The following is a 55,815-nucleotide window of genomic DNA, read 5'->3' on the forward strand; positions in this document are numbered from 1 at the left end:
AGGGGCTTGCCGGCGCCGATGGCGACGACTTCACCCTTGGTGGACTTTTCTTTGGCGGAGTCCGGGATCACGATGCCGCCGGCGGAAACTTCGTCGGCTTCGATCGGCTTGACTACAACGCGGTCGTGAAGCGGCTTGATGCTCATAGAGAAAGACCCTCTTAAGTGATTGATTGGTCTGGAAATTATCGGCGATGTTAGCACTCGCATGTGACGACTGCCAGCACAGCGCGCGGAAAAAACCCGACAGAGCGGGTGCGGGCCAGAGATTGTGCTGTGTGGGCAGCTTTCAAGGGCTGGGCGGCAAAAATTTTTCGCCGGGCAGTTCCGTGCGAGGGCCACAGCGTGGCCGACACACCCCACAGGCAGGTCGCCGGCTGGCGACGGACAGCGGATTTGGAACCGGGCTGTGCAATGGCCTGCCATACCTGGCACCGGTCACCAGACATTGGGACGCCAGCAGTGGGCACCGAGCAGCTGCTGGAGCAACCGCACTAGGAGCGGCCGACAAAACGTCGCAAGCAGTCGTCAGGTGGGTGTGAACGGCGCGCTCGGAACTGGAATGTACGAGTGGTACATACCGGTCCCGAGCACCGGCCGCGCCCGGCTGGCGGCTGCGCAGTCGTTTTGTCAGGCGCTCTAAAAATGGAACCGGGTTCCACCGGCTGTCATGCGCACGTCCTACAGTCGGCAACGCATTCCCCGATCACAAGGAGCTGTCGATGAGGTTGCCGTCCCGTGCCCGTGTTTTCTCCGTGAGCTGGTCCCCGAGCTGCACGCTTCCCCTGGCCTGTGCGCTCGCGCTGGCCATCCCCACTGCCCACGCGGCGGTGTTCATCAACGAACTGCATTACGACGACGCGGGCGCCTCCGGCGACAGCGGCGAAGGGGTGGAAGTGGTGGCCACCGCCGGCGAATCGCTGAGCGGTTACCGCATCTATCTGTACAACGGCAGCGCGCCGGGCGCGGCAACGGTCTACGCCAACACGGCGGTGCCGGCCGGCAGCCTGGTCAGCTGCGGCAGCCAGGTGCGCGTGGCCACGGTCAGCTACGCCAGCAACGGCGTACAGAACGGGCCCAACGACGGCGTGGCGCTGGTCGATTCCAACGGACAGCTGGTGCAGTTCCTCAGTTACGAAGGCGCCATCACCGCCAGCGGCGGCCCCGCTGCCGGCGTGACCAGCCAGAACCTGCCGGTCAGCGAGAGCAACAGCAGCGCGGTCGGCAGCTCGCTGCAACTGACCGGCACCGGCAGCAGTGCGGCCAATTTCAGCTGGGCCGGCTCGTCGGCGCAGACCTTCGGCGCGTGCAACCGCGGCCAGAGCTTCAACGGCAGCGGCGGCGGCGGCGAGACCGGCGCCGCACCGACGATCACCAGCACCACCCCGACCCAGGGCGCGACCGGCTTCCCCGCCGCAGGCGACCTGAGCGTGGGCTTCAGCGAGACAGTGACGCTGAGCAGCGGCGCCTTCGCGCTGAGTTGCGCAAGCTCCGGCACGGTGGCGCTGAGCCACCCGACCAGCGGCACCCGCTTCAGCCTGTCGACCAACACCGCCCTGGTCGGTGGCGAGCGTTGCACCCTGGCGATCACCGCCAGCGCCATCCGCGATGCCAGCGGGCTGAGCCCGGCCGCCAACCAGTCCATCGCCTTCACCGTGGCCACCGCCAGCGGCGGCGGCACCGGCTACTACGCACGGGTCAACACCGCCGATGCCAGCCAGCTGCGCTGTTCGCTGCATACGGTGATCAAGGGCCACACGGTCTATCCGTACAGCGGCTCGGGCACCAGCACCTGGACCATCCTGGAAATGGCCGACGAGGACCCCAACAACAGCGGCCGGATCCTGGACGCCTACCGCAACCGCAGCTACGCCAAGGGCAGCGACCGTGCCGGCACCGGGAGCGGGCTGACCTACAACCGCGAGCACACCTGGCCCAACTCGCTGGGCTTCGGCAGCGCCAGTGGCGACAAGGGGCTGCCGTATGCGCCCTACACCGACACCCACATGCTGTATCTGACCGACACCGCCTTCAACGCCGACCGCGGCAACAAGCCCTATGCGGCCTGCACCAGCAGCTGCGGCGAGCGGGTCACCGAGGTCAACGACGGCAGTGGCGGCGGCAGCGGGCGCTACCCGGGCAACTCCAACTGGGTGCGCACCCCGGACGGCAACGGCGGCACCTTCGAGGTGTGGGGCAAGCGCAAGGGCGACATGGCGCGCGCGGTGATGTACATGGCGATCCGCTACGAAGGCGGCATTGATGCGGCCACCGGGCAGTCCGAGCCGGACCTGGAACTCACCGACGACCGCAGCAAGATCGTGCAGACCTCGGCCTCGCCGGCCTATATGGGCCTGTTGTCCACGCTGCTGGCCTGGCACCAGGCCGATCCGCCGGACGATGCCGAGCGGGCGCGCAACCAGGTGATCTTCAGCTTCCAGGGCAACCGCAATCCGTTCGTGGATCATCCCGAATGGGCGACCTCGAGCCTGTTCACCTCGGCCAAGCCGGCCAGCTGCCAGCTGGCCAATTGATCCGGCCCCGGCCCGGCGCCCCAGGCGCCGGGCCGGGAGACGGCCTGCAGCGGCAATCCACGTACCCGACCACGCAGCAGGCGCGCGAGTCGTCGGCCTGCGACATTCAACATCAGCGGGCAGGCGCAGGGCCGGTATCGCCGGCCAGCCGCTAGGCTCAGCGAACTTGACGCCCTGTTCCGGAATCTACGGTCGATCCCCTGCAGACAGGGGATTACACTGCGCGGTCACATGAGCGCCTCTTCTCTCCATCTGTTGTTCAGCACCTGCCCGGATGCCGCCAGCGCCGAGCGCATCGCGCGCGTGCTGCTGGACGAGCGCCTGGCCGCCTGCGTCACCCAGTTGCCCTGCGTGCAGTCGCTGTACCGCTGGAACGGGGCGATCGAGCGCAGCCAGGAAGTGCAGCTGTTGATCAAGACCTGGGAAGACCGCCTGCTCGACGCCATCGCGCGGCTGCAGGCGCTGCATCCGTATGAACTGCCGGAGGCGATCGCGGTCCAAGCCAGCGCCGGGCTGCCGGCCTATCTCGATTGGGTCCGGGCCGAAACCCGCAAGGAATCCTGACGTCCATGAAGTCTCTGTCCTGCTGGATCGCCCGCTGCGCATTGCTGGCCGTACCGTTGCTCGCCGCGCCGCTGGCGCTGGTGGCGCCCCTGCCCGCGCAGGCCGCGGTCACCGAGGCCGACCTGCTGCCGGTGGATCAGGCCTTCACCCTGAGCGCCGCCGCCGACAGCCGCGACAGCGTCGCGCTGCGCTGGAAGATCGCGCCGGGCTACTACCTGTATCGCCACCGCATCAGCGTCAAATCCGGTCAAGGCTTTGCCGCCGGCGAGCTGGCGCTGCCGGAAGGCGAGAGCAAGCACGACGAGTTCTTCGGCCAGGTGCAGACCTACCGCAAGCAACTGCAGGCCACGCTGGCCGGCAAGGCCGATGCCGGGTTGCGGACCGCGGTGCTGCAGGTGCAGTACCAGGGCTGCGCCGACGCCGGCGTGTGCTACCCGCCGCAACGCCGCGAACTGCGCGTGCGCCTGCCCGATGCCGCGGCTCCCGCCGCGACGCCCGCTGCCCAGCGCGAGAACTTGGGCGCACTGGTGCCGCGCGCACCGGCAGGTCCGCGGCTGTTCGGCAGCACCGGTCAGGCCGCCGGCGTGGACGCCCTGCCGCTGCCGGCCGAACAGGCATTTACCTTCGAAGCCATCGTCGGCGACGGCAATAGCCTGCTGCTGCGCTTCACCCCCGCGCCCGGCTACTACATCTACCGCGACCGCACCTCGCTGGCGCTGGAAGGCGCCGGCGGCGTACGTCCCGGGCTGCCGCGCTGGCCGCAGGGCAAGGCGCACCGCGATGCCCATTTCGGCGATGTGGTGGTGTATTTCGACCAGGCCGAAGTCACCCTGCCGCTGCTGCGCGAGCACGCCGAACCGGTCAAGGCGACCCTGGTGGCGACCTTCCAGGGCTGCCAGGCCGACGGCATCTGCTACCCGCCGATGACCCGTCGCGTTGCGCTGGAGTTGCCCGCCGGCACGGTGTCGCCGCAGAACCAGGCGCAGGCGGCACCGCTGATGATTTCGCCGCTGCCCGCCGGGCAGCTGCCCGTGGAGCCGGAGCCGGAGCCGGCACCGACGCCCGCAGCGACTGCAGTGCCGGCCGCGGATGCCTCGGCCGACAATCCGCAACGCACCCAGCCGCCGCACACCGACAAGGGCTTGCTGGCAATGCTGGTGCTGGCCCTGCTTGGCGGGCTGGTGTTGAACCTGATGCCCTGCGTGCTGCCGATCCTGTCGTTGAAGGTACTGGGCCTGGCCCACAGCGGCGAAAGCCACAGCCACGCGCGTAGCCATGCGATCTGGTACTCGCTGGGCGTGCTGGTGTCGTTTGCGGCGATCGGCGCGCTGGTGATCGGCCTGCGTGCGGCCGGGCAGGCGGCCGGCTGGGGCTTCCAGCTGCAGCAGCCGTGGTTCGTCGCGGCGCTGGCCTATCTGATGTTTGCGGTGGGCCTGAGCCTGTCGGGCGTGTTCACGCTGGGCGGCAATCTGGGCGGCATCGGCCAGTCGCTGGCAGCGCGCAATGGCCCGCTGGGCGATTTCTTCACCGGCGTGCTGGCCTGCGTGGTGGCCAGCCCCTGCATCGCCCCGTTCATGGGCACCGCACTGGCGTACGCATTCACCGCCCCGGCACTGCTGGCGATGCTGGTGTTCCTGGCGCTGGGCCTGGGCCTGGCGCTGCCGTTCCTGCTGATCGGCTTCATTCCCTCGCTGGCGCGGCGCCTGCCCACGCCCGGCGCGTGGATGGAGACGCTCAAGCAGGTGCTGGCGTTCCCGATGTATCTGACTGCGGTCTGGCTGCTGTGGGTGCTGGGCAAGCAGCGCGGCGTGGACGCGCTGGCGCTGATGCTGGTCGGCGCCACCCTGCTGGCGCTGGGCCTGTTCTGCTTCGAGCGCAGCCGCTGGAAGAGCCATCGCATCGGCATGGGCCTGGCTGCGGTAATGCTGGTGCTGGCGATCGTGCCGGTGGTCGGGGTCACCCGCCTGCGCCTGCCGGCCGCCACTGCCGCCGAAGGCGTGGTGGCGTTTTCGCCGCAGCTGCTGGACCGCCTGCGCGCCGACAACCGCGTGGTGTTCGTCAACATGACCGCCGACTGGTGCGTGACCTGCAAGGCCAACGAGAAGAACGTGTTGAGCGGCGCCGACTTCCGCGATGCGCTGCGCCGCGTCGACGCGGTCTACATGAAAGGCGACTGGACCAACGTCGACCCCAGGATCAGCGCCTTCCTCGACCAGCACCAGGCCGTCGGCGTGCCGCTGTACGTGGTGTACGGCCCCGGCGCACCACCGGCGGTGCTGCCGACCGTGCTGACCAACGCCATCACCGAGGATGCGTTGCTGCGCGCGGCGCGGTGAAGTGAAGCGCTGAGCATCGTTTCGGCCACTGGATCAGGCGGTATCGGCGGCAGCACTCTGGAAGCGATCGCGGTAGTCGCTGGGTGTGACTCCGAACATGCGCAGAAAGGCGCGCCGCACGGTTTGCTCGTCCGATAGCCCGGTGATGCCGGCAATGCGCTTGATGGGCAGGCTGCCGCCCTCCAGCAAGCGGCGCGCCGCTTCCAGCCGCAGTATCGCCACGGCCTTGGCCGGGGTTACGCCACAGGTGCGTCGATAGGCGCGGGCGAAGGTGCGCGGCGACAGATTCATGCGCTCGGCGAGTTTTTCTACACGCAGATCGTCGTGCAGGTTGGCCGCCATCCACGCGTGCAGCTCGGCGAAATCGCCGCCGGCCGAGGATTGCGCAGACAGCGGCGCACTGAACTGCGACTGGCCGCCGGCGCGCTTGACGAACACCACCAGCTGACGGGCCACATCGATCGCAAGCCGGTGGCCGTGGTCGTCCTCGATCAGCGCAAGCGTCAGGTCGATGCCGGCGGTGACGCCGGCCGACGACCAGACGTTGCCATCGCGCACGAAGATCCTGTCGGCGTCCACGCGGACGCCGGGATACAGGCTGGAAAGCCGGCCTGCCCAATCCCAATGGGTCGCTGCACGCCGGCCATCGAGCTGACCGGCGGCGGCAAGCAGAAAGGCGCCGGTACAGATCGAACACAGCCTGCGCACGCTGGCGCCGCGTGCGGCCACCCAGGCGACCAACCCGTCGGACACCTCGTAGACGGCGCCACGGCAGCCGCCTGGAGCCATCAACGTATCAATTGCCATGCCGTCCAGTGACGCAAGCGCCACGGACATCAGCTGGAGACCGGCGCTGGTGGTCACCAATCCGCCGTTCTCCGACGCAACGGTGATGTCGTAGCGCAGGCTGCCGACGGCCGCAGGCCTGCATTTATTGGCCGTGTGCAGCGCCTGGACCGGGCCGGTCAGGTCGAGAACATTCATGTTCTCGTGGGCAAGCAGCACCACATGACGCGGAGGGACGGAATCGGACATGGGAGCCTTGTGCGGTCAGCGCAGGTAATCGGGATACTCGAACGCCAACGCAACGCCGGTGGCCGTCGCTTGACCATAGCGCTTCAGGATGCCATCGAGCGCACCCTCCAATGCCCGCACAGGCATCGGGTCGGCCGGGACCAAAAGCACCGCTGCGTCGCCTGGCGTCCGCTGTCGATCGGGAACAAGCACGAGCCCATGGCGTGTCACAACGGACGCGCCGGTGTCGGAGACCAGAGAGGTGTGGCCGCGGCCGGTGCTGGCATAGGCGTCCACCGTCAGCGCCAGCGTTGCTTCATCCACTCCAGTGCTGCCGAGTACCTCGATCCGGTCACGCCCATGCAGCCATCGATTGGTGTACAGCACCTTGGCCAGCGGCCATGCGGCTGCAATGCCTCGGGGGCGGAACGCATCGCTGTTGTGCCGCGATGACCACTCGCGTGCGCCGACCGTTGAAGCCAACTCCTGCGCTTTTTCGCGACCACTGATGGCCTCCACTAGCGCGATCGATGCGGGAATGGCTGCACTGACGCCGGCGGTCGATATCCAGTTCCCGTCCGCGATGTAGCGCCGATTCGGCGTCCAGCGAATGCCGGGGAACGACTTTGCACGGCGTGAAGCGGTCGACCAATGCGCCGTGGCGCGTCGCCCGTCGAACATGTCCATCTGCGCGGCGATGAGGGCACCGTTGCAGATCGTGACGATCGTGGCCCCCTGCCCGGCCTGCTGCGTCAGCCATGCGATGAGCCGCGGTGCCGCTGCCTGGGCGGGGACAACGATGTAATCGGCGCCTTGTGGGTGGCTGGCATCGAAGCGGGCCACGGTCATGTCCGTGGCGATTCGGAAGCCGGCGCTTCCAAGATCCGTGAATGTCGAAAGCGGCCCCGTATCCAGGGTCACCGCCAGCACGTCCATGGAGCCGGCACGCGAGAGGAGACCGAAGGGCACCAGGAAATCGCTGACTTCCACGCCCGCGTTGCCACCCACCACCACGACCACCGGGCGGGCACGTCCTGCGCGGGCCCGATAGGGCGGTATCACTTCCTGCACGGTTACCGAGCCATCCACCCTCGCCTCCATGGGCGATACCGGCTTGGACAGTGGTTCCGCACAGCCGGCCAGAACGACACACATCGCCCAGGCAGCATGACGGGCCAAACGTTGAACAGTGGAGGGTGCCATGTGCATTCGCAGGTGATGAAGAGCGGCGATTCTTCACGTACGCGGGGTGGCCAGCAACGACGTCAAAGCGTCATTTCCTGCCAGGGCGAGTGGTTTGGCCAGGCCCCGGCACGCGTCCTTGCCGGATCGCAGGGACACCGCCGCGATACGTTCGCCCTCGGGCGCGGTGCCGATGCAGACACAGCGACCAGAGGTGCATGCGCATCGTCGCCGACGATTGCCCGCAGCTTCAACCGAGCCACACTGCCCCACTGACACAAATTCGGCCGGCCTGCAGGCCCAGATTTAAAACAGTCGTTTAAAACAGGCATAACTTCGTCTATCTGGACAGCATCGGCCACATCGCGCAGACTTCCGGCCTTTCCGCTCTCCGGGATGTCATGGCCCACCTGCTGCTGTTGCACGGCCCCAACCTCAACCTGCTCGGCACCCGCGAGCCGGATGTCTACGGGCGCACCACGCTGGCGCAGATCGATGCGGCCCTGGTGGACCGTGCGCAGGCCGCCGGGCATACGCTGGCCTGCCTGCAGTCCAATGCCGAGCACGTGCTGGTGGGGCGCATCCACGCCGCGCGCGAGGACGGCACCGTCTACATCCTGATTAACCCGGCCGCCTTCACCCATACCTCGGTGGCGCTGCGCGATGCGCTGCTGGGTGTGGGCCTGCCGTTCGTGGAAATCCATCTGTCCAACCCGCATGCGCGCGAGCCGTTCCGCCACCACAGCTATCTCAGCGACAAGGCCGATGGCGTGATCTGCGGCTTTGGCGCCGACAGCTACCGGCTGGCGCTGGAAGCGGTGATCGCGCGGCTGGAACGCGACGCATGACATCTCGCTCACCCACGCCGGCGCCTGCGCCGACGGCCTGACCCCATTCCGCCGGCAGCCGCCGGCAACCTCCACCGATTCACCTCATGAGGCCCGTATGGATCTCCGCAAAATCAAGAAACTGATCGACCTGCTCGAAGAATCCAATCTCGCCGAAATCGAGATCAAGGAAGGCGAAGAAAGCGTGCGCCTGGCGCGCGTGCCCAAGGGCACCACCGTGATGAGCGCGCCGGTGCAGCAGTACGCACCCGCCCCGCCCGCGCAGGCCCCGGCCGCGGCCAGCATGCCGATGCAGTCGCCCACCGAGGCCTCCACCGGCGGCGCCAAGCAGGCTGCCGCCCTGCCGGAAGGCCACGTGCTGCGCGCGCCGATGGTCGGCACCTTCTACACCTCGCCCTCGCCGGACAAGCCGGCCTTCGTCAGCGTCGGCCAGCAGGTCAAGGCCGGCGAGACGCTGGCGATCATCGAGGCGATGAAGATGTTCAACCCGATCGAAGCCGACGTCTCCGGCACCATCGTGGCCATCCTCGGCGAAACCGGCCAGCCAGTGGAATTCGATCAGCCGTTGTTCGTGATTGGCTGAGCGGCGGGAATCGGGAGTGGAGAATCGGGAATCGGCAAAGCGGCCTCATGAACGCCTGGAGGCCTGGCGCGATTCCATGCAGCTTGTGGAAACGATCTATCGGTTCACCGAGGTCTTTCCCGAGCAGGAACGCTACGGCCTGACGGCGCAACTGCGCCGTGCGGCCATCAGCGTCCCGTCGAATATCGCTGAAGGTGCGGCGCGACGCTCAACTCCCGATTACGCGCGGTTTCTCTCGATTGCGCGCGGCTCGCTCTCCGAACTGGATACACAGGTCCAGATCGCCGTACGACTGGGCTATAGCAACACCGAAGACGAAGTCATCGTCAGCCAGCAGGTCGACCAGGTCTTTGCCAAGCTCACCGCATTGATGAATGCCTTACGCAAACGTGGAGCCGCACCATGATGCCCGCTTCTACCCATTCCCCATTCTCGACTCCCTATTCCCATGCTCGATAAAGTCGTCATCGCCAACCGAGGTGAAATCGCGCTGCGCATCCTGCGCGCGTGCCACACGCTCGGCATCCGCACGGTCGCGGTGCATTCCACGGTCGACCGCAACCTCAAGCACGTGGCCATGGCCGACGAGTCGGTGTGTATCGGCCCGGCTGCCTCCAGCGACAGTTATCTCAACATCCCGGCGTTGATCGCCGCGGCCGAGGTGACCGATGCGCAGGCCATCCATCCCGGCTACGGCTTTTTGTCGGAAAACGCCGACTTTGCCGAGCGCGTGGAAGAATCCGGCTTCATCTTCATCGGCCCCAAGGCCGACACCATCCGCCTGATGGGCGACAAGGTCGAGGCGATCCGCGCGATGAAGGCCGCCGGCGTGCCGTGCGTGCCCGGTTCGGGCGGCCCGCTGGGCGAGGACATCGTCGCCAACACCAAGGTGGCGCGCGAAATCGGCTACCCGGTGATCATCAAGGCTGCCGGCGGCGGCGGCGGCCGCGGCATGCGTGTGGTGCATTCGGAGGCCGCGTTGAAGGCCGCCATCGAAACCACCAAGTCCGAAGCCAAGGCCGCCTTCAGCAACGATCAGGTCTACATGGAGAAGTTCCTGGAAAATCCGCGTCACGTGGAAATCCAGGTGCTGGCCGACGGCCAGGGCGGTGCGATCCATCTGGGCGAACGCGATTGCTCGATGCAGCGCCGCCACCAGAAGGTGGTGGAAGAAGCGCCGGCCCCGGGCATCACCGAAGAACTGCGCAACGAGATCGGCAAGGTCTGCGTGGATGCCTGCATCCGCATCGGCTATCGCGGCGCGGGCACCTTCGAGTTCCTGTTCGAAGACGGGCGTTTCTACTTCATCGAAATGAACACGCGCATCCAGGTGGAGCACCCGGTCACCGAGCGCATCACCGGCATCGATCTGGTCTGCGAGCAGTTGCGCATTGCCGCCGGCCGCAAGCTGACCATCAAGCAGAGCGACATCGTGCTGCGCGGGCATGCGATCGAGTGCCGCATCAATGCCGAGGACCCGGAAACCTTCATGCCCAACCCGGGCCTGATCACCGCGTTCCATCCGCCCGGCGGCCCGGGCGTGCGTGTGGACACGCACATCTACGCCGGCTACAAGGTGCCGCCGAACTACGACTCGATGATCGGCAAGCTGATCGTGCATGGCCCCGACCGCGAGACCGCGATCGCGCGCATGCGCGTGGCGCTGAGCGAGATGGTGGTGGACGGCATCAAGACCAACATCCCGCTGCAGCAGCGCATCATGCGCGACAAGGGCTTCCAGGCCGGCGGGCAGAACATCCACTATCTGGAAAAGCGCCTGGCCGAGCGCAAGAACAAGTCGATCGCGCTGGTCTGATCGCACTGGCCAGTGCACCGCACAGCAAGCCCGGGAAACCGGGCTTGTTGCGTTGTTTCCCGGTGCATCGCGCCGGCAGTGCCTCACGCAGGTCAGGCACGCGGCCCGACGACACCCCGCACCGGCAACACCATGCGGCCAGCCGACCCATGCGTGGGAGCGCACCCGGGCGCGACGAGGTTCCACCGATAAAGCGCGGTCGCGCCCGGGTGCGCTCCTACCGTATCCGGGGTGCTGCCGGATCCGCTGCGCAGATCTTCAGTCGTCCGCGCGGATGCGCATCGCGCCCGCATCGGGACGCGATGCGCTGCATCGTTCAGCGCCGCGGCGCAGGCTGCTGGCTGCCCGGCACCGGCACGATGCCGCTGGAGGAGGCCGGGTCGACCACGGTCATGGTTTCGGTGGACCCATCCGGCCACACCACCTGGAAGGTGGAGCCGGCCGGCAATGTCGAAAACGGCATCGCGCTGCTGGCGCGGTAGACCGCAGCCACCTGGCTGGCACCGTGCCGTCGCTGCTGTTCGTCGGCGGCGACCGTGGTCGACTTGACCGACAGCGGCTGGTAGCGGTGATCGGCGGTGTCGATCATCACGATGCCCACGGCCGCGGCCGAATACGCCACAAACAAGGCGACCCAGAACCAGAACTTGGCGCCATGCGCCAGGCGACGGTAATTCATGACTGCGCTCCCGGCTCGGAGACCAAGCTATCGACCATCTCATCCACTCTGTCTGCTCCCTGCCGCGGCACCGCGGCATCGAATACGAACGACACGAAACCCTGTGCGCTGTCGCGCGAACAGATGCCCGCGTTGGCGCAATAACTGGTGACCAGGGTGCTGTCCGCGCTGCAATCCAGCCCGAGCCGGCACGCAGCCACCTGCCAGGCCAGCTCGGCGAACTGATCGCCGGCCACATATCCGTCGAGGCTGTCATCGCCACTGGCGCGCGCGCCCATTGCCGGCGCCAGCGCCAGATAGGCCTCCGGATCGCGTGAGGCCAGCACGCGCTGCACCAGCGCGCGCTTGTAGGTCGGTGAACGCTGCAGCGGTTCGCCCAGCGCCAGCAATGCCGCCTCGGCAGCCAGATTGCCTGCACGCGCGGCCGCGTGACGCTGCTGCGCCACCAGCCGCGGACTCAGGCCGTCGCTGGGCGCAAAGCCGGCGCAGCGTTGCGCCACGCGGGTGCGCGCCGCATGCATCGCCGCCACGCCGGGTGTGGGTTGCGCGGCGATCCAGGCGCTGTCGGCGGCGTAGCCGGCCGGGCTGGACGCATATGGCGCGCAGTAATCGTAGACGCGGCTCAGGCGCCACCCCGCCTGTGCATCGCCGGCGCGCACCTGCCGCTGCAATTGCAGCGCATAGCGGTACAGGTCCGGCTGCGCGTCCACCGCATCGCGGTACGGCAGCTGCAGGGCAGCGCTGCGTTCGGCAGGCGAGTGCGCCACCGCTGTAAGCGCGCCTGCGCGGGCACTGCCGGTAGCCGCTGAAAGCGCTGCGGTGGGCGCGGCGCTCGGTTGCGCGCGCACATGCCACCAGGCCGCCGCCGCGAGCGCGACGGGAGCCAGCAACAGCCAGAGATGGCGGGCACGAGCAAGCGGCATGGAAGGCGACGACCCTGCTGCGGAAAGTCCGGCAGCGACGGCGCGGAGTCTAGCACCCGCATCCGCACGCGCTGGCGCGCAAGCGGACGCTGCCGATGCGAACCAGGCAGGTGCAACGTATGAGGACGGTGCGCTGCACGCGTGGTGCGAATGGCGCGCAGCGCCAGGTCGGTTGCCGGCGCGTGCGCGTGATGCGCCGGCAGCGGCCGGCGCCACGGCGCTGCATCCACCGATCTGACGACGGCATCGGCCGTTGTCGCGCGCTCGACACGTCCGCTCGCCGAAACACCGTCGCGCAGGAGTCCGCCTGTACGGATGGTCTACGATGCACGCTTTCGAATTGCCCGACTGCCACGATGCCGTTTCTTGAACTGACCCTGCCCTGCTCCGACGCCACCCAGCCCCGTTACCAGAATGCGCTGGACGATATCGGCGCGCTGGCGGTAACGCTGCTCGATGCCAATGCCGATACCAGCAACGAGCGCGCCATTCTCGAGCCTGGCGTCGGCGAAACACCGCTGTGGAACACGATGGTGCTGAACGCGCTGTTCGACGGCGACAGCGATGCGCTGGTGCTGCTCGCCGCGCTGGAAGCCTTCGATCCCGGGCTGGACTGGAGTCAGGTCGCGTTCCGCACGGTCGATGACAGCGATTGGGAACGTGCCTGGATGGATCAGTTCAAGCCGATGCAGTTTGGCGCGCGCACCTTCATCGTGCCGTGGAATCACGCGCTGCCCGAGGCCGCGCAGGCGCCCGACGCCGCAGTGATCCGTCTGGATCCGGGCCTGGCGTTCGGCTCGGGCACGCACCAGACCACCGCGCTGTGCCTGCGATGGCTGGACAGCCTGGCCGGCAGCGGCGAGCTGCAGGGCCGCAGCGTGCTCGATTTCGGCTGCGGCTCGGGTATTCTCGCCGTCGCCGCGCTGAAGCTCGGTGCCGCCAGCGCGGTGGGTGTGGACAATGACCCGCAGGCGCTGCTGGCCACTGCCGACAATGCCGAGCGCAACGCCTTGCAGGCCCAGCTGGCGGTGTACCTGCCCCAGGACGAACCGGTGCAGACCTATCCGGTGGTGGTCGCCAACATCCTGGCGTCGGCGCTGGATGCGCTGGCCGACATCCTGTCCGCCCGTGTGGCACCGGGCGGGCGGATTGCGCTGTCGGGCATCCTGCACGGTCAGGAAGAAGAGCTGCTGCACCGCTACGCGCCCTGGTTCGAGCAACTGCGCTGCGAACGCGACGAGGACTGGATGCGCATCGACGGCGTGCGCCGTCACTGATGCCGCGCTGTGTCAGCGGGGTGGCCGGCCGGCGCGGATCTGCGCGGTGGTCACCGCATCGGCCACACTGATGGCGCGCAGGCGGGTCACCGCCTGCCAGCCGGCGCGCCGCAGTGCCGCGCTGCGCCACGGCCCGGCCTGCCGGGCCAGCTGCACGCGCAGGCCCAGCTCGGCCAGCAGCAAGGCTGCCCAGGCCGGCAGCGACCACGTCCGCGGGCCCAGGCTGGCCAGGCCGCCGGCCAGCGCCAGCAAACCCACACTGAGCGCCAGTAGCCGCCAGTGCCGCTGGCGCAACGCCCACCACCGCGGCGCCAGCCCGGCTGACCATTGCGTGCCGTCGGCCACCGCGGTCCACGCGTCCTGGCGTTGCCAGACCTGGTAACACGGCGCGCCCCGAAAGCGGGTGATCGCCGGATCCAGCGGCGAATGTGCCGGCCATGCGGCGGGCGGTGGCGCGGCGGGCGGCGTTGCCGGCATGGTGGAACGGGCGGATTTAGGAGCGGCTGGCTCGACCATGGATGTCCTCCTTGAGTTCGCTGTGATCCCGTCATCATTGACGCCCGGACAGTATCGCAAACATATCGGCATATGAAAGGTATACGAACTATCCCTGATTGCTGCTAGGGCTATATCTCCCGGCCCGTTCCCCACTCACGGTGCCGTGTGAGCAAGTTGTATGAGCGAGTCCGTGAGGCTCGCGCGCTGACCAAGCTGACCCAGGAAGCCCTGGCCGGCGAGCTGGGTGTGACCCGCAGCGCAGTGGCGCAGTGGGAGATGGCCGAAGGCACCGCGCCCTCGGTGGAAAACCTGATCGGCCTGGCCAAGCGCAGCGGCATGGCGTTCGAATATCTGGCCACCGGCCGCGGCGAGCGGACCTTCGGCCCGCCGGTGTCGGCGATCGCCGAAGAACCCGCGCAGTACCGCCGTCTGGACGACCAGCAACGGGTGCTGCTGACCCGCTTCGATACGCTGGCGCCGCGCCAGCGCAGCGGCCTGCTCGATCTGCTGCTGGCCGAAGGCAAGACGCGGCGCAGGCGTTGATTCGGGATTCGGGATTCGGGATTCGGGATTCGGGATTCGGGATTCGGGATTCGGGATTCGGGAATCGGGAATCGGGAATCGGGAATCGGGGGCAGGCTGCTTGGGGCGTCATTAGTGAGGCAAGCTCGGCGCCGGCAGCGCGACGGTTGGCCAACCAATGGGAATGCGTGCGCGCAGTCGATAGCAGCGGCATCTGCGCTTGCGGCTGCGTGCCGCACGCATGACGCGCCCGGGTTCGCCCATCGGCGTGCGCGTGGTTGAATAGGGTTCTTCCCGCTGCACGCCTGCCGATGTCCCAGACTCCGCCACCGCGCCGCCCCCTGGCCACGTTCCTGCGTGCGACGCCGGCTGCCCCCTCGCTGATACCGACCCCGGTGGTACCTGCTGCCGAAGCGCCGGCGCACGCGCCACCGGTGCCGGCCAGCGACCTGGTGCCGGCGCCGTCGGCGGAGCCGGTGGCCGCCCCGGCGGCGGCGCTGGTCCGGCCACCGGCTGTGCCACCTGCGACCACGCCGCGCAGCGACGCTGCGCCGGCGGACATCACCCTGCCACGCGGCGATTCCGGCCAGACCGCGGCAGACGCCGGGATGGATCGGCTGGCATGGACCACATCGGCCACTCGCCTGCTGCCCGGCGATCCTGCGGACGGCCAAGCGGCCGGCCCCGGCGATACCCGCGCCGCGCTCGCCGGCACTCCCACCGCACAGCCGACCGATGCAGATCCCAATGGCGCAGCTGACGGCGGCATGACAAGCGCAGACCGGGAGCGTGAGCACGGCGCCGCATCCAATCTCGCGGTCACGCCCGCGTCCGGTACCGATCCGGACAGGGACGCCGCGGCAAGCGGCGGCGGCGCGGGCGCTGCCGGCGCAGCGGCGCATGCCCAGTTCCAGCCGCTTCCCGCCCAGGCCGCGCCTGCGTTCGCACGCCGCCCACTGGCCCGGCCACGGCTGCGCGCCAGTGGGCGTCAGTGGGCATTGCTGGTCGGGCTGGTCGGCCTGCTGGCGTTGCAGATCGTCATCGCCGACCGCGCCCAGCTGGCTGCCGACGCGCGTTGGCGCCCGCTGGTGAGTGCGGCCTGCGCGGTGGCGCGCTGCACGCTGCCGGCCTGGCGCGAGCCGGCCGCGCTGACCTTGCTCAACCGCGATGTGCGCCCGCTTCCCGGGGTGCCGGGCGTGCTGCAGATCCAGGCCAGCTTCCGCAACGAGGCGCGCTGGGCGCAGGCCTGGCCGTGGCTGCAGCTGTCGCTGTCCGACGCCGACGGGCGGGTGATCGGCACCCGCGTGCTGGCGCCGCAGGAGTATCTGGGCCAGCCGCCGGCGCCGCAGGACACGCTCGCGCCAGGCCAGGCGGTGCAGGTGGCATTTGTCGTGCGCGAACCGGCCGCGAGCACGGCAGCCTTCAGTTTCGACTTCCGCTGAGCAGACGCGACCTGCATCGATGGCCACACGGGCGTGGCGAGCGGTGAGGTCACGCGCTAGACTCACTCCCCCTCGCCGGCCACGCGTCCCGGCTTCGTGACACTGGGAACCTCCTTTGAACGCAGCCCCCTCTCGTCCTGACACCAGTCGTGGCGCACCGAAGTCGCCGCTGCGCGAACACGTGGCCCAGTCCGTCCGCCGCTATCTGCGCGACCTGGACGGCAGCGACGCCGACGACGTGTACGAAATCGTGCTGCGCGAGATGGAGATCCCGTTGTTCGTGGAAGTGCTCAACCACTGCGAAGGCAACCAGAGCCGCGCGGCGGCGATGCTGGGCATTCACCGCGCCACGCTGCGCAAGAAGCTGAAAGAGTATGGGTTGACGTAGGACGGGAATCGGGAATCGGGATTGGGGGATCGTTAGAGCGTTGGGGTCTGGCAGTGCGCTAGCTGGCACGCTTGGTGATGACGCGGCCGATGGACGATCTCGTTGCGTGTTGTGGAATGCGCAGCATGTTGATGTCGGGTCGGGCTGCCCAAAGTGTTCGCTCTTGATCCCACGCGTCGGCGCAGGACTTCCGTCGCGCCCAGCGTGCCCTGCTCGCGCGCCCTCTTCATCTGATCGGGCCAACCGCCGGGGATCCGGCGGTTGGCTGCAGTGCTCAATCGGCGATGCCGGTCGCCTGGGCGAGTTGCCTGCTCAGTTCGGCAATTGCGTCACCGCTGCATGATCCGCTGCCGGGGCCGTGCCGCTGCCATGGTCCGGCACGATGGTGGCGAGCGTGTCGAACGGATCGTCGAACTTCTCCACCACGTTCTTGTCGTCATCGATCTGATAGGCGGTGTCGGCCTCGACGCCCTCTTCCCCGGTCTTGGCGATGATGTTGGTGTAGCGCTTGCCGTCCCAGCAGCGGAAGATCAGCACCGAGTCCTCGCCACCGGTCAGGGTGGAGCCCAGGCTGCCGATCAATCTGCTGTTGGCGCCCGCCGTCAGGATGCTGTTCTTTCCCGCGGTCAACTTGCTGCGGTCGCCCGCCATCAGCGTGCAGTCATCGCCGGCGGTGAGCCTGCTGCGGTCCCCGGCGGTGAGGAAGCTGTTGCTGCCGGCCAGCAACTTGCTGCGATCGCCAGCGATCTGGGTGCTGTCAGCGCCAGCGATCAGCTTGCTGCGGTCACCCGCGGTCTGCACGCTGCCCATGCCGGCGATCAACGTGCTGCGCGAACCGGCCGTCTGCGAACTCAGCTTGCCGGCAATCAGCATGCTGCGGTGACCGGCAATCTGGGTACTTTCGTGTCCTGCGATCAGCGAGCTGCCATAGCTGGCGATCTGGTTGCTGCCGTAGCCGGCGGTCAGATAGCTGCGCACGCCGCTGGTCAAGCTGCTGCCATAGCCGGCAATCAGCGAGCTGTCCTGCCCGGCGATTTCGGTGCTGCCGTAGCCTGCGGTCAGCGAGCTGTTGTCCTGCGCGGTCAGGGTGCTGCCATAGCCGGCAGTCAGCGTGCTGTCGCCACCGGCGGTCTGGCTGCTGCCGTAACCGGCGATCAGGGTGCTGGAAAACCCGGCGATTTCGGTACTGCCGTAGCCGGCGGTGAGCGAGCTGTTTTCCAGCGCGGTCAGCGTGCTGCCGTAACCGGCCGTCAGGGTGCTTTCGTAACCGGCCGTCTGCGTGCTGCCATAGCCGGAAATCAGGGTACTTTCGTAGCCGGCGGTGGAATTGCTGCCGTAACCGGCGGTCAGGATGCTGCCATGGCCGGCGGTTTGCGTACTGCCGTAACCGGTGGTGAGCCAGCTGATTTCCTGCGCGGTCTGGGTGCTGCCGTAGCCGGCGGTCAGCGTGCTTTCGTAACCGGCGGTCTGCGTGCTGCCATAGCCGGCAATCAACGAACTTTGAAAGCTGGCGGTGGAGGTACTGCCATAGCCTGTGATCAACCAGCTGCTGCTCTGCGCGGTCTGGGTACTGCCGTAACCGGCAGTCAGGGTGCTGTCGTAGCCGGCGGTCTGGGTACTGCCATATCCTGCGATCAGCGAGCTGTCCGGGCCGGCCATGGAGGAACTGCCGTAGCCGGCGATCAGCGAACTGCTTTCCTGCGCGGTCTGGGTACTGCCATAGCCGGTGGTGAGAATGCTCTTGTAACCGGCCGTCTGCGTACTGCCGTAGCCGGCAATCAGCGTACTGTCATGCCCTGCCGTCGAGGTGCTGCCGTAACCGGTGGTGAGCGTGCTGCGTTCCTGCGCGGTTTGCGTGCTGCCGTAGCCGGCGGTGAGGATGCTCTTGAAGCCGGCGGTCTGGGTGCTGCCGTAGCCGGCGATCAACGAGCTGTCCGAGCCTGCGGTGGAAGAACTGCCATAGCCGGCAGTGAGCATGCTGCCCTCTTGCGCGGTCTGGGTGCTGCCATAGCCGGTGGTCAGGATGCTTTTGAAGCCAGCCGTCTGCGTGCTGCCGTACCCGGCGATCAATGAACTGTCCGAACCGGCGGTGGAGGTGCTGCCGTAGCCGGCAGTGAGGTCACTGCCTTTCCGGGCAGTCTGCGTGCTGCCGTAGCCCGCCGTCAGGGAACTGTCGCCACCGGAGGTTTGCGTACTGCCATAACCGGCAATCAGCGTGCTGTCGGCACCAGCCGTCGAGGTACTTCCATAGCCGGTGGTGAGGTCGCTGCCCTTGCGCGCGGTCTGCGTGCTGCCGTAGCCGGCGGTGAGCGAACTGTCACCGCCAGAGGTTTGCGTGCTGCCGTACCCTGCAATCAAGGTGCTGTCGGCGCCAGCGGTGGAGGTACTGCCGTAGCCGGTGGTCAGGTCGCTACCGCTGCGCGCGGTCTGCGTACTGCCGTAGCCAGCGGTGAGTGAGCTGTCACCGCCAGAGGTTTGCGTGCTGCCGTACCCTGCAATCAAGGTGCTGTCGCCACCGGCCGTGGACGTACTGCCGTAGCCGGTGGTCAGGTCGCTGCCCTTGCGCGCCGTTTGCGTGCTGCCGTAGCCCGCAGTGAGCGAACTGTCACCGCCCGATGTCTGGGTGCTGCCGTAACCGGCGATCAGCGTGCTATCGGCGCCAGCGGTGGAGGTACTACCGTAGCCGGTGGTCAGGTCGCTGCCGCTGCGTGCGGTCTGCGTACTGCCGTAGCCGGCGGTCAGCGAGCTGTCGCCGCCCGAGGTCTGTGTGCTGCCATAGCCGGCGATCAAGGTGCTGTCAGCGCCGGCGGTGGAGGTACTGCCGTAGCCGGTGGTCAGGTCGCTGCCGCTGCGTGCGGTCTGCGTACTGCCGTAGCCGGCGGTCAGTGAGCTGTCACCGCCGGAGGTCTGCGTACTGCCATAGCCGGCGACCAGCGTGCTGTCGGCGCCGGCGGTGGAGGTACTGCCGTAGCCGGTGGTCAGGTCGCTGCCGCTGCGCGCGGTCTGCGTACTGCCGTAGCCGGCGGTGAGTGAACTGTCACCGCCAGAGGTTTGCGTGCTGCCGTACCCTGCAATCAAGGTGCTGTCGCCACCGGCCGTCGAGGTGCTGCCATAGCCGGCGGTCAGGTCGCTGCCCTTGCGTGCAGTCTGCGTACTGCCGTAGCCGGCAGTGAGCGAGCTCTCGCCACCGGAGGTCTGGGTGCTGCCATAACCGGCGATCAGCGTGCTGTCCGCACCGGCGGTTGCGGTGCTGCCGTAGCCGGCGGTCAGATCGCTGCCTTTGCGCGCGGTCTGCGTGCTGCCATAGCCGGCCGTGAGCGAGCTGTCGCCGCCGGAGGTCTGGGTACTGCCATAACCGGCGATCAGCGTGCTGTCCGCACCGGCGGTTGAGGTACTGCCGTAACCCGCGGTGAGGTCGCTGCCGGTGCGGGCGGTTTGCGTGCTGCCGTAGCCCGCCGTCAGCGAGCTGTCGTTGCCCGAGGTCTGCGTGCTGCCATAACCGGCAATCAGGGAGCTGTCGGCACCTGCGGTACCGGTGCTGCCGTAGCCGGCGGTGAGGTCACTGCCGTCCTGCGCAGTCTGCGTGCTGCCATAGCCGGCGGTCAGCGAGCTTTCTCCGCCCGAAGTCTGGGTGCTGCCATAGCCGGCAATCAACGAGCTGTCGGTGCCCGCGGTGCTGGTGCTGCCGTAGCCGGCGGTGAGGTCGCTGCCGTTCTGCGCGGTCTGGGTGCTGCCGTAACCGGCAGTCAACGAGCTGTCGCCGCCGGAGGTTTGTGTGCTGCCATAGCCGGCGATCAGCGAGCTGTCTGCACCCGCGGTTTCCGTGCTGCCGTAACCTGCAGTCAGATCGCTGCCATGGCGCGCGGTCTGGGTGCTGCCATAGCCGGCCGTCAGTGTGCTGCCGCCGCCTGCGGTCTGGGAACTGCCGTAGCCGGCGACGATGGTGCTGTCGGATCCGGCCACGCCGGTGCTGCCATAGCCGGCGATCAACTCGCTGCCGTTACCCGCGGTTTCGGTACTTCCATAGCCTGCGATCAGCTGGCTCTGATCGGCGCCGGTGAGCGTGCTGCCGTAGGTGGCGATTTCGCGTGTGCGCAGGATCGCAGCTGTAGCCTGTGCGGTTTGTGGATCGATGCCGTGGGTCGCGACCGGCATTGGCGCGGTGGAATGTGCAGCGCTTTCGACGAGCGGTGCGGTGAATTGCGCCTGCGCTGCCTTGGGAATGAAATCCGCGGCAATGACCGGCGTTGCCGGCGGCTCCGGCTGGGGCGGCGCGTGCTGCGCAATGCCCGCGGCAATGCACTGCATGGCACCGGCACGGCTGCCGGCGTAGACCACCTCGGCCCTGGGAAACTTGATCATGCCCTCCTCGCCCAGCCAGATGATGTCGGCGGTATCGACCATGCAGACCACCCAGTGCGCATCGGCATGCATGTTCAGATGCGCATTGGTCCCCTGTCCCCACAACAGGCCGGTCAGGCCGTTTTCCTGCTTGATGGTGGGTTGCCAATGCCGGCATTCGACACTGCCCGACTGCGGCCAGATCAGCCCGCAGTGGTCGGACATGTTGTTGGTGCAGGTGCGTAATGCCAGGACTTTTTCGCGATTCATAAGGGTGATCTCATAGGAATGTTCCGAGCAGCTGCGCAAACCGGCATGCATGCCCTGGCCGACGAACGGGTGCGGAGCGTCCCGCCGTGAGGGCGAGACGGATCGGCCCATTGGCAAGGGCAGTACCGGCACTGCGACGGTTGGTCATCGACGAACGCCACAAGGCGCACGCGCGCTGCGGTGTCTTGCTTGAATCGCAGGGTCATGGACGGCCGTGACGGCAAGACGCAGCGGGGAGTGATGGCAAGGCTGGCTCCTGCGCGCCAGCCGTTGCAGCAAGTAGCCACGGGACGCCTCGCCGAAAGCGTCGTTGCTGGTGAACCGGTTGAGTGAATCGATCAGCGAGCACAGATCGTCGGTCAGCCCGTCGCTGGTAACTGTCGCCGTAGCAGAAGACAGGTGCGCATGACCGAAGAACAGGCATGCGTTGCGCGCCCGAAAACAGGTCTTTTTGATCAATCTGCGACCGGCTCCGGATTGTGTTCGTCAGTGCACGACCGGAACCAAAAAGAGTTCTGCGCAGCCATCAACTCCCGTCGCGAAAGATTTCCGGACTGACAATGGAACGCCATCGCCACGCGCAGGCATGCAGCCACGCACCGTAGCAATGCCGTGCGGGGCTTTAAATGAGAACTGCGTTATTACTTGCAAGTGATCCATCGTCGCGTTCAGACGCTGCACCGTTGGCAGTTTCCATCCTGCTGGGAATTGCCCGAAGCGATAACTGCAGTCAGGCAACACGCGCAGCAACGCGCAGGCATCAGCAACTTTTGCGACTGGCGGCCTGCAGATGCAATCGCCGCCGCAGCATCGAACGCATCGAGCGTTGCGACGCATCACATCACGATCAAAGCCCTGGCACCCTCTGCCCGCACCGCGGCATCGTCGCCATCCCGGTGCTCGGCGCCGCTGCAAGTCTTGCGCCGAGGTGGGTCACACGTACATGCCCGGCCACAGCGGATGCCGCGGCGGTCACCAGCAACGCCACCGCTGCCGCGAACGCCCGGTCGGCGCTGATGCCGCCGCGCGACAGCGCGCCCGCCATCGGCCGCAGCAGCGCCTGGCAGCGCCTTTTCAGCGCATGGATCGACGCCATTGCGGGCGCTCGGGTCCATTCAAGCGCCGGCGCGGCCTACAATATGGGCTGCCCCGCTTTGATATCCCCCACCGATGGCCTCTGATCTCCTGCCCGTGCGCCGGGCCCTGCTCTCCGTTTCCGACAAGACCGGCCTGATCGATCTGGCCCGCGCGCTGGCAGCGCGCAACGTCGCGCTGCTGTCCACCGGCGGCACCGCCAAGGCGATCCGCGAGGCGGGCTTGCCGGTCACCGACGTCGCCGAGCTGACCGGTTTCCCGGAGATGATGGACGGCCGCGTCAAGACCCTGCACCCGCTGGTGCACGGCGGCCTGCTCGGCCGCGCCGGCATCGACGAAGCGGTGATGGCCGAACACGGCATTGTGCCGATCGACCTGCTGGTGCTGAACCTGTATCCGTTCGAATCGGTGACCGCCAAGGCCGACTGCACCCTGGCCGATGCGGTGGAAAACATCGATATCGGCGGCCCGGCGATGCTGCGCTCGGCGGCGAAGAACTTCGCCCGCGTGGCGGTGGCCACCGACCCGGCGCAGTACGCCGAGCTGCTGGCCGAACTCGATGCCAACAACGGCCAGCTGTCGGCGGCCAGGCGCTTTGCGCTGTCGGTGGCCGCGTTCAACCGCGTGGCGCAGTACGACGCGGCAATCAGCAACTACCTGTCGGCGGTGGCCGACAGCACCGAAAACGTGCCCACGCGCAGCCCGTTCCCGGCGCAGATCAATTCCAACTTCGTCAAGGTGATGGACCTGCGCTACGGCGAGAACCCGCATCAGGCCGGCGCGTTCTACCGCGACCTGTACCCGGTGCCGGGCACGCTGGCCACCTTCCAGCAATTGCAGGGCAAGGAACTGAGCTACAACAACCTGGCCGATGCCGACGCGGCGTGGGAATGCGTGCGCCAGTTCGATGCGCCGGCCTGCGTGATCGTCAAGCACGCCAACCCCTGCGGTGTGGCGGTGGGCGCAGCCTGCGGCGATGCCTACGAGCTGGCCTATGCGACCGACCCGACCAGCGCCTTCGGCGGCATCCTGGCCTTCAACAAGACCCTCGATGCGGCGACGGCCAAAGCCATCCTGGATCGCCAGTTCGTCGAGGTGCTGATCGCGCCGGACTATGAGCCGGGCGCGCTCGACTACGCCACCAAGAAAGCCAACGTGCGCGTGCTCAAGATCCCGCACGGCAACGGCCTCAACAACTACGACACCAAGCGGATCGGCTCGGGCCTGCTGATGCAGTCGTCCGACAACCGCGGCATGTCGCTGGGCGAACTGAGCGTGGTCACCCAGCGCGCGCCCAGCGAGGCCGAACTGGGCGATCTGCTGTTCGCCTGGCGCGTGGCCAAGTACGTCAAGTCCAATGCGATTGTCTACGCCAAGGACCACCGCACCATCGGTGTGGGCGCCGGCCAGATGAGCCGCGTGGTCAGCGCCAAGATCGCCGCGCTCAAGGCCGAGGAAGCCAAGCTCACGGTGGCCGGCTCGGTGATGGCATCGGATGCGTTCTTCCCGTTCCGCGACGGCATCGATGCCGCCGCTGCGGCCGGCATCAAGGCGGTGATCCAGCCCGGCGGCTCGATGCGCGATGGCGAAGTGATCGCCGCCGCCGACGAACACGGCATCGCGATGGTGTTCACCGGCGTACGGCATTTCAGGCACTGACGTGCCGGGAATGGGGATTGGGGAATAGGGAATCGCAAGAGCGGCTCCCTAGATGCCATTCCACATCGTACGGCCTGCACGAGCAAAGACTTTTCTATTCCCCATTCCCTATTCCCCATTCCCCAATCTCGGCACTCACATGAAAATCCTCGTCATCGGCTCCGGCGGCCGTGAACATGCCCTGGCCTGGAAGATCGCGCAGTCCGCGCAGGTGAGCGAGGTGCTGGTGGCACCCGGCAATGCCGGCACCGCCACCGAAACCAAGTGCCGCAATGTCGCGATCAAGGTCGACGACCTGGATGGCCTGCTCGCGCTGGCGCAGCGCGAAGCCGTGGCGCTGACCGTGGTCGGCCCGGAAGTGCCGCTGGTGCTGGGCGTGGTCGACCGTTTCCATGCGCTGGGCCTGCGCATCTTCGGGCCCACCGCCAAGGCCGCGCAGCTGGAAGGCAGCAAGGCCTTCGCCAAGGATTTTCTGGCGCGTCATGGCATCCCCACCGCGTATTACGCGGTGCATACCGAGGTGGACGCAGCGCTGGCCTACGTGCGCAGCAAGTCTGTTGAAAGCGGGGGCGCGCCGATCGTGGTCAAGGCCGATGGCCTGGCCGCCGGCAAGGGCGTGATCGTGGCGATGACGCTGGGCGAGGCCGAAGACGCGGTGCGCGACATGCTCTCGGGCAATGCGTTCGGCGATGCCGGCGCGCGCGTGGTGATCGAGGAATTCCTCGATGGCGAAGAAGCCAGCTTCATCTCGATGGTCGACGGCACCCACGCCTTGCCGATGGCCACCAGCCAGGACCACAAGCGCGTCGGCGATGGCGACACCGGCCCCAATACCGGCGGCATGGGCGCGTACTCGCCGGCCCCGGTGGTCACGCCCGAGGTGCACGCGCGGGTGATGCGCGAGGTGGTCGAGCCGACCGTGCAAGGCATGATCGCCGACGGTGTGCCGTTCACCGGTTTCCTGTACGCCGGGCTGATGATCGATGCACACGGCGCGCCCAAGGTGATCGAGTTCAACGTGCGCTTCGGCGACCCGGAAACCCAACCGGTGATGCTGCGCCTGCAGTCGGACCTGGTGGACCTGCTGGAAGCGGCCATCGACGGCAAGCTCGACACCGCGCAGGCGCAGTGGGATCCGCGTCCGTCGCTGGGCGTGGTCATCGCAGCCAGGCCGTATCCCGAATCCCCGATCACCGGCGAGGTCATCAGCGGCCTGGACGCGGTGCCTGCCACCGCCAAGGTCTTCCATGCCGGCACCGCATTGAGTGCAAACGGCGAGGTCGTCAGTGCCGGTGGCCGCGTGCTGTGCGTTGCCGCGCTGGGCGACAGCGTGCTGGAGGCGCAGCGCAACGCCTATGCCGGCCTGCAGCCGATCCACTGGGCCAGCGCCTTCCAGCGCAGCGATATCGGCTGGCGCGCGATCGCCCGCGAGCAGGACGCACAGGCCTGAGCGGCTTGCTCCGGCAGCTGGCACCGCGCGGCTACTGACAAAGAACTAGCCGCCCTCCACCCGGATGGCGCGTGCCTGCGGCAATAATGCCCAGGCACCTTGCCTTGCAGAGACTGTGGCCACTTCCTCCTTCGAAACCCGCCTTAGCCGCCTGTGGGCCCATGAAAAGGCCAGCTATGGCCTGCGCGTGTTCATCGCGCTGGCGGTGGCGATGGGGGTGTGCTGGCATTGGCAGCAGCTCACCGCGGTGCCGGCACTGTTCCTGGGCGCGATCGCCAGCGCCATCGCCGAGACCGACGACAACTGGCTGGGCCGCATCAAGTCGGTGCTGCTGTCGCTGCTGTGTTTCGCCGCTGCTGCGGCGTCGGTGGTGCTGCTGTTCCCGTATCCGCTGGCATTCGTGACCGGCATGGCGGTGGCGACCTTTTCGCTGACCCTGCTCGGCGCGCTGGGCGAGCGTTACGCCTCGATCGCGCAGGCCACCGTGGCCTTGTCGATCTACGCCATGATCGGCATGGACCAGCACGGCAGCCACGATCCGTCGGTCGCCTGGCATGGCGCGGCACTGCTGCTGATCGGCGCCACTTGGTACGGCGTGCTGTCGATCCTGTGGACCCTGCTGTTCGCCAATCGCCCGGTGCGCGAGCGGCTGTCGCGGCTGTTCTTCGAGCTGGGCCGTTATCTCAAGCTCAAGGCCGATCTGTTCGAACCGGTGCGGCAGAGCGACCTGCATGCGCGCCGGCTGGCGCTGGCCGAGCAGAACGCCAGGGTGGTTGGCGCGCTCAACGCGGCCAAGACCGCGATCATGAGCCGCTTCGGCCGGTCGGGGCGGCCGGGCGTGCAATCGGGCCTGTATTTCCGCCTGTACTACATGGCCCAGGAATTCCACGAGCGCGCCAGTTCCTCGCACTATCCCTACGAAGCGCTGACCGAGGCGTTCTTCCACAGCGACGTGCTGTACCGCTGCCAGCGCCTGCTCGCGCTGCAAGGCAAGGCCTGCGCCGCGTTGGGCGAGGCGATCCGCCTGCGCCATCCGTTCGATTATGGCGACAACAGCCGCCTGGCCACCGAAGACCTGCGGCAATCGCTTGACTATCTGCACGCGCGTGCCGATCCCGCACTGGCGCGCCTGCTCGGTGCGCTGGAATTGCTGGTGACCAACCTGCAGAGCATCGAACGCAAGCTGTCGGAAGCGGCGCAATCGGACTCCACCAGCGACAACCTCGACACCCGCCTGCGCGACTCGGCGCCGCACACCTTGCGCGAAATGGCCGCGCGTCTGATGCAGCAACTCACGCCCGGCTCGGTGCTGTTCCGCCACGGCCTGCGCATGGCCATCGCACTGGTGGTCGGCTACGCCATCATGCAGTCCATCCATGCCGACAACGGCTACTGGATCCTGCTCACCACCGCCTTCGTGTGCCGGCCCAATTACGGCGCCACCCGCCTGCGGCTGGTGCAGCGCATCGCCGGCACCCTGATCGGCCTGGTCGCCACCTGGGCGCTGATGCAGCTGTTCCCCGGTACCGAAGTGCAGCTGCTGCTGGCGCTGGCCGCCGCGCTGATCTTCTTCATCGCCCGCACCGATCGCTACATGCTGGCCACCGCCGGCATCACCGTGATGGCGCTGTTCTGCTTCAACCTGCTCGGCGATGGCTTCGTGCTGATCTGGCCGCGCCTGATCGACACGCTGATCGGTTGCGCGATCGCCGCGGCGGCCTCGTTCCTGATCCTGCCGGACTGGCAGGGCCGCCGCCTCAACCAGGTGATGGCCACGGTGCTGGCCAGTTGCGCGCGCTATCTGGCCCAGGTGCTGGAGCAATACGCCAGCGGCATGCGCGACGACCTGCCCTACCGCATCGCACGCCGCGACATGCACAACGCCGATGCCGCCTTGTCGGTGGCCTTGTCCAACATGCTGCGCGAACCGGGCCGCTATCGGCGCAACCTGGATGCGGGCTTCCGCTTCCTGGCGCTGTCCAACACCCTGCTCGGCTATCTGTCTGCGCTCGGCGCGCACCGCGCCGCACTCGATGGCGAACACGACCCCGCCATCGCGCAGGCCGGCGACTATCTTCAACACGCGCTGGGCGAAATCGCCACCGCCTTGCGCGAACGCCAGCCGCTGCCGGCGCACGACGAAAGCGAAGAAATCGCCACCGCCGAAGCGCTGGAGCAGCACGCCGTGCAGTTGCCGCCCAAGCAGCGCCTGGTGCGCGACCAGCTGGCACTGACCCTGCGGCTGCTGCCCAAACTGCGTGCCGCTGCCCTGGCGGTCACCACCGCGCCGGCAGAGGGCGCAGCGCGCCTGGCAACCAGCAAGGCCTAGTGCGTCGTCGGCGGCGATGCGCGTATGTGCCGCGCAGTCACTGCCGCATCCACATCAGCGACGAAGCCGAACCCTCCGATGCGCGCGCAGGTCCCACCTGCATCCGATCGCCATGGCGTCGTTCCGGCAGCCGCGCCTACTTCCAGTGCTTGCGCGCCACGCTCAGCCCCACCCAGCCCAGCGCCGCCACTGCCAGCACCGCCCCACCGATCACCACGCCGTTCCAGCCGGCCTGCGCATAGGCCGCCGTGCCCAGCGTGGACCCCACCGCACCGCCGATGAAGTAACAGGTGATGTAGGCCGAGGTGATGCGATTGCGTGCATTCGGGTTGCGCTGGTAGATCACGCTCTGGTTGGCGATATGCACCCCTTGCACCGCGATATCCAGCAGCAGCACGCCGACGATCAGCAACGCGATCGACTGCGGCGCAAACGCCAGCAACCCCCACGACAGCAGCAGCATCACCAGCCCGCCCCAGCTGACGCGGTCGCCATGGCCATGATCGGACCAGTGACCGGAGCGGTTGGCCGCCAGCGCGCCGGCCGCGCCGATCAGGCCGAACAGCCCGATCACCGCCGTGCCATAGCCATACGCAGGCCCGGACAACAGGAACGCCAGCGTGGTCCAGAACATGCTGAAGCCGGCAAAGATCAGCCCGCCCAGCACCGCGCGCGCGCGCAGCACCGCATCGTCGCGCAGCAGCGTCAGCACCGAGCCCACCAGCTGCGGATACGCCAGCTGCGCATTGCCCGGGTGCCGCGGCAGCCCGCGCCACAGCAGCCAGGCGGTGACCAGCAACAGGCCGGAGGCGATCCAGTACACCGTATGCCAGCCGCCAACGCCGGCCAGCACCCCGGCTGCGGTGCGCGCCAGCAGGATGCCCAGCAACAGGCCGCTCATCACCGTGCCGATCACCCGTCCGCGTTCGTGCGGGGCGGCCAGGGTCGCGGCAAACGGCACCAGGATCTGCGCCGCCACCGAACTGGCACCGGTGAGGATCGTGCCGGCCAGCAACATGCCGAAGCTGTGCGAGGCGGCGCTCACCAGCAGCCCCAGCGCACTGAGCACGAACAGGCCGACGATCAGCCCGCGCCGCTCCAGCCGGTCGCCCAGCGGCACCAGCAACAGCAGCCCCGCCGCGTAGGCCAGCTGCGCGGCGGTCACCACCGCCCCGGCACTGCGCACCTGGATCCCGAACGCCTGCGCCAGCGTCTCCAGCAAGGGCTGCGCGTAGTAGTTGCTCGCCACCGCCAGCCCGGTGGCGGCGGCCATCAGCACGACCAGCCGTCGGGGCAGGGGCGGATAGGGAGCGGTTTGCACACTCATGGCAGGAGCCTGTTGAAGGAAGGGGCGCAGTGTGGGCGGTGACGCGGCATCTTCCAAGCGCGCCTGGCCCACGCACCAGGGCGCTGCGGAAGCCTGCTAGGCTGCGCGCGTTCGCAAAGGAAACTGCATGTCCGGTCACAGTCAGTTCGCCCTGCTCAGGCAGCGCCGCTTCTTGCCGTTCTTCGCCGTGCAGGCGTTGGGCGCATTCAACGACAACGTCTATCGGCAGGCCATCATCGGCCTGCTGTTCTACCTGGGCATCGATGCGGCGCAGCGCACGCTGTACACCAATCTGGCGCCGGCACTGTTCATCCTGCCGTACTTCCTGTTCTCCGCGCTGGCCGGGCAGATCGCCGAGAAGCTGGAGAAGCAGAAACTCATCGTGATCACCACCACGATGGAGATCGCGATCATGTCGCTGGCGGCGGTGGGGTTTGTCACCGAGAACATGGCGATCCTGCTCATCGCGTTGTTCTGCACCGGCCTGCAGTCCACGCTGTTCGGGCCGGTGAAATACTCGATCCTGCCCTCGGTGCTGAAACCGGAGGAACTCACCGGCGGTAACGGCCTGGTCGAGATGGGCACCTCGATCTCGATCCTGTGCGGCATGATCTTCGGCGGCCTGATCTTCCAGATCGCCGGCAGCCACGGGCCGGTCGCCGCGGCCACCGCGGTGATCGCGATTGCCGTCACCGGCAACCTGGTCGCGCGGCTGGTGCCCAGGGTCGATGCCGGCGCGCCCGAGCTGAAGATCAACTGGAACCCCATCCCCGAATCGCGCGCCATCATGCGCCTGACCCGGCGCACGCCGGCAGTGCGCAACGCCGTGCTCGGGGTGTCGTGGTTCTGGTTCGTCGGCACCGTGCTGACCGCGCAGTTGCCCACCTACGCGCAGGTCAATCTCGGCGGCCAGCAGGATCTGTACGTGTTCGCGCTGGCGCTGTTTTCGATCGGCACCGGTGTGGGTTCGCTGCTGTGCGAGCGGCTGTCCGGGCGCACCGTGGAAATCGGCCTGGTGCCGCTGGGCGCGTTCGGCATCAGCGCATTTCTGCTGGACCTGTACTTCGCCCGCCCTGGTGCCGCGCCTGCCACCGCTCTGTCAATCGGCCAGTTCGTGCAGCAGGCCGGCAGCGTGCGATTGATCGTGGATCTGGTCGGCATCGGCCTGTTCACCGGTCTGTTCGTGGTGCCGTTGTTCGCCTTGATCCAGAGCCGCACGCCCAAGGCCGAACTCTCTCGCGTGATCGCCGGGCTCAACATCCAGAATTCGTTGTTCATCGTCACCGCCGCCATCATCGGCATCGCGCTGCAGTTGCCGCAGCTGGTGCTGTTCGGCGTGCGCATTCCGTTGCCGGGCCTGAGCATTCCGCAGGTGTTCCTGGCCCTGGCGCTGGCCAATACGCTGGTGGCGCTGTGGATCTTCACCCTGGTGCCCGAGTTCCTGATGCGCTTTCTCAGCTGGGTGCTGGTCAGCGTGCTGTATCGGCTGCGCGCGCGCGACATCGACCGCCACGTGCCCGACGAGGGCGCCGCGCTGCTGGTCTGCAACCACGTCAGCTACATGGACGCGCTGATCCTGTCGGCGGTGATTCCGCGCCCGGTGCGCTTTGTCATGTACTACAAGATCTTCCGCATCCCGGTGATGCGCTGGATCTTCCGCACCGCCAAGGCGATCCCGATCGCCGGCGCGCGCGAAGACCCCGCGCTGATGCAGCAGGCCTTCGACCGCATCGATGCGGCGCTGGCCGACGGCGAGCTGGTGTGCATCTTCCCCGAAGGCGCATTGACCAGGGATGGCGAGATCGCGCCGTTCAAATCGGGCGTGGAGAAGATCCTGCAACGCCGCCAGGTGCCGGTGGTTCCGATGGCGCTGCGCGGCATGTGGTCGAGCATGTGGAGCCGCCGCGACACCCGCCTGGGCCGCATGCGCGTGCCGCGCCGGATGCGCGCGCAGATCGACGTGGCCGCAGCTGCGGCGGTGCCCGGTACCGAAGCGACCGCTGCGCTACTCGAACAGCAAGTGCGGGCGCTGCGTCAGGATCACCCCTGAGCCCGGCGGGCGCAGGCTTTGCGTCCGTCGCGCGCCGCGAGTAGCCTGTGCGCCATCACACGTTTTGCCGCCGCGTTCGTCTAACGAACGCGACAGATCGTACCGGGGGAAGTCGTGCTCAACATCATCGCGCCTGAGGCGTCTGCCGTGATCGGCAGCTGCCGCTCATTCCAGCGGCCAGCCATCGCCTCGTCAGGGGCGTGCGGCCGTTGTCTGCGTACCCCTTCGACTGTCGCTCTTGCTGCGGCACGCACCCGATAATTCTCCCCACTCACCCATCAGTTCGCAGTCGTTTACCACCCAAGGAGCTTCACCATGAGTGCCATCCCGCCGCCGATCCATCCCTCGTCCAGCGCCGCACCCGGCCCGGTTCCCAATCACCTGATCTGGGCGATCGTCTCCACCGTGCTCGGCTTCTGCCTGTGCTGCCCGGCCCTGATCAGCGGCATCGTGGCGATCGTGTTCTCCAGCAAGGTCAACGGCCTGCTCAACCAGGGCGACATCGACGGCGCACGGCGCGCCTCCAACACCGCCAAGACCTGGTGCATCGTGACCAGCGTGCTGGCCGTCATCGGCCTGCTGATCAATATCGGCATGGTCGCCACCGGCGGCATGCAGGGCTACATGGACTACATGCAGCAGTTGCAGCACATGCAGTAATGGAACTGCGTCCACGCCATTGGCTTGGACTGGGGGCGGCCACCAGCGTGGCCGCCTTCGGCGTGAGCTTGCTGTATCGCTTCGATCCGAACGCGAGCAACAGCCCGTTCCCGCCCTGCGTATTCCGTGCCGTGACCGGTTGCTACTGCCCCGGTTGCGGCATGACCCGCGCGCTGTATGCGCTGGTGCACTTCGATCTGCCCGGCGCCTTCGCAATGAACCCGGCCGCCATGCTCGGCCTGTTCACCTTGCCCGGCCTGATCGCCTGGAAAGCCGGCTGGCGCGCACGCTGGTTTGCACCGGTGGTGGCGGTGATGTCCGAACCCAAGTTCTGGTTGTGGGCGTTGCCTACGTATTGGATCGCCAGGAACTTGCCGTGGTACCCATTTACCTTGCTGGCGCCGGGTTAGCCGCGAACAGCCGCTTGCCGCGGTGCTATTCCTACGCGCGGCGACGCGCCACGCATCGTGGTGTTACCGCACCCAGCCGGCAATCACCAGCAACGCCAGCACCACCATCCACAGCAGCAGCACGCGCCAGACCAGGCTCATCGCATCGCGCACTTCCGGCAGGCGGCGCCACACCGGCACCAGCCCCGAATCGGTGTAGTCGTGGGCTTCTTCGCGCAGCTCGGCGCTCACGCTGGCACGCGCCACCGCACCGAGAAAATGCGGCTCCAACGACCACCGATTGCCATGCGCTTGCCGCCAGGCGCGGAACACCGTGTCGAAGTTGCCCACCAGCGCCATCGACACCGTGATCAACTGCGCCACCGGCCATTCCAGCGCGGCCAGCAACCAGCGCGCGCCGGCCAGGTTGCGCGGCGGCAGCAGTACCGACAGCGGGCTCTCCACCGCCAATGCCGTGAGCCGATACAGCACCGCGCCGAACGGCCCCAGCAGCAAAAACCACCACAGCACCGCGAACCAGCGCCGCAGGCCGTTGACCACCACCGCTTCCACCAGCGACGGCGCATCCTCGTGCACGCTGCCGCCGGCGGCCTGCAATTGCGCGATCGCATCGCGGCGCGCGCCCGGCGCGTCGGCATCGATCACCGCCTCCACATCGCGGTCCAGATCGCGCGGCCCCCAGGTCCAGGCCAGCACCGCCACGCCGAACAGCAAGGCCAAGAAGCCGCGCCATGCATCGTCCAGCAGCCATTGCAGCAGCAATACCACCAGCAAGGCCGGCAACAGCGCCAGCGCGATGCCATAGCGCCCCTGCCACGCACCGCGCCCGGCGGCATGGCTGTCCAGCCGGCGCAGCCACTGGCCGAACCATTCGAAACGCCGCAGCCGCGCCACCTGGGCGGGCGCCAGGTGGCCCAGCGCAAGTGCGACGACGACAGCAACCAGGGTGGTGAACATGGGTGGGCCTCCTCAGCCGAGTCTAGCCGAGCCGATGCATGCGCACCCGATCCGCCCGCGCTGCAGCGCTCGCCCCGGCTCAGCCATGGACGCGATGCCAATGCTCGATCAGCGCCCGCGCAATGGAAATCCGCGGCGGCAGCCCGATCTGGCCTTCGCCGGCCAGTGCTGCGGTGACTTCGGCATGGCTGACCCAGCGTGCGTCTTCCAGCTCACCGGTGACCTGCGGCACTTCACTTGCCGCAGCGCGCGCGGTGAAGCCCAGCATCAACGCGCCCGGAAACGGCCACGGTTGCGCGCCCAGATAGCGGCAGTCCCGTACCCGCACGCGGGTTTCCTCGAACACCTCGCGCGCTACGGTCTGCTCCAGCGACTCGCCGGGTTCGACAAAGCCGGCAATCACCGAATAACGCCCCGGCGCCCAGCTTGCCTGCCGCCCCAGCAGCAAGCGCGCGCCATCGCTGACCGCCACGATGATCGCCGGGTCCACGCGTGGGTAATGCTCGGTCTGGCAGTGCGTGCAATGGGCGATGAAGCCGGCCCGGCCGAACGCGATCGCCCCGCCGCAGACGCCGCAGAAACGCGTGCGCGACTGCCAGTGCAGCATCGCGCGCGCGTAGGCGAACGCGGTGGATATGTCTGCCGGCCAGTCGGCGGCGGCCTGGCGCAGGTCGATGCGCTGTGGCGCTTCCACACCCAGCACATCGGCTGGCAGGCAGAACCAGCCCACGTCATCGCGCAGCCCAAGAAAGATCGCCCCGTCCGGCCCGTCGCCAAGCGCGGCACCGTCCATCAGCAGCGGTTGGCCATCCGCGTCGGCCAGCGCAGTGCCCTTGGCATCGAGCAGCAGCACGCGGCCTTGCGACCACAGGCGCGCCAGCGCAGCGGGATCGTCACGCAACAGATCGCCACGATCCAGCGGCGCATGGGTGAAGGCAAAACCGGGGGTTGAAAAAGAAGACTCTGACATCGGCGCAAGCCTGCCGATAATCGGCATTGCCCGCAAGCAGCGCACCGCGGATGCGGGCCTGGCTGGCGGCACGCGTTCAGACGTCGGCACAGCCCTGCCCTCGCCGGCACGCAGGGGCCGGCTCGCCATCGATGCCGATGATTGCAAAGGTGACTCCGCTACGCGCGCTGCAGCTGGCTGCCCGGCCTGCAGCTCGGAGATGAGCAATGCGGCCATCGCATCCCGGCGGCTACTGGTCAGAAAATGGCTGCCGAGCAAACTGCCGCGTGCAGGCGAGGCCTGTGCGCTGGCGCAAGCACTGCGCTGGCGATGCCAAGCAAGGCTGGCAGACCCGACACCGGCCCGGATCTGGTCTGCGACATGATGGGACGTTCTCTCGTGGATGACTGCAATGGGCGCGGCGACTCGCGTGACGACGGGGCGAGATCTTTTGCGCGGCAGAAGGCGCCAGTTCGCCCGCGACTCAACCGCACCATCAGACACGAACACAGGCGCCAGCAACCGCACCGATTCAGACGCTGAAGCTGCTACCGCACCCACAGGTGGTCTTGGCGTTCGGATTGCGGATCACGAACTGCGCGCCGGTCAGGCTTTCGGTGTAGTCCACTTCTGCGCCCATCAGGTACTGCAGGCTCAGCGGGTCGACCAGCAGCGTCACCCCGTCGGTGGCCACGGCCAGGTCGTCCTCGGCACGGTTCTCGTCGAACTCGAAGCCGTACTGGAAGCCGGAACAGCCTCCTCCCTGGATGTAGACACGCAAGGCAAGCTCGGCATTGCCTTCTTCCTGGATCAGCTCGCGCACCTTGCTGGCGGCAGCCACGGAAAAATTCAGTGGCCGGTCGATGGACTGATAGTCCGGGGCCGGGGCGGCGGTGGGGAGCGAAACGAGCGTACTCATGGCGTCAGCATGGGGGCCAGGCGACCCCACTTCAAGCGCTGCTTGCCAAATCCGGCGCCCCGCTTTAGCCGGGGCCACGCCCTAGGCGTCGGCAGTTTCGGCCCGCAAGGCCTTGACCGGCTCGGCACAGCCGGCCTCCGGCGCCGGCAATGCGGCGGTCGCGCCAGCGGTGGCGGCATGGATCAGGCGGCCGGTGAGCTGCGCGCCGGCGCTCATCTCCACCACCTGGTAATGCACATTGCCCTGCACCCGCGCGTTGGCGGCCAGTTCGACCCGCTCGGCAGCATGCACATCGCCGGTCAGCTGACCGTTGATGATCACCACCGGCGCGCGCACCTCGCCCTCGATGCTGCCCTGCTCGGCCACCGTCAAGGTGGCGCTGGCGCCGTCTTCGGCAATCACCTTGCCCATCACGCGGCCTTCCACATACAGCCCGCCGCTGAACATCAGGTCGCCGCGGATGACCACCTGCGGCCCGATCAAGGTGTCGACCACGGTCTGCGCACCACGGTTGGATTTGTTTCCGAACATGAGCTACTCCCCCGCGCCATTCCCGGCGACTTTCCAGTCGAATGTCTGAGTGACCGGCGCCCCATCGCCGCTCAGGAGGATTTTGACACGTTGCGGAGTGAATTCCTTCGGCAGGATCACACTGCCGTCCAATTGCTGGAAATAGCGGAACGAGTACGGCTGCCCGGCCGCGTCAGGCCTCTGGTGCAGCTCGTTCCAGCTCACCGTGACCAGTTTGCCGGCACGCACGCCCTCCACCACAAAGCGCAGCTGGCCCTGGCTGATCGCACCGCGGTTGAGGTTCTGGGTCAGCACCACGCTGTAATTCCAGGTGCCGCCGGCCTCGGCGGTGAATTGCACCGAGTGCGCGTTGAGTCCCTTGCGTTGCGCGGTGGAGCCCACCAGGCGCTCGTAGAACGCCACATCCGCGCGCAGCGCGGCGATCTGCTCGTCGCGCTCGGCCAGCGAAGCCTGCACCTCGGTATTGGCGGCGCGGCTGATCTTGTCGGACATCGCCAGGTTGACCTGGCGCTGCTGCAACTGCGCGATCTGCCGACGCTGCTGGGCCTGGCTGCGCTGCGCCCGCTGCAGCGCAGCCTCGGCCTCGACCAGACGCGGCGCCGCAGTGCGGCTGGCCATCCACCACGCCCCGCCCAATGATGCCAGCCACGCCAGCGCGATCACCAGCCACAGCCAGCGGCCGCTGAAACGGCCCCCCCCGGCGTCACGTTGGACGATCTGAACGCGTGCTGCTGGTCGCATGGGCATCGGGTCCGGACGGGCCGGCGCAGTCATGGGCGGCGTAGTGTGCCAGAGCGTCGGCAACCGTCGCGCTGGCGCTGGACCGGCGGTTATCCGATAGTTCCGTATTGTTCGCAGGAAGCAACGCCATGAGCGAAGCACATCTGTTCGTGATCGGCATCCTGCTGGCCTGGCTGGCCGGCATCCGTGTCTATCTGACCGTGTTCGGTGTCGGCCTGGCCGGCCTGCTCGGCTGGATCGAGCTGCCCCCCGCCTTGCACCCGGCACAGTCGTGGTGGGTGCTGGGCACGTCCGGTGCACTGGCGGTGGCCGAATTCTTCGCCGACAAGATCCCCGGCGTGGATTCGGGCTGGGATCTGCTGCAGACCCTGGCACGCGTCCCGGCCGGCGCCTTCCTGGCCGCGGCCACGCTGTCGCCGGACGGTGACCTAAGCACGGGCGTGCTGGCCGCCGGCGCCGGTGTGGCGCTGACCAGCCATACCCTCAAAGCCGGCACCCGCGCCTTGCTCAACACCTCGCCGGAACCGGCCAGCAACTGGGTCGCCTCGTTGGCAGAAGACACCATCGCCACCGCCGCGCTGGCGCTGGCATTGGCGCACCCGTGGCTGGCACTCGGTGTTGCGGTGGGTTCCAGCGTGCTGGCCACGCTGGTGGTGTGGTGGGTGTGGCGATGGCTATGGCGGGGCATGCGCCGGTTGGTCGCACCGATGCGCTCTACCACCACGCCGGCTGCACGTCGCTCCCCGCTATCGTGAAGTTCATCGCATAATCATCGCGACTGCAGGGAGTATCGATGGCCGCCCGAGATCCGGTTCCTTTCACCCGTGACGACACTGCCACGCGTAATCGTCCATTGCGTGCCGAGACGCCGCCGGCGGACTACTGGCGCCGCTGGGCCGACGAGGCCGCGGTGACGTCCAACGTTGCCGAGCCGGTGAGCGCGGCCATCATTCCGGCACCTGCGCTGGCTGTCGCCCCCGCATCGATCGTTCCGCTGGCAGCGCAGGCCGTCGTAACAGGCAGCACCGCCCACTCGACTGGCGCGGCGGCGCGCGACGGCGGTGACAACGTCGCCGCCGATGCGCCGTACCGCGTGCTGATCGTCGAGGACGATCGCTCGCAGGCGCTGTTTGCGCAGAGCGTGCTGCACGGCGCCGGCATGCATGCGCAGGTGGAAATGACCGCCGCCAGCGTGCCGCAGGCGATCCAGGACTACCACCCGGATCTGATCCTGATGGACCTGCATATGCCCGAGCTGGACGGCATCCGCCTGACCACCCTGATCCGCCAGCAACCGGGCCAGCAGTTGCTGCCGATCGTGTTCTTGACCGGCGACCCGGATCCGGAACGTCAATTCGAAGTGCTCGACAGCGGCGCCGACGATTTCCTGACCAAGCCGATCCGCCCACGTCACCTGATCGCCGCGGTGTCCAACCGCATCCGTCGCGCACGCCAACAGGCGCTGCAGCAGGCCGGCGAACAGGTCAGCGTGCGCAGCAATCCGGAGACCGGCTTGCCGACGCGCGGTCATGTGATGGAACTGCTGGCCGATGCGCTGGCGCGCAAGCAGGCCGGTGGCCTGTTCTTCATCGAAATCGCCAGCGCGCTCGGCCTGCGGGAGCGCTACGGCTATGCCGCCTACGAGCGCCTGATGACCCAGGCCGGGCATCGCCTGGCCAGTGCCGGGCACCCGTATCCGCTGGCGCGCCTGAACGACAACAGCTTCCTGCTGCTGGGCGCGGACATGCCCGAATCCAGCCTGGAACAGCACGCGCTGGAAATCCGCCAGCGGCTGTCAGCCAACGCCTTCCCGGTGCGCGAAGAAGAATCGGTCCACGTGCGCTGCGCCATCGGCGTGGCACCGTTGAGCCTCGGCTTCGACGACACCGGCAGCGCGCTGGAAGCGGTCGAGCGCACCGCGCTGCAGGCCCGCCTGCGCAGCGACGGTGTGCAGGCCTATCTGGCCCCCAGCCAGGCCGAACAACAGGAGCAACTGCGCCTGGTCGAAGGCCAGCTGGAACTGGCGTATCAACCGATCGTGGCGGTGGCCGGCGGCGACACTGCGCAGTACCAGGTGCTGCTGCGGTTGCGCCAGGCCGACGGCACGCTGCTGTCGGCCGGCCAGGTGATTCCTGCCGCCGAAGCGGCCGGACGCATCGCCGATCTCGACCAGCAGGTCATGGACCACGCGCTCGGCCTGCTGCATCTGTACCAGCATGCCCACCCGCCGCTGCGCCTGTTCGTGTCGCAGTCGCCGCGCACGCTGGCGCGCGATGCCTTCGCCGACTGGTTGCTCAAGGCGCTGGTCGAACGCGGCGTGGCCGGACAATCGCTGATCGTCGACCTGCGCCTGGACGATGCCCTGATCCACGCAGTCACCGTGCAGCAGTTCTGCGCCAAATTGATGCCGGCCGGCGTGCAGTTCTGCCTGAGCCAGTTCGAGCCCGGCGACGAGGCCAATGCGCTGCTGAGCCAGTTGCCGCTGAGCTTCGTGCGCATGGCCAACCGTTTCGCCGATGCCCATGGCAACGCTGCAGTCCGCGATGAACTGCGCGGCGTGATCGATATCGCCCATCAGCGCGGCCTGTTGATCATTGGCCAACGCATCGAAGATCCGCAGGCGGCCGCGGCGATGTGGATGAGCGGCGTGGACTTCATCCAGGGCAACCTGGTGCAGACGGTGGGCAAGGAGCTGGACTTCGACTTCACAAACGCGGTGCTCTGAGTGACAGCGCAGGCAGGAGGCCTTCGCGCCTGCAGCAGTCTGGCCACGCTGACCGCGCTGGTTGCAGCGCTGGGTGCGGGCCTGCAGTGGTGGGCCATCGACGGACCGTGGCGCGCAGTGACGGCGGTCTCTGCGGCGCTGGCAGTAGTGTTCGGTCTATGCACCGCGGCCGGGGCCTACCGCAGTACGCGCGCGCAGCACGCCCTGTCGCGACGTCTGGAGGACGCCGACGTCGCCTGTGAGCGCCTGCAGCAGGAACTGCAGCGCCACGGCGAGCTCGAGCAGGAACTGGTGCGCGCCAAGCAGGCCGCGGAGGCCGCCACGCTGGCCAAGGGTGAATTCCTGGCCACCATGAGCCACGAGATCCGCACCCCGCTCAACGGCATCATTCCGATGCTGGACCTGATCTCGCGCGGTCAGCTCAGCCTGGACCAGCGCGACATGCTGCAGACCGCCACCGGTAGCTCACTGCAGCTGCTGCGTATCGTCGACGACATCCTCGACTACTCCAAACTCGAAGCCAACAAGCTCGAACTGGAGATCACCACCTTCAACCTGCGCGAGTTGCTCGGCGGCGTCGTGCAGCTGTTGCAGCGCACCGCCGAAGGCAAGCAACTGCGCCTGGGGCTGGATATCGAGCCGTCGGTGCGACTGCTGGTGCGCGGCGACCCGATCCGCCTGCGCCAGGTGCTGGGCAACCTGATCGGCAATGCGATCAAGTTCACCGAACGCGGCAGCGTCGACATCCAGCTGCGTCGCCTGGGCGAGACCCGCGCCCAGCATCTGCTGCGCTTCCAGGTGCGCGACACCGGCATCGGCATCGCCCCGGATCAACAGGCGCGCCTGTTCCGCTCCTTCGCACAGGCCGACGCCTCCACCACGCGCCTGTACGGCGGCACCGGGCTGGGACTGGCGATCTGCAAACGCATCATCGATCTGATGGGCGGCCGCATCGGCGTGGAGTCCGAGCCCGGGCGCGGCGCCACGTTCTGGTTCGAGATTCCGCTGCTCAAGGTCATCGGCGACCTGCAGCACAACACCGGCGCAGATACCGCCCGGGTGATGGTGATCAGTTCCGACATTCGCCTGTCGCAACGCCTCAAGCGCCTGCTCGACAGCTGGGGCGTGTCGCACGTGCTGATGGAAACCACCCAGGAAGCGCTGGAGCGGGTGCGTCGCCACAGCGACAGCGAAGGCTTCCGCTGCGTCATCGCCGACCACGACACGCTGCGCTACAGCGCGCGCGCTGTGCATCGCGCGCTTGCCCGCCCGGACGACCTCAGCGGCTCGCACCTGATCTGGCTGTATGGCGACGAGCCGGTGCCTGCCGAGCTGCAGGACAATGCCACCCTGGTATCACGCCAGAGCCCGGACGAAACCCTGCGCTCGCTGGTGCTGCCACCCGATCCCAAGCCGGCCCACGCGGCCACGCTGGCTGCGGCGATGATTCCCGAGCCGATGGCGCCGGCGCAGACCAATCCGCGCGAAGTGCGCATCCTGCTGGTGGAAGACAACCCGGTGAACCTGCTGGTCGCGCAGAAGCTGTTGGCCGTGCTCGGCTTCGACGCCGACACTGCCACCGATGGCGAATCCGCGCTGAGCAGCATGGAGTCCACCCGCTACGACATGGTCTTCATGGACTGCCAGATGCCGGTGCTGGACGGCTATGCCGCCACCCGCCGCTGGCGCGCGATGGAAACCGAAAGCGGCGGCCGCCCGATCCCGATCGTGGCGATGACCGCCAACGCCATGGCCGGCGATCGCGAACGCTGCCTGGCCGCCGGCATGGACGACTACCTGTCCAAACCGGTCGCCCGCGAGCAGCTCGACGCCTGCTTGCAACGTTGGCTGCCGCGCCAACCGCTGCTGCCTGGTCCGACCACTGGCAGCCCAGCCGCAGTCGACCCCGAAAGCGCCAGCAGCGTCGCGCATGCGCGCGCCCTGCCGATCCTGGACAACAGCGTGCTCGATGAGCTGTACGAGGTGGCGGGCACGGACACCATCACCATCCTGCAGCTGTTCCTGGAAGATGCGCCAGGCATCATCGAACAGCTGGAAACCGCTGCCGCCAACCGCGACAGCATGCAGCTGCGCGATCTGGCGCATACGCTCAAATCCTCCAGCGCCAACGTCGGTGCCCAGGCGCTGGCCAATGCCGCGCGCCGGATCGAACTGGCCGCGCGTACCGGCACCATCGAACGCCCCTCGGTGATGGTGGCGTTGGTCATCGCCGAATACGCACGCGCCCGCCTGGCACTGCTCGGCCAGGTCGCGCGCCTGCAGACCAAGACCCGCGCCGCCCGCTAGGCGCAGCTGACAAGACGTAGCGAGCGGCCGTCAGGCGGGTGCGGACGACACGCAAGCGCCGAAGCGTGCGAATGGTACATGCCGATTCCGAGCACCGAACGCGCCCGCCTGACGGCTGCGCAGCAGCTCGGTCGGCGGCCCTCAATCGTCCAGCTTGGTCAACAGGTAATTCGGCTCGCCGATGCGCGCTACCAGATCCAGCTGCGTTTCCAGCCAGTCGATGTGCTCTTCTTCCGACTCCAGGATGTCCACCAGCAGCTGACGGCTCACGTAGTCGTTGACGGTTTCCGCATAGGCCACGGCCTCGCGCAGCACGGCGACCGCCTCGCGCTCCAGCGCCAGATCGCAGCGGAACATCTCGGTGGGGTTCTCGCCGATACGCAGCTTGCCCAGCGCCTGAAAATTCGGCAGTCCTTCGAGAAACAGGATGCGGTCGGACAGCTTGTCCGCATGCTTCATCTCGTCGATGGATTCCTTGTACTCATGCTCGGCCAGTTCTTTCAGGCCCCAGTTCTTCAGCATCTTGGCGTGCAGAAAGTACTGGTTGATCGCAGTGAGTTCGTTGTAGAGCACCTTGTTGAGGTACTCGATGACCTTGGTATCGCCCTTCATGCGATGTCTCCGAAACAGTGAGCCGGCCGCACTGTAACGCGTTGCCGCGGCGCATGAAGGAACGCGAATCGTGATCAGTTGCGCGACGCCTGCCCGATCCCCGACCGCCGTCATGCGGCCTGCCGCAAGAGCGGAGCGTGCCTCGATCGTTCGCCGAGCAACCGCTGCAGACTGCCGATCGCACTGCATTCGGTCCCGAACCGACTGCATGGCCGGCAGCCAGGAAGACAACCTGGCGACAACGCTTCGGTAGCGCGAGGAAGGGGAAGCTTCAGCAAGAGCCAGCAGCCCGCAATCCGCCATGACAGCGCGCCGGAGGACGCTCAGGCAGCGCTGGCAAGCCCCAGCATGGGCAACGGCAGCGCACGGCTCGCATGGGCCTGGCTCAGCACGTCGCCCGCCATTTCCAGGCACGAGCCACAGTTCGAACCACAGCCGGTGCGCATGGTCAGCTCGGCCAGGCTGGCGCAGCCATTCTCGGCCGCTTCGCGGATCTGGTGGTCGGTGACCCCATTGCAGATGCAGACGTACACGGTATCGGTCGGGTGCTGACGATCCGGAAAGGACCGGCACTGATTGCACCGCAAACGAGAATAGGTGTCAATTCCAAACGTTAATCATTATTAATCCGCACCACACGAGCCCCGCCCCGCTTGCGTGGACGCTTGCGTGGGCTGTCGTGCCCGGCCGCACTGCTGCCCGGCAACCAGGCCTCCAGCGCACGCTCGGGCATCACCCCGACCGCCGCCGAGCCAGCGATGGTCTGTGCCAGTGGAGCCAGATGACGCAGCGCGCGCGCATAGACCCCGCGCTTGAACATCACCACATGCTCGACCGGATACCAGAAATCCACCCAGCGCCAATGATCGAACTCCGGCGTGTCGGTGTGGTCGAGCTTGAGATGGGATTCGTGGCCGGTGAACTGCAGCAGGAACCACACTTGCTTCTGGCCAATGCAGACCTGACGCTCGTTGCGCCGTACAGCCCGGCTGGGCAGGCGATAGCGCAGCCATCCGGGAGTGGCACCGAGCAATTCGACATGCTCGGGCAACAACCCGGTTTCTTCGCGCAACTCGCGGTACATGGCTTCTACGGGTGTCTCATCGGTATTCATGCCACCTTGCGGGAACTGCCAGCCGTCCCTGCGCACACGTCGTGCCCAGAACACCTGACCATCCTCTCGCATCAGCACGATGCCGACGTTTGGCCGGAAACCGTCCGGATCGATCACGATGCGGACTCCTGAAAATCTACTGTCACCGACTCTGCCACGGCGACGGCCGGCTCACAAGCTGAAAACGAAATGCTTGACAACACGCGGGCGCTTGGTAAGAATTATCGGCTCCCTAGGCTATGTAGCTCAGCCGGTTAGAGCACAGCACTCATAATGCTGGGGTCGGTGGTTCGAGTCCACCCATAGCCACCAAGGTGTTCATGCGCGTGCAGGCATGCAATAATCTTGGCCCAATACGTTTTATTGCCCCGTCGCCAAGCGGTAAGGCACCTGACTCTGACTCAGGCATCGGTGGTTCGAATCCATCCGGGGCAGCCATACACAAAAGGTCCGATCTGACGATCGGGCCTTTTTTGTTGCCCGATCACGCCCATTGGGATTCGCGTAGCCCTCGCCACACAGCACGTCGCAGACCGCCGCTTGCAGGCTCCCGATGCACCGACCCTAAAAACGACAAAAGCCCGGCATGGCCGGGCTTTTGAAGCAGGCGCCCCGGCGAACCGGAACGCAGCAAACGCGATGGATCAGCGCTTGGAGAACTGGGTCGCGCGACGGGCCTTGTGCAGACCGACCTTCTTACGCTCGACTTCGCGGGCGTCACGGGTCATGAAGCCAGCCTTGCGCAGCTCGGACTTCAGGGTTTCGTCGTACTCGACCAGCGCACGGGCGATGCCCAGACGGATCGCACCGGCCTGACCGGTGGTGCCGCCGCCGGAGGCGGTGACCAGGATGTCGAAGCTTTCGGTGTTCTTGGTGAGTTCCAGCGGCTGACGCACGATCATGCGCGCAGTCTCACGGCCAAAGAACTCGTCCAGCGGACGGTCGTTGACGGTGATGTTGCCGGTACCCTTGCGCAGGAACACGCGAGCGGTGGAGGACTTGCGGCGGCCAGTGCCGTAGTTTTGCGTGATAGCCATGATTAGATATCCAGAACTTGCGGCTGCTGGGCGGCGTGCGGATGCTCGGCACCCGAATAGACCTTGAGCTTGCGGTACATGGTGCGGCCCAGGGGGCCCTTCGGCAGCATGCCCTTGACGGCGATTTCGATCACGCGCTCCGGATGGCGCTGCAGCGCCTGCTCCAGGCTCTCGGTCTTCAGGTTACCGATGTAGCCGGTGAAGCGGTGATACTTCTTGTCTTTCAGCTTGTTGCCCGTGACCACGATCTTTTCGGCATTGATCACCACGAGGTAATCGCCGGTATCGACGTGCGGGGTATAAACCGGCTTGTGCTTGCCGCGCAGACGGCGAGCCAGTTCGGTGGACAGACGGCCGAGCGTCTTGCCGGCGGCGTCAACGAGATACCAGTCGCGCTGGACGGTCTCGGACTTGGCGGTGAACGTAGTCATGAGAAAACTCTTGAGTGGTCGGGCGGATTGCAGCGGCAATGACCGCTGGAACTTTGCCACGCGTTGTGAAGGCGAAACAGAAGAGGCGGGATTGTACGGGACGGCACAAGGCCACGCAAGTCGCCGGCCGGCCGGCGCTCTGGCGGTTGGCAGCGGCTCGGTCCGGGGCCAGAATCGGCACATGACCCAGATCTCCTCTTTCCGACTGCATAGCCCGCTCGACCGGCTGCTGGTCGAAGCCCAGCGCGCGCTGGACACGGTATTCGGCAATCCGCCCGCCGAGCGGCCCAATCCGGCCGCCGACACTCCCGACGTCGCGCTGGAACCGGACCAACGTCGCCACGCTGCCGGGTTGATGCGGATCAACCACGTCGGCGAGGTCTGCGCACAAGGCCTGTACTTCGGCCAGGCCGCCGTCGCCCGCGACGCCCACACCCAGCACCATCTGCTGGAGGCCGCGCAGGAGGAAACCGACCATCTGGCCTGGTGCGCGGACCGCCTGCACGAGCTGGATAGCCGCCCCAGCCTGTTCAACCTGCTCTGGTACGCCGGCAGCTACGCCCTCGGCGCCCTGGCCGGGTTGCGCGGCGACGACTGGAGCCTGGGCTTCGTGGTCGAGACCGAGCGCCAGGTAGAAGCCCATCTGGACGAACACCTGGAAACCCTGCCGGAGGTCGACCAGCGCAGCCGCGCGATCCTGCGCGTGATGAAGATCGACGAGGCGCGCCACGCCGATCAGGCCGAACAGGCCGGCGCGCGCATCCTCCCGCCCCCGATACCCGGCGCCATGGCCCTGGCCTCCAGGCTGATGAAAGCGGTGGCGTACCGGCTGTAGCCGGTGGGATTGGGGATTGGGGATTGGCTGGCGGCTGGCGGCTGGCGGCGCCTTAGCAAACCAAGCCCCACACCTCGCAACACTCAACTGGAGCAGAGCCCCCTTTGTTAAGGGGGCGCGCCAAGCGCGCGGGGATAGGATGCTACGAAGTGGGGCCCAAGATTTGCGTAGCAAATCTTGGGGGTCAGGCCCACGCAATGGGACTGACCACACGCGGGCCTGACAACCACTACCCAACCAACTTCAATCCGATCACCCCGGCCACGATCAGGCCGATGCAGGCCAGACGCGACCACGACGCGCTGTCGCCGAACAGGGCGATGCCGGCGATTGTCACGCCCAGCGCACCGATCCCGGTCCAGATCGCATAACCGGTGCCTACCGGAATCGTCTTCAGCGCCTGCGTCAGAAACCACAGGCTGATACCCGCCAGACCGATCGTCAGCACGGTCGGCCACAGGCGGGTGAAGCCGTCGCTGTACTTCAGGCCCATGGCAAAGCCGATTTCGAACAGGCCGGCCAGCAGCAGATAGATCCAGGGCATCGCATCACTCCTCAACTTGAAAAACGCACAAAAAAAAAGCGGCCCAGTGTCTGCACACTGGGCCGCCGTCGGCTGTGGAACGCGAGGTCATCGCGTGGCGGGCCGTCCCGCCTTGATTCTTCGCGCGCCTGCAGGCAGGTCGCACAACAGCTCGCTCGCTGCGCTTATTCGCTCAGGTTACGCCCGTGGAACAGTTCTTCGATCTCGCGCTTGAGCAGCGTTTCGATCTTCATGCGCTCCTTGAACGAGAGGTTCTTGGCGCGCTCCTCGAACAGGTACTGGTCCAGGTCGAAGTCCTTCAGGTGCATCTTGGTGTGGAAGATGTTTTCCTGGTAGACGTTCACATCGAACATCTCGTAGCGCGACTTCACGTTCTTGGCGAGGAAGTGCTGGATCGAGTTGATCTTGTGGTCGATGTAATGCTTCTTGCCCTTCACATCGCGGGTGAAGCCACGGACGCGGTAATCCATGATCACGATGTCCGACTCCAGACTCTCGATCAGGTAGTTCAGCGCCTTCAACGGCGAGATCACACCGCAGGTGGCGACGTCGATGTCGGCGCGGAACGTGGCGATGCCTTCCTGCGGATGCGTCTCGGGATATGTATGGACAGTGATGTGGCTCTTGTCCATATGAGCGACCACGGCATCGGAGATCAGCTCCTTGCCGGCCTGCTTCTTGTCGATGACGGGCTCTTCCGAGATCAGGATCGTGACCGACGCGCCCTGCGGATCGTAGTCCTGACGTGCGATATTGAGGATGTTGGCGCCAATGATCTCGGCAACATCGGTCAGGATCTGCGTCAGACGATCGGCGTCGTACTGCTCATCGATGTATTCGATGTAGCGCTGACGCTCCTCTTCGGTACGCGCGTAACAGACGTCGTAGATGTTGAAGCTCAACGCCTTGGTGAGGTTGTTGAACCCCTGTAGCCTCAGGCGAGGCAACGGCTTGACCACGTCGGTCTGTCCTTATGGAAGGCGGGAAAGGAAACAATTATGAGCCAAAGATCCCAGCAACGAAATGCCGATGTTAAGAATGGTTTACCTTGCATGACTCATGCCGTTAAGCTTCAAGAACTACACGCGGAACTGCCATGAGCCCAGGAAACACGACGGTTGTCACTACGACGGTACGTAACGCTACCCCTTCTCTGGCGCTGGACGCGGGCACGATCGAGCGTTTTCTGGCGCACAGCCATCGCAGGCGCTATCCGACCCGGACCGATGTGTTCCGGCCAGGAGACCCGGCTGGCACCCTCTACTACGTGATCAGCGGCTCGGTGAGCATCATTGCCGAGGAAGATGACGATCGTGAGTTGGTGCTGGGCTACTTCGGTAGCGGCGAGTTCGTCGGCGAGATGGGGTTGTTCATCGAATCCGATACCCGCGAGGTGATCTTGCGCACCCGCACCCAATGCGAGCTGGCCGAGATCAGCTACGAGCGGCTGCAGCAGCTGTTCCAGACCAGTCTGTCGCCGGATGCGCCCCGCATCCTGTACGCGATTGGCGTTCAGCTGTCCAAGCGGTTGCTCGACACCACAAGGAAAGCCAGCCGCCTGGCGTTCCTGGACGTGACCGACCGCATCGTGCGCACCCTGCACGATCTGTCCAAGGAGCCGGAAGCGATGAGTCACCCGCAGGGCACCCAGCTGCGCGTGTCGCGGCAGGAATTGGCACGGCTGGTGGGCTGCTCGCGCGAAATGGCCGGGCGCGTACTCAAGAAGCTGCAGGCCGACGGCCTGCTGCATGCACGCGGCAAAACCGTCGTGCTCTACGGGACCCGCTAAGCGGTGGCGGTCGCGGCTGGTGCAGCACTGCACCAGCCGCAGGTTGAACCGCATGTCGCACGGCATGCGGGCTGATGCAGTCCGGCACGCTCGGCCACCGACTGCCGGGCATGTCGACGGCCCGGCATCCATTGCTGCCGCCAGGCATCGGAGCTAACGGGAATCACGCAGCTTGTTGCAGCCGTGCCTGGCTGGAGCTGCGCACGAAGCGCGCCGCTACCGGCGCCAAGCGCTACAGCGCCTTGCCACCGCGATCGCGACATCCCCAGTTGAGGATCGGCGTGCCCGCAGGCAACACTTGCCGGAACAGCGCTTCGCGATTGACCTTCGGATTGACCACCACCGGCGCACGCGCCGCCTTCAGCAACGGCAGATCCGCAGTGCTGTCCGAATAGGCAACGGCGATGTCGGCATAGCCGCGCTCGCGCAGCATGCGCATCTTCTCTTCGTTGTGGCAGTGCCGTCGCGCAGTGACAGCACCCAGGCGAGGGCCGACCAGGCTGCCGATCACCGGCACGTCCTGATGCGCGACAAAGCCGAGAATCGCGCGTGCCAGTTCCGGCGGCGCGCCGGTGGCCACCACCACACGGTCGCCGGCAGCGCGGTGATCGGTGAACACCTTCAAGGCGTGCGGCAACAAGCGCTGCCGGATCTGCGCTTCATGCTTGAGCACGTATGCATCGATGAAGCGGTTGAACTCGCGCGTGCGGTGCAGACCGAAGGTCGCGATCCACACATAACCGGACACGCCGCGGCGGCGGGTCGGCAGCATCGCCACCATCGGGCCGAGGATCGGTGACGCCAACAGCGCCACCAGCAGACGCAACGGGTTGCGCTTGATCAACCAGGCGAACAGATGGCTGCCGGAGTCGCCGTCATACAGCGTGTGGTCGAAATCGAAGACCACCAGCGGTGCGTCGTCGCGCGGAATGGGATACGCCTCAGTCATGCGCGAAGAATAGCTGACGCAGCGCCTCGCCGGGTTCGGGCGCGCGCATGAAGGTCTCGCCGACCAGAAACGCGTTCACACCGTGGCCGCGCATCAATTGCACATCGGCCGGAGTGACGATGCCGCTTTCGGTGACCAGGATGCGGTCGCGCGGCACGGCGGCGCGCATGTCCAGGGTGGTCTGCAGCGACACCTCGAAGGTGCGCAGGTTGCGGTTGTTGATGCCCACAAGCGGCACCGGTACCTGCACCGCGCGCTCGAGCTCGTCGATGTCGTGCACTTCCACCAGGACGTCCAGGCCCAGTTCCATGGCCAGGCCGGAGAGCTCGGCCAGCTGCGCATCGTCCAGTGCCGAGACGATCAGCAGGATGCAATCGGCGCCGAGCACGCGCGCTTCGTAGACCTGGTAGGGGTCGACGGTGAAGTCCTTGCGCAGCACCGGCAGCGTGCAGGCCTCGCGCGCCTGGCGCAGATAGGCATCGGCGCCATGGAAGAAGTCCACATCGGTCAGCACCGACAGGCAACTGGCGCCGCCGAACTCATAGCTGACCGCGATGTCGGCCGGGTGGAAGTCGGGGCGGATCACGCCCTTGGACGGGCTGGCCTTCTTTACTTCGGCGATCACTGCCGGCTCGCCGGCGGCGATGCTGGCCTGCATGGCGGCGGCAAAACCGCGCGTGAGCGGCAGGTCGGCGCTGCGCGCAATCAGCTCGGCCAGCGGCACGCGCGCACTGCGCTCGGCGATTTCTTCGGCCTTGCGGGCGAGGATGGTGTTGAGGATGTCGCTCATCGTATCGGGTCCTGGCGGGCGGGCATTATCGGTCAAGACGGCCGCAACTGACCGCCACGCGCCAGCGATCAGCATGCCAGCGGTATTGTGGGATGCCGACGCGTGCTTGCCGGCGCATGGCGGTGGACAGCGATCAGGACTGCAGGGCGGCCTGTCGGGTGAAGGCGACGTAGGCGTCCAATCTTGCACGCGCCGACCCATCGGCCAGGACCGCAATCGCACGCACGACGCCGTCGGCGATGCTGTCGGACACCCCTGCCACGTAAAGGGCCGCACCGGCATTGAGGGCGACGATGTCCAGCGCCGGGCCGGGTACATTGTCCAGCACCTGCAGCAGCATCGTGCGCGACTGCGCGGCATCGGCCACCTTGAGGTTGCGGCTGGCCGACATGGCGATGCCGAAATCCTCCGGATGCACTTCGTACTCGCGCACCTGGCCATCGCGCAGCTCGCCGACCAGGGTGCCGGCGCCCAGCGAGAGTTCGTCCATGCCATCGCGCCCCCACACCACCAGCGCGCGCTCGGCGCCGAGTTCCTGCAGCACGCGCGCCTGGATGCCGACCAGATCCGGATGGAACACGCCCATCAGGATGTTCGGCGAGCCGGCCGGGTTGGTCAGCGGGCCGAGGATGTTGAAGATGGTGCGCACGCCCATTTCGCGACGCACCGGCGCCACCACCTTCATGGCCGGGTGATGCACCGGCGCATACATGAAGCCGATACCGGTCTGCGCCAGCGCGGCGGCGACCTGCTCGGGCTGCAACTCGATCGCCGCGCCCAGCGCCTCCAGCGCATCGGCACTGCCGGACTTGGAAGACACGCTGCGGTTGCCGTGCTTGGCGACCTTGGCACCGCCGGCGGCGGCCACGAACATCGCGCAGGTGGAGATGTTGAAGGTATGCGAGCCGTCGCCGCCGGTGCCGACGATATCGACCATGTGCCGGCGATCACCCACTTCCACGCGACGCGAGAACTCGCGCATCACCGTGGCTGCGCCGGCGATCTCGCCGATGGTTTCCTTCTTGACCCGCAACCCGGTGAGGATGGCGGCGACCATCATGTCGGAGACCTCGCCACGCATGATCTGACGCATCAACTCGACCATTTCGTCGTGGAAGATTTCGCGGTGTTCGATGGTGCGTTGCAGGGCTTCTTGCGGGGTGATGGGCATGGACGAGGACCGTGACAAAACGTGAGAAGGATGTGCGGGAGCGAGGTTGATCGATCAATCCTGGCGATGCAGGCGCAAACGGCGGCAATGCCATGCAGCGATGCGGCGCGCGGCGCTCACTGGCCCGGACGCCGCATGCGGAAGCGCGCCTGCGCCTGCACCTCGAAATAATCGGCGGCACCGCCCGCGCGCAGAATCGTCTGCACGGCTGCGGGATCGTAGATACCGTCCTGCAGCGCCGCGTGCGCCAGATGCACGCCGACCACTTCGCCCAGGACCAGCCAGGTTTCGATGGCCTGCCCGCCTGCGCTCTGCAGCGGCAACAGCTGGCTGAGCCGGCATTCGAAACTGACCGGGCTGGCCGCCACACGCGGGGCACCGATCAGCCGCGACGGCGCCATCTGCAAGCCGGCCAATGCGAACTCGTCGACCTCCGCCGGCACCATCGCCGCACTGGCATTCATCGCCTCGGCCAATGGGCGCGTGGCCAGGTTCCAGGTGAACTCGCCGGTGGCTTCGATATTGCGCAAGCTGTCCTTGCGGCCGATGCTGGCGAAGCCGACGATCGGCGGCACGTAGTTGAACGCATTGAAGAAGCTGTAAGGCGCCAGATTGGCGACGCCCTCGGCGCTGCGCGAGCCGATCCAGCCGATCGGCCGCGGACCGACGATGGCGTTGAACGGATCGTGTGGCAGACCGTGGCCCTGGCCTGGTTCGTAGAAGTGGAAGCTGTCGCTGGCGGTGCTCATCGTGATCCGGGTGCAGGCATGAACGAAGCGAGGTGGGAAACCCGCCGCACGGCGACGCGCGGGTGACTGCGGGTACTGCGCGCGTGGGCCGCCGGTGCAGCGATGGTGCTGACGACTGCATCGAGACTGACGAAGGTTGCAGCGACACTGGCGACGTGCGCGGTGCGCATTTCGATCAACGCTGCAGGAAGTTTTTCAGCAAGGCTTGACCGTGCTGGGTCAGGATCGATTCGGGATGGAACTGCACGCCTTCGACCGGAAACTGGCGATGGCGCAGGCCCATGATCTCTTCGATCGAGCCATCCGGATTCTCGGTCCAGGCAGTGACTTCCAGCGCCTCGGGCAAGGTGGTCTTGTCCACTACCAACGAGTGGTAGCGGGTGGCCTCGTAGCTGTCCGGCAGGCCGGCGAACACGCCCTTGCCCTGGTGGCGGATCGGCGAGGTCTTGCCATGCATGATGTTGCCGGCGCGAATCACATCGCCGCCGTAGACCTGCCCGATGCTTTGATGCCCCAGACACACGCCCAGGATCGGCGTGGTCGGGCCCAGCTGCTCGATCAGCTGCAGCGAGATACCGGCCTCGTTCGGGGTGCACGGGCCAGGCGAGATCACGATGCGCTCGGGCCTGAGTGCGGCGACCTGATCGACGCTCATCGCGTCGTTGCGCACCACCGTGACCTCGGCACCCAGGGCCTGCAGGTACTGCACGAGGTTGTAGGTGAAGCTGTCGTAGTTGTCGAGCATCAGCAGCATGGCAGGGGACTCATTGCGCGATCAGGAAGACCGCATAGATGTTTTCGGTATAGGTGATGGTGCCGGTCAGCAGGCTTTCGCCGAGGCCTTGCACCTTGCCATCTGCACCAGGTGGCGGCGGCGGTGGGGGTGCCGGTGGCGAGGGCGGCGAAACCACGGAGCTGGGCGTTGGCGCTGCAGGCGCAGACCAGGTGCCGGCCTCGACGCCATAGGCAAAACTGGGCGCCACATCGGAGATGCTGTAGATCCCGCCAAGCCCCACACCATACGCCGCGGCGAGTCCCTGAGCCGATTCGCGCGACTGCGTGGCGGCTTCGCGCTTGAGGTCTGCACGCAACGCAGCGGCATCGGCGTAGGCGCTCTGCATGGACAACACCTGGACATTCTCGTTGGCGTCCAGCCCACCCAGAAAGGCACGCACGTCCTTCAGGGACGAGAAGGTACCGCGGATCTTGCGCTCCACGCGGGTTCCCTGGAATACCGACTTGCCATTTTCGTAGCGCGACTGCGGAGAGATCGATAGCGACGAGGCATAGAGCGAATCCATCAGCACGTGGTTGCGTCGCAGGCCATCCAACACCGATCGGGCGCGTTCCTCGACGAATTTGCGCGCCAGGTCAGGCTGCAGGTCGGTGTTGCTGACCTTGAGATCGATGATGAAGCGGTCCGGGTCGACAGTGCGGAATGCCTGGCCTTTCACCAGCAAATGCGGCTGCGACGGCAGGCTGTTGATCTGCGCTGTCGCGGCGGGCGGCAGCATCAACAGGCTTGCGAGAATCCAACCGGCAATTCGCTTCATTGGGTCCTTCCTTGATGGGAGACGTGGTTATGCACGTGCATCGGCGTGAGCGCGCATTGCGACGTCCGCACAGAGCCGGTCGACCGACGCGGCCGTGGTCGCCCACGAGGTCACGAAGCGGATCACATGACTGCCATCGGCGCGCACTTCCCAGCGCTCGAAGTCGTAGCAATACGCCAGTTGCGCGGCCTGCTGCGCACTGACGGCGATGAACTGCTGGTTGGTCGGCGAGTCGCTGGTGAACTGCGCGCCAGCGGCCAGCAATCCTGCGCGCAGTCGCTGCGCCATCGCGTTGGCATGCGCAGCCAGCTCGAAGAACAGGCCATCTTCGAACAAGGTGGCAAACTGCACCCCCAACAGCATGCCCTTGGCCAGCAGCGCACCGCGTTGCTTGATCAGATAGCGGAAGTCGGCCTGCAAGTCGGGATTAACGATGACCAGCGCTTCGCCGAGCAAGGCGCCATTCTTGGTGCCGCCGATATAGAACGCATCGGTCAGCGCGGCAATGGCGGGCAGATCCAGATCGTTGCCATCGGCGGTCAGCGCGGCGCCCAGGCGTGCGCCATCCAGATACAGCAGCAGGTCGCGCGCGTGGCAGAAACGCGACAGCGCATCAAGTTCGGCACGGCTGTAGATGGTGCCGCTCTCGGTGCTGTTGGAGATGTAGACCAGGCGCGGTTGCACCATGTGCTCGTTGGCGTGCACATCCAGCACTGGCTGGATCAGCGCCGGCGTCAGCTTGTCGTGCGGCGCGGGCACTGTCAGCACCTTGTGGCCGGTCGCTTCGATGGCGCCGGTTTCGTGCGTGGCGATGTGCCCTGCCTCCACCGCGATCACCGCCTGATGCGGGCGCAGGAACGCCGCGATCGCGGTCAGGTTGACCTGGGTGCCGCCGACCAGCAGATGCACATCGGCCTGCGCCTGCGCGACTGCGCTGCGGATCAACGCAACCGCACGCGCGGTGTGGCGATCGGTGCCGTAGCCGGCGTTCTGCTCGGCGCTGGCCTGCGCCAGCGCCTGCAGCAGGCGCGGATGCGCGCCCTCGCTGTAGTCGTTGCGGAAGCTGATGCGCGCAGCGCTGCCCTGCCCGACCATCACAGCCCCTTGGCCGCCTGCGCAACCGCACGGAACAGCGCGCGGCCCTTGTTCATGGTCTCCTGCCATTCCAGATCCGGGTCGGAGTCATAGACCACGCCGCCGCCGGCTTGCACGTACAGATAACCGTCCTGGATCACGGCAGTGCGGATCGCGATGGCGGTATCGGCATCGCCGTGCCAGCCGATGTAGCCGACCGCGCCGGAATAGACGTTGCGCTTGACCGGCTCCAGCTCGCGGATGATCTCCAACGCGCGGATCTTCGGCGCGCCGCTGACGGTGCCGGCCGGAAACGTCGCACGCAGCACGTCGCTGTAGTTCAGGCCGGCCTTGAGCGTGCCGGTGACCTCGCTGACGATGTGCATCACGTGGCTATAGCGTTCGATCACGAACTGCTCGCCGACCTTGACCGTGCCCGGTTCGGCAACGCGGCCGACATCGTTACGACCGAGATCGATCAGCATCACGTGCTCGGCGCGCTCTTTCGGATCGGCCAGCAGCTCGGCTTCCAGCGCCTTGTCCTGTTCGGGCGTGGCACCGCGCGGACGGGTGCCGGCGATCGGCCGCACGGTGACCACGCCATCGCGCAGGCGCGCCAGGATTTCCGGCGAGGAGCCGACCACCTGGGTGCCACCGACGTCGAGAAAATACATGTACGGCGAGGGATTGAGCGCGCGCAGGGCGCGATACACATCCACCGGACGCGCACGGAACGGCACGCGCAACCGCTGCGACGGCACCACCTGGAAGATGTCGCCGGCGCGCACGTATTCCTGCGCCTTGCGCACCACCGCGTGATATTCCTCGCGGGTGAACGAAGAGTGGAAGTCCGACTCGTCGATCGCATCGGAAATCTGCGCCTGCGGATACCCGGCACCGCCCTGACGCAGGCGGTGCGCCAGTTCGTCCAGACGCCGGTTGGCGCGCACATAGGCCTGCGGCTGGCGCGGGTCGGCGTGCACGATCAGGTACAGGCGGTCCTTGAGGTTGTCGAACACCGCCAGCTCTTCGGACAGCATCAGCAGGATGTCCGGGGTGCCCAGCTCGTCGGGTTTGTCGCCACTACCCAGGCGCGGTTCGATGTACTGGATGCACTCGAAACCGAACCAGCCGACCAGCCCGCCGGTGAAACCGGGCAGGCCGTCGAGCTGCGGCACCGAATGCTCGGCGCGCAAGGCGTCCACTTCGGCCAGCGGGTCGGCGACCTCGCGGGTTTCCAGCACGTCACCATGCTCGCTGATTTCCAGCGTATGCCCGCGGAAGCTGTACACGCGCCGCGCCGGCAGGCCGATGATGGAATAGCGCCCGAAGCGTTCGCCGCCTTCGACCGATTCGAACAGATAGGTGTAGGCGCCGTCGGCGAGCTTCAGATAGACCGACAGCGGCGTGTCCAGGTCGGACAGCACTTCGCGGACGACGGGGATACGGGTGTGACCTTCAGCGGCCTGGCGCTGGAACTGCTCTGCAGTGATCAAGACGACTTTCCTTCCGGGACTCTGTGGCGGGGCGGACGACGGCAACGGGCCACCATCGCCACCAGCGGCGAGCGGAAGAGAAGGAGCGTGGAGTCGTCAGGCGGGACACACGGCTACTGTAGCGCAACTGCCGCGCCAGGGCAGCAGGCGCAAGGCGAAAGCCAAGCAAATTGCGAAGCCGGCTGGCCAGCCTGGCCGCCGTACAGCCAGCCCACGCTCTACCGATTCCCCAATCCCGATTCCCGATTCCCCGCCCTCAAGCGCTCCGCAACGGGCACTCCAGCGGCAAATGCATCCGCAACCGCGCCGGCACGCATTCGGTACGGAAATGCAGCGAGGTTTCCGG

At 66.9% G+C, this 55,815-nt stretch carries 52 protein-coding genes, 2 tRNA genes, 2 other RNA genes and 4 pseudogenes (2 of these 60 running past the window's edge); 24 read left to right on the forward strand and 36 right to left on the reverse strand.

Going from position 1 to position 55,815, the window contains the following annotated elements; genetic code table 11:
• Positions 1-146: the 5' portion of a co-chaperone GroES gene (locus tag FHT09_RS10905; protein ID WP_003483210.1), read on the reverse strand. 142 nt of this gene lie to the left of the window's left edge; 146 of the gene's 288 nt are visible here — the first part of the coding sequence; its start codon is at positions 144-146; its stop codon lies off the left edge, out of view.
• A 355-nt stretch (positions 147-501) separates the two neighbouring features.
• Positions 502-578, reverse strand: a non-coding RNA gene (locus FHT09_RS10910) — sX9 sRNA.
• Positions 579-721: 143 nt separating this feature from the next.
• On the opposite strand from FHT09_RS10910, the gene FHT09_RS10915 reads away from it, so the two are divergent.
• From FHT09_RS10915 to FHT09_RS10925, 3 genes are all read left to right on the forward strand, one after another.
• Positions 722-2,533, forward strand: a complete 1,812-nt coding sequence (locus FHT09_RS10915; protein ID WP_104606262.1) for an endonuclease — start codon at positions 722-724, stop codon at positions 2,531-2,533.
• Positions 2,534-2,764: 231 nt separating this feature from the next.
• Positions 2,765-3,097, forward strand: a complete 333-nt coding sequence (gene cutA, locus FHT09_RS10920; protein WP_104606263.1) for a divalent-cation tolerance protein CutA — start codon at positions 2,765-2,767, stop codon at positions 3,095-3,097.
• A gap of 5 nt (positions 3,098-3,102) precedes the next feature.
• Positions 3,103-5,433 (forward strand): protein-disulfide reductase DsbD, encoded by a 2,331-nt coding sequence (locus FHT09_RS10925; RefSeq protein ID WP_104606264.1) that lies wholly within the window; start codon positions 3,103-3,105, stop codon positions 5,431-5,433.
• 33 nt (positions 5,434-5,466) lie between these two features.
• Here FHT09_RS10925 and FHT09_RS10930 read toward each other — a convergent pair whose 3' ends face one another.
• Together FHT09_RS10930 and FHT09_RS10935 are read right to left on the reverse strand one after the other, a co-directional pair.
• Positions 5,467-6,468, reverse strand: a complete 1,002-nt coding sequence (locus FHT09_RS10930) for a GlxA family transcriptional regulator (protein ID WP_104606265.1) — start codon at positions 6,466-6,468, stop codon at positions 5,467-5,469.
• Between the two features lie 15 nt (positions 6,469-6,483).
• Complete coding sequence (locus tag FHT09_RS10935) at positions 6,484-7,650, reverse strand: DJ-1/PfpI family protein (RefSeq protein WP_104606298.1); 1,167 nt, start codon at positions 7,648-7,650, stop codon at positions 6,484-6,486.
• Positions 7,651-8,030: 380 nt separating this feature from the next.
• On the opposite strand from FHT09_RS10935, the gene aroQ reads away from it, so the two are divergent.
• From aroQ to accC, 4 genes are all read left to right on the forward strand, one after another.
• The gene (gene aroQ / locus FHT09_RS10940) at positions 8,031-8,477 is read left to right on the forward strand and encodes a type II 3-dehydroquinate dehydratase (RefSeq protein WP_104606266.1); all 447 of its coding nucleotides are present in this window, start codon (positions 8,031-8,033) and stop codon (positions 8,475-8,477) included.
• A 97-nt stretch (positions 8,478-8,574) separates the two neighbouring features.
• The gene (gene accB / locus FHT09_RS10945) at positions 8,575-9,060 is read left to right on the forward strand and encodes an acetyl-CoA carboxylase biotin carboxyl carrier protein (protein ID WP_104606267.1); all 486 of its coding nucleotides are present in this window, start codon (positions 8,575-8,577) and stop codon (positions 9,058-9,060) included.
• Positions 9,061-9,136: 76 nt separating this feature from the next.
• Positions 9,137-9,466, forward strand: a complete 330-nt coding sequence (locus FHT09_RS10950) for a four helix bundle protein (protein ID WP_208408968.1) — start codon at positions 9,137-9,139, stop codon at positions 9,464-9,466.
• Positions 9,467-9,508: 42 nt separating this feature from the next.
• Complete coding sequence (gene accC, locus FHT09_RS10955) at positions 9,509-10,876, forward strand: acetyl-CoA carboxylase biotin carboxylase subunit (RefSeq protein WP_104538693.1); 1,368 nt, start codon at positions 9,509-9,511, stop codon at positions 10,874-10,876.
• Between the two features lie 316 nt (positions 10,877-11,192).
• Here accC and FHT09_RS10960 read toward each other — a convergent pair whose 3' ends face one another.
• Positions 11,193-11,555, reverse strand: coding sequence for a hypothetical protein (locus FHT09_RS10960; RefSeq protein ID WP_047126172.1), 363 nt, complete (start codon positions 11,553-11,555; stop codon positions 11,193-11,195).
• Positions 11,552-12,478, reverse strand: coding sequence for a hypothetical protein (locus tag FHT09_RS10965; RefSeq protein WP_104606269.1), 927 nt, complete (start codon positions 12,476-12,478; stop codon positions 11,552-11,554). The genes FHT09_RS10960 and FHT09_RS10965 overlap by 4 nt, the downstream gene beginning before the upstream one ends.
• 356 nt (positions 12,479-12,834) lie before the next feature.
• Here FHT09_RS10965 and prmA point away from each other — a divergent pair, with 356 nt between their 5' ends.
• A complete protein-coding gene (prmA, locus tag FHT09_RS10970) occupies positions 12,835-13,755 on the forward strand; it encodes a 50S ribosomal protein L11 methyltransferase (RefSeq protein ID WP_104606271.1) in 921 nt (306 codons plus the stop codon).
• Between the two features lie 12 nt (positions 13,756-13,767).
• On the opposite strand, the gene FHT09_RS10975 is transcribed toward prmA, so the two are convergent.
• Entirely contained in the window at positions 13,768-14,232 is a 465-nt protein-coding gene (locus FHT09_RS10975; protein WP_243849036.1) for a hypothetical protein, read from the reverse strand.
• Positions 14,233-14,418: 186 nt separating this feature from the next.
• Here FHT09_RS10975 and FHT09_RS10980 point away from each other — a divergent pair, with 186 nt between their 5' ends.
• From FHT09_RS10980 to fis, 3 genes are all read left to right on the forward strand, one after another.
• Positions 14,419-14,796: a helix-turn-helix transcriptional regulator gene (locus FHT09_RS10980; protein WP_104534518.1), complete on the forward strand. Its 378-nt coding sequence runs from the start codon at positions 14,419-14,421 to the stop codon at positions 14,794-14,796.
• Between the two features lie 290 nt (positions 14,797-15,086).
• Positions 15,087-16,217, forward strand: coding sequence for a DUF3426 domain-containing protein (locus FHT09_RS10985; RefSeq protein ID WP_104606273.1), 1,131 nt, complete (start codon positions 15,087-15,089; stop codon positions 16,215-16,217).
• Between the two features lie 115 nt (positions 16,218-16,332).
• Positions 16,333-16,605 carry a DNA-binding transcriptional regulator Fis gene (gene fis / locus FHT09_RS10990; RefSeq protein ID WP_002804983.1) on the forward strand — a complete coding sequence of 91 codons (273 nt, stop codon included), beginning with the start codon at positions 16,333-16,335 and terminating at the stop codon, positions 16,603-16,605.
• Positions 16,606-17,389: 784 nt separating this feature from the next.
• On the opposite strand, the pseudogene FHT09_RS20260 reads toward fis, so the two are convergent.
• The 5 genes and pseudogenes from FHT09_RS20260 to FHT09_RS20275 all read right to left on the reverse strand — a co-directional run.
• Positions 17,390-18,310, reverse strand: a pseudogene (locus FHT09_RS20260) (hypothetical protein); the annotation flags it as partial.
• Between the two features lie 84 nt (positions 18,311-18,394).
• Complete coding sequence (locus FHT09_RS20265; protein WP_258077221.1) at positions 18,395-18,676, reverse strand: hypothetical protein; 282 nt, start codon at positions 18,674-18,676, stop codon at positions 18,395-18,397.
• Positions 18,677-19,642: 966 nt separating this feature from the next.
• A pseudogene (locus FHT09_RS20270) lies at positions 19,643-19,894 on the reverse strand (hypothetical protein); the annotation flags it as partial.
• Positions 19,895-21,360: 1,466 nt separating this feature from the next.
• Positions 21,361-21,675, reverse strand: a complete 315-nt coding sequence (locus FHT09_RS11000) for a hypothetical protein (protein WP_146096506.1) — start codon at positions 21,673-21,675, stop codon at positions 21,361-21,363.
• 508 nt (positions 21,676-22,183) lie between these two features.
• Positions 22,184-22,312 (reverse strand): annotated as a pseudogene (locus tag FHT09_RS20275) (CDP-alcohol phosphatidyltransferase family protein); the annotation flags it as partial.
• A 74-nt stretch (positions 22,313-22,386) separates the two neighbouring features.
• Here FHT09_RS20275 and purH point away from each other — a divergent pair.
• The 3 genes from purH (at position 22,387) to yccS (ending at position 27,749) form a co-directional block, all read left to right on the forward strand.
• Positions 22,387-23,970, forward strand: coding sequence for a bifunctional phosphoribosylaminoimidazolecarboxamide formyltransferase/IMP cyclohydrolase (gene purH, locus FHT09_RS11010; protein WP_104606275.1), 1,584 nt, complete (start codon positions 22,387-22,389; stop codon positions 23,968-23,970).
• Between the two features lie 139 nt (positions 23,971-24,109).
• Complete coding sequence (gene purD, locus FHT09_RS11015; RefSeq protein WP_104606276.1) at positions 24,110-25,420, forward strand: phosphoribosylamine--glycine ligase; 1,311 nt, start codon at positions 24,110-24,112, stop codon at positions 25,418-25,420.
• Positions 25,421-25,535: 115 nt separating this feature from the next.
• A complete protein-coding gene (gene yccS / locus FHT09_RS11020) occupies positions 25,536-27,749 on the forward strand; it encodes a YccS family putative transporter (protein ID WP_181141325.1) in 2,214 nt (737 codons plus the stop codon).
• Positions 27,750-27,885: 136 nt separating this feature from the next.
• Here yccS and FHT09_RS11025 read toward each other — a convergent pair whose 3' ends face one another.
• Positions 27,886-29,076 carry an MFS transporter gene (locus FHT09_RS11025; protein WP_104606278.1) on the reverse strand — a complete coding sequence of 397 codons (1,191 nt, stop codon included), beginning with the start codon at positions 29,074-29,076 and terminating at the stop codon, positions 27,886-27,888.
• 127 nt (positions 29,077-29,203) lie between these two features.
• On the opposite strand from FHT09_RS11025, the gene FHT09_RS11030 reads away from it, so the two are divergent.
• From FHT09_RS11030 to FHT09_RS11040, 3 genes are all read left to right on the forward strand, one after another.
• Positions 29,204-31,126, forward strand: coding sequence for an MFS transporter (locus FHT09_RS11030; RefSeq protein ID WP_104606279.1), 1,923 nt, complete (start codon positions 29,204-29,206; stop codon positions 31,124-31,126).
• Positions 31,127-31,441: 315 nt separating this feature from the next.
• The gene (locus tag FHT09_RS11035) at positions 31,442-31,786 is read left to right on the forward strand and encodes a CD225/dispanin family protein (protein ID WP_006450995.1); all 345 of its coding nucleotides are present in this window, start codon (positions 31,442-31,444) and stop codon (positions 31,784-31,786) included.
• Positions 31,786-32,196 carry a DUF2752 domain-containing protein gene (locus FHT09_RS11040; RefSeq protein ID WP_104606280.1) on the forward strand — a complete coding sequence of 137 codons (411 nt, stop codon included), beginning with the start codon at positions 31,786-31,788 and terminating at the stop codon, positions 32,194-32,196. The genes FHT09_RS11035 and FHT09_RS11040 overlap by 1 nt, the downstream gene beginning before the upstream one ends.
• A 63-nt stretch (positions 32,197-32,259) precedes the next feature.
• Here the strand turns inward: FHT09_RS11040 and FHT09_RS11045 are convergent, their stop codons facing one another.
• The 6 genes and pseudogenes from FHT09_RS11045 to FHT09_RS11065 form a co-directional block, all read right to left on the reverse strand.
• Positions 32,260-33,153 (reverse strand): hypothetical protein, encoded by an 894-nt coding sequence (locus FHT09_RS11045; protein ID WP_104606281.1) that lies wholly within the window; start codon positions 33,151-33,153, stop codon positions 32,260-32,262.
• A gap of 79 nt (positions 33,154-33,232) precedes the next feature.
• Positions 33,233-34,123 carry an NAD(+) diphosphatase gene (gene nudC / locus FHT09_RS11050; RefSeq protein ID WP_104606299.1) on the reverse strand — a complete coding sequence of 297 codons (891 nt, stop codon included), beginning with the start codon at positions 34,121-34,123 and terminating at the stop codon, positions 33,233-33,235.
• Positions 34,124-34,276: 153 nt separating this feature from the next.
• Positions 34,277-34,485: pseudogene (locus FHT09_RS20280) on the reverse strand (alpha/beta hydrolase); the annotation flags it as partial.
• 149 nt (positions 34,486-34,634) lie between these two features.
• The gene (gene erpA, locus FHT09_RS11055; RefSeq protein WP_024938186.1) at positions 34,635-35,021 is read right to left on the reverse strand and encodes an iron-sulfur cluster insertion protein ErpA; all 387 of its coding nucleotides are present in this window, start codon (positions 35,019-35,021) and stop codon (positions 34,635-34,637) included.
• A gap of 81 nt (positions 35,022-35,102) precedes the next feature.
• Positions 35,103-35,552 (reverse strand): polymer-forming cytoskeletal protein, encoded by a 450-nt coding sequence (locus FHT09_RS11060; RefSeq protein WP_104538708.1) that lies wholly within the window; start codon positions 35,550-35,552, stop codon positions 35,103-35,105.
• Positions 35,553-35,555: 3 nt separating this feature from the next.
• Positions 35,556-36,293: a DUF6776 family protein gene (locus FHT09_RS11065; protein ID WP_104538709.1), complete on the reverse strand. Its 738-nt coding sequence runs from the start codon at positions 36,291-36,293 to the stop codon at positions 35,556-35,558.
• 128 nt (positions 36,294-36,421) lie between these two features.
• Between FHT09_RS11065 and FHT09_RS11070 the strand changes: the two genes are divergently transcribed.
• Genes FHT09_RS11070 through FHT09_RS11080 form a run of 3 tightly spaced genes read left to right on the forward strand, consistent with a single transcriptional unit; the run spans position 36,422 to position 41,325 of the window.
• A complete protein-coding gene (locus tag FHT09_RS11070; protein ID WP_047126184.1) occupies positions 36,422-37,048 on the forward strand; it encodes a DUF4126 domain-containing protein in 627 nt (208 codons plus the stop codon).
• Positions 37,049-37,086: 38 nt separating this feature from the next.
• Positions 37,087-39,018 carry an EAL domain-containing response regulator gene (locus tag FHT09_RS11075; protein WP_184416946.1) on the forward strand — a complete coding sequence of 644 codons (1,932 nt, stop codon included), beginning with the start codon at positions 37,087-37,089 and terminating at the stop codon, positions 39,016-39,018.
• A 39-nt stretch (positions 39,019-39,057) separates the two neighbouring features.
• Positions 39,058-41,325 carry an ATP-binding protein gene (locus FHT09_RS11080; protein ID WP_104606301.1) on the forward strand — a complete coding sequence of 756 codons (2,268 nt, stop codon included), beginning with the start codon at positions 39,058-39,060 and terminating at the stop codon, positions 41,323-41,325.
• Between the two features lie 4 nt (positions 41,326-41,329).
• Here FHT09_RS11080 and FHT09_RS11085 read toward each other — a convergent pair.
• From FHT09_RS11085 to FHT09_RS11100, 4 genes are all read right to left on the reverse strand, one after another.
• A non-coding RNA gene (locus FHT09_RS11085) (sX9 sRNA) lies at positions 41,330-41,405 on the reverse strand.
• Positions 41,406-41,466: 61 nt separating this feature from the next.
• The gene (bfr, locus tag FHT09_RS11090) at positions 41,467-41,937 is read right to left on the reverse strand and encodes a bacterioferritin (protein WP_005990707.1); all 471 of its coding nucleotides are present in this window, start codon (positions 41,935-41,937) and stop codon (positions 41,467-41,469) included.
• A 323-nt stretch (positions 41,938-42,260) separates the two neighbouring features.
• Positions 42,261-42,470, reverse strand: coding sequence for a (2Fe-2S)-binding protein (locus FHT09_RS11095; protein ID WP_024938191.1), 210 nt, complete (start codon positions 42,468-42,470; stop codon positions 42,261-42,263).
• Between the two features lie 80 nt (positions 42,471-42,550).
• Entirely contained in the window at positions 42,551-43,168 is a 618-nt protein-coding gene (locus FHT09_RS11100; protein WP_104538710.1) for an RNA pyrophosphohydrolase, read from the reverse strand.
• Between the two features lie 118 nt (positions 43,169-43,286).
• Between FHT09_RS11100 and FHT09_RS11105 the strand changes: the two genes are divergently transcribed.
• Both FHT09_RS11105 and FHT09_RS11110 read left to right on the forward strand, forming a co-directional pair.
• Positions 43,287-43,363 (forward strand) — tRNA-Met (locus FHT09_RS11105).
• 52 nt (positions 43,364-43,415) lie between these two features.
• Positions 43,416-43,489, forward strand: a tRNA-Gln gene (locus FHT09_RS11110).
• A 206-nt stretch (positions 43,490-43,695) separates the two neighbouring features.
• Here the strand turns inward: FHT09_RS11110 and rpsI are convergent.
• Together rpsI and rplM are read right to left on the reverse strand one after the other, a co-directional pair.
• Positions 43,696-44,088: a 30S ribosomal protein S9 gene (rpsI, locus tag FHT09_RS11115; RefSeq protein WP_016902423.1), complete on the reverse strand. Its 393-nt coding sequence runs from the start codon at positions 44,086-44,088 to the stop codon at positions 43,696-43,698.
• 2 nt (positions 44,089-44,090) lie between these two features.
• Positions 44,091-44,519 (reverse strand): 50S ribosomal protein L13, encoded by a 429-nt coding sequence (gene rplM / locus FHT09_RS11120; RefSeq protein WP_003483082.1) that lies wholly within the window; start codon positions 44,517-44,519, stop codon positions 44,091-44,093.
• A 181-nt stretch (positions 44,520-44,700) separates the two neighbouring features.
• Here rplM and coq7 point away from each other — a divergent pair, with 181 nt between their 5' ends.
• Positions 44,701-45,354, forward strand: a complete 654-nt coding sequence (coq7, locus tag FHT09_RS11125; protein ID WP_104538711.1) for a 2-polyprenyl-3-methyl-6-methoxy-1,4-benzoquinone monooxygenase — start codon at positions 44,701-44,703, stop codon at positions 45,352-45,354.
• A gap of 229 nt (positions 45,355-45,583) precedes the next feature.
• On the opposite strand, the gene FHT09_RS11130 is transcribed toward coq7, so the two are convergent.
• Both FHT09_RS11130 and speD read right to left on the reverse strand, forming a co-directional pair.
• Positions 45,584-45,898 carry a multidrug efflux SMR transporter gene (locus FHT09_RS11130; protein ID WP_003483069.1) on the reverse strand — a complete coding sequence of 105 codons (315 nt, stop codon included), beginning with the start codon at positions 45,896-45,898 and terminating at the stop codon, positions 45,584-45,586.
• A gap of 164 nt (positions 45,899-46,062) precedes the next feature.
• A complete protein-coding gene (gene speD / locus FHT09_RS11135) occupies positions 46,063-46,857 on the reverse strand; it encodes an adenosylmethionine decarboxylase (RefSeq protein ID WP_005990692.1) in 795 nt (264 codons plus the stop codon).
• A 137-nt stretch (positions 46,858-46,994) separates the two neighbouring features.
• Between speD and crp the strand changes: the two genes are divergently transcribed.
• A complete protein-coding gene (gene crp, locus FHT09_RS11140) occupies positions 46,995-47,687 on the forward strand; it encodes a cAMP-activated global transcriptional regulator CRP (RefSeq protein ID WP_024938194.1) in 693 nt (230 codons plus the stop codon).
• 232 nt (positions 47,688-47,919) lie between these two features.
• Here the strand turns inward: crp and FHT09_RS11145 are convergent, their stop codons facing one another.
• The 9 genes from FHT09_RS11145 to yegS form a co-directional block, all read right to left on the reverse strand.
• Positions 47,920-48,636: a haloacid dehalogenase-like hydrolase gene (locus FHT09_RS11145; protein ID WP_104606283.1), complete on the reverse strand. Its 717-nt coding sequence runs from the start codon at positions 48,634-48,636 to the stop codon at positions 47,920-47,922.
• Entirely contained in the window at positions 48,629-49,426 is a 798-nt protein-coding gene (trpC, locus tag FHT09_RS11150) for an indole-3-glycerol phosphate synthase TrpC (protein ID WP_047126189.1), read from the reverse strand. Before trpC ends, FHT09_RS11145 begins: the two co-directional genes overlap by 8 nt.
• 133 nt (positions 49,427-49,559) lie before the next feature.
• On the reverse strand, positions 49,560-50,597 hold the full coding sequence (gene trpD / locus FHT09_RS11155) for an anthranilate phosphoribosyltransferase (protein ID WP_104606284.1): 1,038 nt from the start codon (positions 50,595-50,597) through the stop codon (positions 49,560-49,562).
• A 116-nt stretch (positions 50,598-50,713) separates the two neighbouring features.
• A complete protein-coding gene (locus FHT09_RS11160) occupies positions 50,714-51,346 on the reverse strand; it encodes a flavin reductase family protein (RefSeq protein ID WP_104538712.1) in 633 nt (210 codons plus the stop codon).
• 175 nt (positions 51,347-51,521) lie between these two features.
• Positions 51,522-52,100: an aminodeoxychorismate/anthranilate synthase component II gene (locus FHT09_RS11165; protein ID WP_104538713.1), complete on the reverse strand. Its 579-nt coding sequence runs from the start codon at positions 52,098-52,100 to the stop codon at positions 51,522-51,524.
• Between the two features lie 10 nt (positions 52,101-52,110).
• Positions 52,111-52,899 (reverse strand): SIMPL domain-containing protein, encoded by a 789-nt coding sequence (locus tag FHT09_RS11170; protein WP_104606285.1) that lies wholly within the window; start codon positions 52,897-52,899, stop codon positions 52,111-52,113.
• 27 nt (positions 52,900-52,926) lie between these two features.
• Positions 52,927-53,994: an aminotransferase class I/II-fold pyridoxal phosphate-dependent enzyme gene (locus FHT09_RS11175; protein WP_104606286.1), complete on the reverse strand. Its 1,068-nt coding sequence runs from the start codon at positions 53,992-53,994 to the stop codon at positions 52,927-52,929.
• Complete coding sequence (gene trpE / locus FHT09_RS11180) at positions 53,994-55,469, reverse strand: anthranilate synthase component I (RefSeq protein ID WP_104538715.1); 1,476 nt, start codon at positions 55,467-55,469, stop codon at positions 53,994-53,996. The genes FHT09_RS11175 and trpE overlap by 1 nt, the downstream gene beginning before the upstream one ends.
• A gap of 256 nt (positions 55,470-55,725) precedes the next feature.
• Positions 55,726-55,815: the 3' end of a lipid kinase YegS gene (gene yegS, locus FHT09_RS11185; protein ID WP_047126200.1), read on the reverse strand. Its footprint extends 840 nt past the window's final position; only the last 90 of its 930 coding nucleotides appear in the window; its start codon lies beyond the right edge, outside the window — the gene reads right to left on this strand; it ends in the stop codon at positions 55,726-55,728.

Source organism: Xanthomonas sp. CFBP 8152 (assembly GCF_014199025.1).
In the GTDB taxonomy this organism is placed as follows: Bacteria; Pseudomonadota; Gammaproteobacteria; order Xanthomonadales; family Xanthomonadaceae; genus Xanthomonas; species Xanthomonas arboricola_B.

Excerpts from the sequence above, each read along its gene's own strand:
- crp (WP_024938194.1), top strand. The coding sequence starts at position 46,995 with ATGAGCCCAGGAAACACGACGGTTGTCACTACGACGGTACGTAACGCT.
- FHT09_RS11060 (WP_104538708.1), bottom strand. The coding sequence starts at position 35,552 with ATGTTCGGAAACAAATCCAACCGTGGTGCGCAGACCGTGGTCGACACC.
- purD (WP_104606276.1), top strand. The coding sequence starts at position 24,110 with ATGAAAATCCTCGTCATCGGCTCCGGCGGCCGTGAACATGCCCTGGCC.
- purH (WP_104606275.1), top strand. The coding sequence starts at position 22,387 with ATGGCCTCTGATCTCCTGCCCGTGCGCCGGGCCCTGCTCTCCGTTTCC.
- FHT09_RS11070 (WP_047126184.1), top strand. The coding sequence starts at position 36,422 with ATGAGCGAAGCACATCTGTTCGTGATCGGCATCCTGCTGGCCTGGCTG.
- cutA (WP_104606263.1), top strand. The coding sequence starts at position 2,765 with ATGAGCGCCTCTTCTCTCCATCTGTTGTTCAGCACCTGCCCGGATGCC.
- FHT09_RS10930 (WP_104606265.1), bottom strand. The coding sequence starts at position 6,468 with ATGTCCGATTCCGTCCCTCCGCGTCATGTGGTGCTGCTTGCCCACGAG.
- rpsI (WP_016902423.1), bottom strand. The coding sequence starts at position 44,088 with ATGGCTATCACGCAAAACTACGGCACTGGCCGCCGCAAGTCCTCCACC.
- nudC (WP_104606299.1), bottom strand. The coding sequence starts at position 34,123 with ATGTCAGAGTCTTCTTTTTCAACCCCCGGTTTTGCCTTCACCCATGCG.
- FHT09_RS11130 (WP_003483069.1), bottom strand. The coding sequence starts at position 45,898 with ATGCCCTGGATCTATCTGCTGCTGGCCGGCCTGTTCGAAATCGGCTTT.
- accC (WP_104538693.1), top strand. The coding sequence starts at position 9,509 with ATGCTCGATAAAGTCGTCATCGCCAACCGAGGTGAAATCGCGCTGCGC.
- FHT09_RS10960 (WP_047126172.1), bottom strand. The coding sequence starts at position 11,555 with ATGAATTACCGTCGCCTGGCGCATGGCGCCAAGTTCTGGTTCTGGGTC.
- FHT09_RS10950 (WP_208408968.1), top strand. The coding sequence starts at position 9,137 with ATGCAGCTTGTGGAAACGATCTATCGGTTCACCGAGGTCTTTCCCGAG.
- bfr (WP_005990707.1), bottom strand. The coding sequence starts at position 41,937 with ATGAAGGGCGATACCAAGGTCATCGAGTACCTCAACAAGGTGCTCTAC.
- FHT09_RS10915 (WP_104606262.1), top strand. The coding sequence starts at position 722 with ATGAGGTTGCCGTCCCGTGCCCGTGTTTTCTCCGTGAGCTGGTCCCCG.
- FHT09_RS10925 (WP_104606264.1), top strand. The coding sequence starts at position 3,103 with ATGAAGTCTCTGTCCTGCTGGATCGCCCGCTGCGCATTGCTGGCCGTA.
- FHT09_RS10935 (WP_104606298.1), bottom strand. The coding sequence starts at position 7,650 with ATGGCACCCTCCACTGTTCAACGTTTGGCCCGTCATGCTGCCTGGGCG.
- FHT09_RS11145 (WP_104606283.1), bottom strand. The coding sequence starts at position 48,636 with ATGACTGAGGCGTATCCCATTCCGCGCGACGACGCACCGCTGGTGGTC.
- erpA (WP_024938186.1), bottom strand. The coding sequence starts at position 35,021 with ATGAGTACGCTCGTTTCGCTCCCCACCGCCGCCCCGGCCCCGGACTAT.
- FHT09_RS10965 (WP_104606269.1), bottom strand. The coding sequence starts at position 12,478 with ATGCCGCTTGCTCGTGCCCGCCATCTCTGGCTGTTGCTGGCTCCCGTC.
- FHT09_RS11040 (WP_104606280.1), top strand. The coding sequence starts at position 31,786 with ATGGAACTGCGTCCACGCCATTGGCTTGGACTGGGGGCGGCCACCAGC.
- prmA (WP_104606271.1), top strand. The coding sequence starts at position 12,835 with ATGCCGTTTCTTGAACTGACCCTGCCCTGCTCCGACGCCACCCAGCCC.
- aroQ (WP_104606266.1), top strand. The coding sequence starts at position 8,031 with ATGGCCCACCTGCTGCTGTTGCACGGCCCCAACCTCAACCTGCTCGGC.
- FHT09_RS10975 (WP_243849036.1), bottom strand. The coding sequence starts at position 14,232 with ATGCCGGCAACGCCGCCCGCCGCGCCACCGCCCGCCGCATGGCCGGCA.
- FHT09_RS11025 (WP_104606278.1), bottom strand. The coding sequence starts at position 29,076 with ATGAGTGTGCAAACCGCTCCCTATCCGCCCCTGCCCCGACGGCTGGTC.
- coq7 (WP_104538711.1), top strand. The coding sequence starts at position 44,701 with ATGACCCAGATCTCCTCTTTCCGACTGCATAGCCCGCTCGACCGGCTG.
- FHT09_RS10985 (WP_104606273.1), top strand. The coding sequence starts at position 15,087 with ATGTCCCAGACTCCGCCACCGCGCCGCCCCCTGGCCACGTTCCTGCGT.
- FHT09_RS11075 (WP_184416946.1), top strand. The coding sequence starts at position 37,087 with ATGGCCGCCCGAGATCCGGTTCCTTTCACCCGTGACGACACTGCCACG.
- FHT09_RS11035 (WP_006450995.1), top strand. The coding sequence starts at position 31,442 with ATGAGTGCCATCCCGCCGCCGATCCATCCCTCGTCCAGCGCCGCACCC.
- FHT09_RS11065 (WP_104538709.1), bottom strand. The coding sequence starts at position 36,293 with ATGCGACCAGCAGCACGCGTTCAGATCGTCCAACGTGACGCCGGGGGG.
- FHT09_RS11030 (WP_104606279.1), top strand. The coding sequence starts at position 29,204 with ATGTCCGGTCACAGTCAGTTCGCCCTGCTCAGGCAGCGCCGCTTCTTG.
- trpD (WP_104606284.1), bottom strand. The coding sequence starts at position 50,597 with ATGCCCATCACCCCGCAAGAAGCCCTGCAACGCACCATCGAACACCGC.
- rplM (WP_003483082.1), bottom strand. The coding sequence starts at position 44,519 with ATGACTACGTTCACCGCCAAGTCCGAGACCGTCCAGCGCGACTGGTAT.
- FHT09_RS11160 (WP_104538712.1), bottom strand. The coding sequence starts at position 51,346 with ATGAGCACCGCCAGCGACAGCTTCCACTTCTACGAACCAGGCCAGGGC.
- trpC (WP_047126189.1), bottom strand. The coding sequence starts at position 49,426 with ATGAGCGACATCCTCAACACCATCCTCGCCCGCAAGGCCGAAGAAATC.
- FHT09_RS11170 (WP_104606285.1), bottom strand. The coding sequence starts at position 52,899 with ATGAAGCGAATTGCCGGTTGGATTCTCGCAAGCCTGTTGATGCTGCCG.
- FHT09_RS11045 (WP_104606281.1), bottom strand. The coding sequence starts at position 33,153 with ATGTTCACCACCCTGGTTGCTGTCGTCGTCGCACTTGCGCTGGGCCAC.
- FHT09_RS11175 (WP_104606286.1), bottom strand. The coding sequence starts at position 53,994 with ATGGTCGGGCAGGGCAGCGCTGCGCGCATCAGCTTCCGCAACGACTAC.
- FHT09_RS11165 (WP_104538713.1), bottom strand. The coding sequence starts at position 52,100 with ATGCTGCTGATGCTCGACAACTACGACAGCTTCACCTACAACCTCGTG.
- accB (WP_104606267.1), top strand. The coding sequence starts at position 8,575 with ATGGATCTCCGCAAAATCAAGAAACTGATCGACCTGCTCGAAGAATCC.